This is a genomic window from Sphingobacterium faecale (genome assembly GCF_016746095.1).
Lineage (GTDB): Bacteria > Bacteroidota > Bacteroidia > Sphingobacteriales > Sphingobacteriaceae > Sphingobacterium > Sphingobacterium faecale.
The window spans coordinates 230,686-288,356 of the sequence record NZ_JAERTY010000002.1 but is presented as its reverse complement, the minus strand read 5'-3'; the positions used below and the strand labels follow the sequence as shown (position 1 = coordinate 288,356).

47 protein-coding genes and 5 tRNA genes (1 of these 52 running past the window's edge) are annotated in these 57,671 nt (G+C 39.8%); 28 read left to right on the top strand and 24 right to left on the bottom strand.

What is annotated here, in order from left to right; genetic code table 11:
• From JKG61_RS04225 to JKG61_RS04155, 15 genes are all read right to left on the bottom strand, one after another.
• A protein-coding gene (locus JKG61_RS04225) for an SDR family oxidoreductase (protein ID WP_202101738.1) crosses the window boundary here: on the bottom strand, nt 1-347 show its 5' portion. It extends 475 nt beyond the left edge of the window; 347 of the gene's 822 nt are visible here — the first part of the coding sequence; the start codon lies at nt 345-347; the stop codon falls past the left edge of the window.
• Nucleotides 348-505: 158 nt separating this feature from the next.
• On the bottom strand, nt 506-4,783 hold the full coding sequence (gene rpoC / locus JKG61_RS04220; RefSeq protein ID WP_202101737.1) for a DNA-directed RNA polymerase subunit beta': 4,278 nt from the start codon (nt 4,781-4,783) through the stop codon (nt 506-508).
• A gap of 72 nt (nt 4,784-4,855) precedes the next feature.
• Entirely contained in the window at nt 4,856-8,665 is a 3,810-nt protein-coding gene (gene rpoB, locus JKG61_RS04215) for a DNA-directed RNA polymerase subunit beta (protein ID WP_202101736.1), read from the bottom strand.
• 164 nt (nt 8,666-8,829) lie between these two features.
• Nucleotides 8,830-9,207 (bottom strand): 50S ribosomal protein L7/L12, encoded by a 378-nt coding sequence (gene rplL, locus JKG61_RS04210; RefSeq protein ID WP_093365835.1) that lies wholly within the window; start codon nt 9,205-9,207, stop codon nt 8,830-8,832.
• Between the two features lie 75 nt (nt 9,208-9,282).
• Nucleotides 9,283-9,801, bottom strand: coding sequence for a 50S ribosomal protein L10 (rplJ, locus tag JKG61_RS04205; protein WP_202101735.1), 519 nt, complete (start codon nt 9,799-9,801; stop codon nt 9,283-9,285).
• 2 nt (nt 9,802-9,803) lie between these two features.
• Nucleotides 9,804-10,502 carry a 50S ribosomal protein L1 gene (rplA, locus tag JKG61_RS04200; protein WP_133585305.1) on the bottom strand — a complete coding sequence of 233 codons (699 nt, stop codon included), beginning with the start codon at nt 10,500-10,502 and terminating at the stop codon, nt 9,804-9,806.
• A gap of 22 nt (nt 10,503-10,524) precedes the next feature.
• Nucleotides 10,525-10,968 carry a 50S ribosomal protein L11 gene (rplK, locus tag JKG61_RS04195; RefSeq protein ID WP_133585306.1) on the bottom strand — a complete coding sequence of 148 codons (444 nt, stop codon included), beginning with the start codon at nt 10,966-10,968 and terminating at the stop codon, nt 10,525-10,527.
• A gap of 224 nt (nt 10,969-11,192) precedes the next feature.
• A complete protein-coding gene (nusG, locus tag JKG61_RS04190) occupies nt 11,193-11,738 on the bottom strand; it encodes a transcription termination/antitermination protein NusG (RefSeq protein WP_202101734.1) in 546 nt (181 codons plus the stop codon).
• 14 nt (nt 11,739-11,752) lie between these two features.
• A complete protein-coding gene (secE, locus tag JKG61_RS04185) occupies nt 11,753-11,944 on the bottom strand; it encodes a preprotein translocase subunit SecE (RefSeq protein WP_202101733.1) in 192 nt (63 codons plus the stop codon).
• A gap of 27 nt (nt 11,945-11,971) precedes the next feature.
• Nucleotides 11,972-12,042, bottom strand: a tRNA-Trp gene (locus JKG61_RS04180).
• 251 nt (nt 12,043-12,293) lie between these two features.
• On the bottom strand, nt 12,294-13,478 hold the full coding sequence (gene tuf, locus JKG61_RS04175) for an elongation factor Tu (protein WP_202101732.1): 1,185 nt from the start codon (nt 13,476-13,478) through the stop codon (nt 12,294-12,296).
• Between the two features lie 74 nt (nt 13,479-13,552).
• Nucleotides 13,553-13,624, bottom strand: a tRNA-Thr gene (locus tag JKG61_RS04170).
• Between the two features lie 87 nt (nt 13,625-13,711).
• Nucleotides 13,712-13,784: transfer RNA gene (locus tag JKG61_RS04165), tRNA-Gly, on the bottom strand.
• A gap of 33 nt (nt 13,785-13,817) precedes the next feature.
• Nucleotides 13,818-13,898 (bottom strand) — tRNA-Tyr (locus JKG61_RS04160).
• 30 nt (nt 13,899-13,928) lie between these two features.
• A tRNA-Thr gene (locus tag JKG61_RS04155) sits at nt 13,929-14,001 on the bottom strand.
• Nucleotides 14,002-14,474: 473 nt separating this feature from the next.
• Between JKG61_RS04155 and JKG61_RS04150 the strand changes: the two genes are divergently transcribed.
• Entirely contained in the window at nt 14,475-15,620 is a 1,146-nt protein-coding gene (locus JKG61_RS04150; RefSeq protein ID WP_202101731.1) for a BamA/TamA family outer membrane protein, read from the top strand.
• A gap of 8 nt (nt 15,621-15,628) precedes the next feature.
• On the opposite strand, the gene JKG61_RS04145 is transcribed toward JKG61_RS04150, so the two are convergent.
• Nucleotides 15,629-16,084: a hypothetical protein gene (locus JKG61_RS04145; protein WP_202101730.1), complete on the bottom strand. Its 456-nt coding sequence runs from the start codon at nt 16,082-16,084 to the stop codon at nt 15,629-15,631.
• Nucleotides 16,085-16,199: 115 nt separating this feature from the next.
• On the opposite strand from JKG61_RS04145, the gene JKG61_RS04140 reads away from it, so the two are divergent.
• A complete protein-coding gene (locus JKG61_RS04140; protein ID WP_202101729.1) occupies nt 16,200-16,658 on the top strand; it encodes a GyrI-like domain-containing protein in 459 nt (152 codons plus the stop codon).
• A 53-nt stretch (nt 16,659-16,711) separates the two neighbouring features.
• Here JKG61_RS04140 and JKG61_RS04135 read toward each other — a convergent pair whose 3' ends face one another.
• Genes JKG61_RS04135 through JKG61_RS04125 form a run of 3 tightly spaced genes read right to left on the bottom strand, consistent with a single transcriptional unit; the run spans nt 16,712 to nt 20,739 of the window.
• Nucleotides 16,712-18,046 carry a sensor histidine kinase gene (locus tag JKG61_RS04135; protein ID WP_202101728.1) on the bottom strand — a complete coding sequence of 445 codons (1,335 nt, stop codon included), beginning with the start codon at nt 18,044-18,046 and terminating at the stop codon, nt 16,712-16,714.
• Nucleotides 18,047-18,049: 3 nt separating this feature from the next.
• The gene (locus JKG61_RS04130; protein WP_202101727.1) at nt 18,050-19,411 is read right to left on the bottom strand and encodes a sigma-54-dependent transcriptional regulator; all 1,362 of its coding nucleotides are present in this window, start codon (nt 19,409-19,411) and stop codon (nt 18,050-18,052) included.
• Nucleotides 19,412-19,425: 14 nt separating this feature from the next.
• Nucleotides 19,426-20,739 carry a TolC family protein gene (locus JKG61_RS04125; protein ID WP_202101726.1) on the bottom strand — a complete coding sequence of 438 codons (1,314 nt, stop codon included), beginning with the start codon at nt 20,737-20,739 and terminating at the stop codon, nt 19,426-19,428.
• 261 nt (nt 20,740-21,000) lie between these two features.
• Here JKG61_RS04125 and JKG61_RS04120 point away from each other — a divergent pair, with 261 nt between their 5' ends.
• From JKG61_RS04120 to JKG61_RS04095, 6 genes are all read left to right on the top strand, one after another.
• The gene (locus tag JKG61_RS04120) at nt 21,001-22,251 is read left to right on the top strand and encodes an efflux RND transporter periplasmic adaptor subunit (protein ID WP_202101725.1); all 1,251 of its coding nucleotides are present in this window, start codon (nt 21,001-21,003) and stop codon (nt 22,249-22,251) included.
• A gap of 95 nt (nt 22,252-22,346) precedes the next feature.
• The gene (locus tag JKG61_RS04115; RefSeq protein ID WP_021068861.1) at nt 22,347-23,024 is read left to right on the top strand and encodes an ABC transporter ATP-binding protein; all 678 of its coding nucleotides are present in this window, start codon (nt 22,347-22,349) and stop codon (nt 23,022-23,024) included.
• 10 nt (nt 23,025-23,034) lie between these two features.
• Nucleotides 23,035-25,449, top strand: a complete 2,415-nt coding sequence (locus JKG61_RS04110) for an ABC transporter permease (RefSeq protein ID WP_202101724.1) — start codon at nt 23,035-23,037, stop codon at nt 25,447-25,449.
• A gap of 31 nt (nt 25,450-25,480) precedes the next feature.
• The gene (locus tag JKG61_RS04105; RefSeq protein WP_202101723.1) at nt 25,481-27,865 is read left to right on the top strand and encodes an ABC transporter permease; all 2,385 of its coding nucleotides are present in this window, start codon (nt 25,481-25,483) and stop codon (nt 27,863-27,865) included.
• A 30-nt stretch (nt 27,866-27,895) separates the two neighbouring features.
• Nucleotides 27,896-30,301 (top strand): ABC transporter permease, encoded by a 2,406-nt coding sequence (locus JKG61_RS04100; protein WP_202101722.1) that lies wholly within the window; start codon nt 27,896-27,898, stop codon nt 30,299-30,301.
• A gap of 123 nt (nt 30,302-30,424) precedes the next feature.
• Nucleotides 30,425-31,549 (top strand): ATP-binding protein, encoded by a 1,125-nt coding sequence (locus JKG61_RS04095; protein WP_202101721.1) that lies wholly within the window; start codon nt 30,425-30,427, stop codon nt 31,547-31,549.
• A 200-nt stretch (nt 31,550-31,749) separates the two neighbouring features.
• Here the strand turns inward: JKG61_RS04095 and JKG61_RS04090 are convergent, their stop codons facing one another.
• The gene (locus JKG61_RS04090) at nt 31,750-32,424 is read right to left on the bottom strand and encodes a hypothetical protein (RefSeq protein ID WP_202101720.1); all 675 of its coding nucleotides are present in this window, start codon (nt 32,422-32,424) and stop codon (nt 31,750-31,752) included.
• Between the two features lie 135 nt (nt 32,425-32,559).
• Here JKG61_RS04090 and JKG61_RS04085 point away from each other — a divergent pair, with 135 nt between their 5' ends.
• The 6 genes from JKG61_RS04085 to JKG61_RS04060 all read left to right on the top strand — a co-directional run bounded on the left by JKG61_RS04085 (nt 32,560) and on the right by JKG61_RS04060 (nt 42,096).
• The gene (locus tag JKG61_RS04085) at nt 32,560-32,781 is read left to right on the top strand and encodes a helix-turn-helix domain-containing protein (RefSeq protein WP_202101719.1); all 222 of its coding nucleotides are present in this window, start codon (nt 32,560-32,562) and stop codon (nt 32,779-32,781) included.
• 390 nt (nt 32,782-33,171) lie between these two features.
• Nucleotides 33,172-35,589, top strand: a complete 2,418-nt coding sequence (locus JKG61_RS04080) for an ABC transporter permease (protein ID WP_202101718.1) — start codon at nt 33,172-33,174, stop codon at nt 35,587-35,589.
• Nucleotides 35,590-35,689: 100 nt separating this feature from the next.
• Entirely contained in the window at nt 35,690-38,011 is a 2,322-nt protein-coding gene (locus JKG61_RS04075; protein WP_202101717.1) for an ABC transporter permease, read from the top strand.
• Nucleotides 38,012-38,032: 21 nt separating this feature from the next.
• Entirely contained in the window at nt 38,033-40,414 is a 2,382-nt protein-coding gene (locus JKG61_RS04070; protein WP_202101716.1) for an ABC transporter permease, read from the top strand.
• A 123-nt stretch (nt 40,415-40,537) separates the two neighbouring features.
• Nucleotides 40,538-41,203: an ABC transporter ATP-binding protein gene (locus JKG61_RS04065; RefSeq protein WP_202101715.1), complete on the top strand. Its 666-nt coding sequence runs from the start codon at nt 40,538-40,540 to the stop codon at nt 41,201-41,203.
• 44 nt (nt 41,204-41,247) lie between these two features.
• Nucleotides 41,248-42,096: a transglutaminase-like domain-containing protein gene (locus tag JKG61_RS04060; RefSeq protein ID WP_202101714.1), complete on the top strand. Its 849-nt coding sequence runs from the start codon at nt 41,248-41,250 to the stop codon at nt 42,094-42,096.
• Here JKG61_RS04060 and JKG61_RS04055 read toward each other — a convergent pair.
• Nucleotides 42,093-43,208, bottom strand: coding sequence for a hypothetical protein (locus JKG61_RS04055; RefSeq protein WP_202101713.1), 1,116 nt, complete (start codon nt 43,206-43,208; stop codon nt 42,093-42,095). The genes JKG61_RS04060 and JKG61_RS04055 overlap by 4 nt on opposite strands.
• Nucleotides 43,209-43,387: 179 nt before the next feature.
• Between JKG61_RS04055 and JKG61_RS04050 the strand changes: the two genes are divergently transcribed.
• From JKG61_RS04050 to JKG61_RS03985, 14 genes are all read left to right on the top strand, one after another.
• A complete protein-coding gene (locus JKG61_RS04050) occupies nt 43,388-44,050 on the top strand; it encodes an epoxyqueuosine reductase QueH (protein ID WP_202101712.1) in 663 nt (220 codons plus the stop codon).
• A gap of 70 nt (nt 44,051-44,120) precedes the next feature.
• The gene (locus JKG61_RS04045; protein ID WP_202101711.1) at nt 44,121-44,663 is read left to right on the top strand and encodes a YceD family protein; all 543 of its coding nucleotides are present in this window, start codon (nt 44,121-44,123) and stop codon (nt 44,661-44,663) included.
• A 15-nt stretch (nt 44,664-44,678) separates the two neighbouring features.
• Nucleotides 44,679-44,870 carry a 50S ribosomal protein L32 gene (rpmF, locus tag JKG61_RS04040; protein WP_021068848.1) on the top strand — a complete coding sequence of 64 codons (192 nt, stop codon included), beginning with the start codon at nt 44,679-44,681 and terminating at the stop codon, nt 44,868-44,870.
• A gap of 103 nt (nt 44,871-44,973) precedes the next feature.
• On the top strand, nt 44,974-45,912 hold the full coding sequence (gene plsX / locus JKG61_RS04035) for a phosphate acyltransferase PlsX (protein ID WP_202101710.1): 939 nt from the start codon (nt 44,974-44,976) through the stop codon (nt 45,910-45,912).
• A gap of 10 nt (nt 45,913-45,922) precedes the next feature.
• A complete protein-coding gene (locus JKG61_RS04030) occupies nt 45,923-46,912 on the top strand; it encodes a beta-ketoacyl-ACP synthase III (protein ID WP_202101709.1) in 990 nt (329 codons plus the stop codon).
• Between the two features lie 152 nt (nt 46,913-47,064).
• Nucleotides 47,065-47,550, top strand: coding sequence for an acetyl-CoA carboxylase biotin carboxyl carrier protein (gene accB, locus JKG61_RS04025; RefSeq protein ID WP_202101708.1), 486 nt, complete (start codon nt 47,065-47,067; stop codon nt 47,548-47,550).
• 143 nt (nt 47,551-47,693) lie between these two features.
• Nucleotides 47,694-49,049, top strand: a complete 1,356-nt coding sequence (gene accC, locus JKG61_RS04020; protein ID WP_202101707.1) for an acetyl-CoA carboxylase biotin carboxylase subunit — start codon at nt 47,694-47,696, stop codon at nt 49,047-49,049.
• Nucleotides 49,050-49,130: 81 nt separating this feature from the next.
• On the top strand, nt 49,131-49,997 hold the full coding sequence (tatC, locus tag JKG61_RS04015) for a twin-arginine translocase subunit TatC (RefSeq protein WP_202101706.1): 867 nt from the start codon (nt 49,131-49,133) through the stop codon (nt 49,995-49,997).
• 11 nt (nt 49,998-50,008) lie between these two features.
• Nucleotides 50,009-50,440, top strand: a complete 432-nt coding sequence (gene rpiB, locus JKG61_RS04010; protein ID WP_202101705.1) for a ribose 5-phosphate isomerase B — start codon at nt 50,009-50,011, stop codon at nt 50,438-50,440.
• Nucleotides 50,441-50,455: 15 nt separating this feature from the next.
• Nucleotides 50,456-52,027 (top strand): M28 family peptidase, encoded by a 1,572-nt coding sequence (locus tag JKG61_RS04005; RefSeq protein WP_202101704.1) that lies wholly within the window; start codon nt 50,456-50,458, stop codon nt 52,025-52,027.
• Nucleotides 52,028-52,162: 135 nt separating this feature from the next.
• Nucleotides 52,163-53,074, top strand: coding sequence for a DnaJ C-terminal domain-containing protein (locus JKG61_RS04000; protein WP_202101703.1), 912 nt, complete (start codon nt 52,163-52,165; stop codon nt 53,072-53,074).
• A 1-nt stretch (nt 53,075) separates the two neighbouring features.
• Nucleotides 53,076-53,351, top strand: a complete 276-nt coding sequence (locus tag JKG61_RS03995) for a chaperone modulator CbpM (protein ID WP_021068839.1) — start codon at nt 53,076-53,078, stop codon at nt 53,349-53,351.
• A 133-nt stretch (nt 53,352-53,484) separates the two neighbouring features.
• Nucleotides 53,485-54,228, top strand: a complete 744-nt coding sequence (locus JKG61_RS03990; RefSeq protein WP_202101702.1) for an SDR family NAD(P)-dependent oxidoreductase — start codon at nt 53,485-53,487, stop codon at nt 54,226-54,228.
• Nucleotides 54,229-54,260: 32 nt separating this feature from the next.
• On the top strand, nt 54,261-54,944 hold the full coding sequence (locus tag JKG61_RS03985; protein ID WP_202101701.1) for a phosphoribosylaminoimidazolesuccinocarboxamide synthase: 684 nt from the start codon (nt 54,261-54,263) through the stop codon (nt 54,942-54,944).
• 52 nt (nt 54,945-54,996) lie between these two features.
• Here JKG61_RS03985 and JKG61_RS03980 read toward each other — a convergent pair whose 3' ends face one another.
• The 3 genes from JKG61_RS03980 to arfB form a co-directional block, all read right to left on the bottom strand.
• Nucleotides 54,997-56,640 (bottom strand): M56 family metallopeptidase, encoded by a 1,644-nt coding sequence (locus JKG61_RS03980; RefSeq protein WP_202101700.1) that lies wholly within the window; start codon nt 56,638-56,640, stop codon nt 54,997-54,999.
• A 34-nt stretch (nt 56,641-56,674) separates the two neighbouring features.
• Complete coding sequence (locus tag JKG61_RS03975) at nt 56,675-57,043, bottom strand: BlaI/MecI/CopY family transcriptional regulator (protein WP_202101699.1); 369 nt, start codon at nt 57,041-57,043, stop codon at nt 56,675-56,677.
• Nucleotides 57,044-57,170: 127 nt separating this feature from the next.
• Nucleotides 57,171-57,572: an alternative ribosome rescue aminoacyl-tRNA hydrolase ArfB gene (gene arfB / locus JKG61_RS03970; RefSeq protein ID WP_449618961.1), complete on the bottom strand. Its 402-nt coding sequence runs from the start codon at nt 57,570-57,572 to the stop codon at nt 57,171-57,173.
• Nucleotides 57,573-57,671: the final 99 nt, after the last annotated feature.

The window sequence follows — 57,671 nt, the reverse complement described above, 5'->3', positions numbered from 1 at the left end:
ACATTAGAGGCAAATAGATCTTGATCTGGGCCTATGGTAGCACCTGGTATATTTCCACCTGCGGCATTGACCAAAGCATCAATAGTGCCCCATTTGTCTACGATCTGCTGGCATGCTAACAACATAGACTGTTCATCTAAAACATCTCCTGCTATCGCTAAGCCTTCAGCGCCTAGATCCTCGACGAGCTTTACTCGCTCATTAGCCTTCATTAGATCTCTTCCTATTATACACACTTTAGCGCCAGCTTCCGCAATGGCTTTCACAAAGTTTTTACCTAGAATACCTGTCCCACCTGTCACAACAACGACTCTATTCGCTAAAGAAAAACGTTCTAAAATATTCATGCTTTAATGCTAATTAAATACAATAATAGCCAAGTTTATTAAGAAAAAAGTGTATTAATGGACACATATATACGAAATCGTTTTCGGAGCACAACCTTAGAATAAAAAAGGGCTTGTCCGTCTGGACAAACCCTTTTTACAATTCTTCCAAGAAAGGATTAATCCTCTTCTTTAGAAGCTAATAACTGATCGTATTCTTCACGCGATCCAACGATGATATTACCATATTGACGAAGACCCGTACCTGAAGGAATTAAGTGTCCTACAATTACGTTCTCTTTCAAGCCTAATAGATGATCACGTTTTCCAGCGATCGCTGCTTCATTCAAAACTTTCGTAGTCTCCTGGAAGGAAGCTGCTGAAATAAATGATTTAGTACCTAACGAAGCTCTAGTAATACCTTGAAGTAATGGGCTAGATGTCGCTGGGATAGCATCACGAACTTCTACGAGCTTCATATCTTGACGCTTCAAGAGTGAATTCTCTTCACGCAATCTACGTAGGGTAACAATCTGTCCAGGGCGCAATTCGTTAGAATCCCCCGATTCAACAATTACCTTCTTATCATACAATGAATCATTCTCCTCCATGAAGTCCCATTTATTTACAGCTTCTTTTTCTAAGAAACGTGTATCTCCTGGATCTTCAATATTGACCTTTTGCATCATTTGGTGTACAATCGTCTCAAAATGCTTATCGTTAATCTTCACACCTTGTAGACGGTACACCTCTTGAATACCATTTACGATATACTCTTGTACAGCCGCAGGGCCTTTGATTGACAAAATATCACCTGGAGAAATCTGTCCATCAGACAATGGCATACCTGCTTTGATAAAGTCATTATCCTGAACCAAGATATGTTTGGAAAGAGGTACCAAGTACTTCTTCACTTGACCATCACGTGATTCAATAGATACCTCGCGATTACCACGCTTAACACCACCTAATGAAACAACACCATCGATTTCAGTTACAACAGCTGGATTCGAAGGGTTACGAGCCTCAAAGAGCTCTGTAACACGGGGTAGACCACCTGTAATATCTCGAGTTTTACCTGTCGAACGAGGAATCTTAACCAATACTGCACCTTCTTTAACTTTTTGTCCGTCAGAAACCGAAACGTGCGCCCCTACCGGAATATTGTAGGAACGGATAATTTCCCCTTTGTTATCAAGAACCTTGATCGTTGGGTTTTTAGTCTTATCACGTGTCTCAATGATTACCTTCTCTTTGTGACCAGTTTGCTCATCAGATTCTTCACGGAAAGTTACTCCTTCAATAATTGCATCGAATTCAACTTTACCCGCGAATTCCGAAATAATCACCGCATTATATGGATCCCAATCAACAAGTTTAGTACCTTTTTCAACCTTATCGCCTTCTTTTACATAAAGATTAGAACCATAAGGGATAATCTGTTGATACATAACTTTACGATCTGCATTCACCAATTTGATTTCCCCCGAACGACCAAGTACCACTTGGTAAGATCCTTCCTCACCTTCTTTCTCAACGGTACGAACGTTCTCAAACTCTACAGTACCTTCATACTTCGCGATAATAGTAGACTCATTGGCAATATTCGATGCAGTACCACCCACGTGGAAGGTACGAAGTGTCAACTGTGTACCTGGCTCACCAATAGACTGCGCTGCGATTACACCGACAGCTTCTCCCATTTGAACACGTTTACCTGACGCTAAGTTACGTCCGTAACAACAAGCACACACACCGCGTTTAGCCTCACAAGTCAATACCGAGCGAATTTCTAAACCTTCGATACCTGCTTCGTCAATTGCAGCAGCAACTTCTTCTGTGATATCATCATTAGCAGCGACGATAAGCTCATCGGTTTCAGGATGGTAAACATCATGAAGCGGTGTACGTCCCAAAATACGGTCATACAATGGTTCGATAATATCATCATTATCTTTCAATGCTGTTGTATAAAGACCACGTAATCCACCACAATCGAAATCAACAACAATCATATCCTGTGCAACGTCATGTAGACGACGAGTCAAGTAACCCGCATCGGCTGTTTTAAGGGCCGTATCCGCAAGACCTTTACGCGCACCGTGAGTGGAGATAAAGTACTCCAATACGGACAAACCTTCTTTAAAGTTTGACAAAATTGGGTTTTCGATAATCTCACCACCTGAATTACCTGATTTCTGAGGCTTAGCCATCAAACCACGCATACCACATAGCTGACGAATCTGCTCTTTCGAACCACGGGCTCCAGAATCCAACATCATGTATACAGAGTTGAATCCTTGGTTGTCATTAGACAAGATATCCATTACGTGCGCAGTCAACCTGTTGTTGATACGCGTCCAAATATCGATAATCTGGTTGTAACGCTCGTTGTTTGTAATGAAACCCATGTTATAGTTATTCATCACCTCATCTACCTCATTGGTAGCTTGCGTAATCAATTCCGCTTTAGCAGCAGGAATATTTAAATCTTGCAAGTTGAAAGATAAACCACCTTTAAATGCCGTTGCAAAACCTAGTTCCTTCATATCATCCAAGAACTTAGCAGCACGTGCCATACCGGTAGACTTAACAATCTCACCGATAACGTTACGTAAAGATTTTTTAGTTAAAATCTCATTGATATATCCAACTTCCTCAGGAACAATTTGGTTAAAGATTACACGCCCTACTGTAGTTTCAATAATCTGCTGCTCCATCTGCCCAGACTTCGTAAGAACCTCGGTTCTCACTTTGATCCATGCGTGAAGATCCACCTGATCCTCGTTCAAAGCTATGATTACCTCTTCCGGAGAATAGAAAATACTACCTTCACCTCTCATCTTACGAGAATCATCGGATTTACGGCCTTTAGTAATGTAATAAAGACCCAATACCATATCTTGAGATGGTACAGTAACCGGTGAGCCATTGGCAGGGTTCAAGATGTTATGAGCTGCCAACATTAGGATTTGGGCTTCCAAAATTGCAGCATTACCTAGTGGTAAGTGTACTGCCATCTGGTCACCATCAAAATCCGCGTTAAATGCTGTACACACTAATGGGTGTAATTGGATAGCTTTACCCTCTACCAAAGTAGGTTGGAAAGCCTGAATACCCAAACGGTGAAGCGTTGGAGCACGGTTTAATAATACAGGGTGTCCTTTCAAAACATTTTCAAGGATATCCCATACTACCGGATCTTTGCGATCCACAATTTTCTTAGCTGATTTTACCGTCTTTACAATACCTCTTTCGATCATCTTACGAATGATGAATGGTTTGTAAAGCTCAGCAGCCATATCTTTAGGAATACCACATTCGTGTAATTTCAAATGAGGTCCTACAACAATTACTGAACGAGCAGAATAATCGACACGCTTACCCAATAAGTTCTGACGGAAACGACCTTGTTTACCTTTCAAAATATCAGATAATGATTTCAACGCACGGTTACCTTCAGTTTTCACTGCATTTACCTTACGTGAGTTGTCAAACAACGAGTCGACAGCCTCTTGAAGCATACGTTTTTCGTTACGTAAGATTACTTCAGGAGCTTTAATTTCGATCAAGCGCTTAAGACGGTTGTTACGGATAATAACACGACGGTATAAGTCGTTTAGATCCGAAGTCGCAAAACGACCACCATCTAGAGGTACTAAAGGACGTAGCTCAGGTGGGATGATAGGAACGATCTTAACGATCATCCACTCTGGTCTATTCTCGATACGTGTATTAGCACCACGGAAAGCTTCTACAACATGAAGACGCTTTAACGCCTCGTTTTTACGTTGTTGTGAAGTTTCATTAGCTGCTTGGTGACGTAAGTCGTACGACAATTGATCCAGGTCAAGACGCTTTAATAATTCTTCCAAAGCATCTGCCCCCATCTTAGCGATGAATTTCTGAGGATCATTGTCATCCAAATATTGGTTTTCTTTTGGAAGGGTATCCAAAATATCCAAATATTCTTCTTCTGTTAGGAAATCCATGTACGAGATACCATCATCCTCCTTGATACCTGGTTGGATAACGGCATAACGCTCGTAGTAAATGATCATATCCAACTTCTTCGTTGGAAGACCTAATAAATAACCTATTTTGTTCGGAAGTGAACGGAAGTACCAGATGTGTGCTACAGGAACCACCAAGTTGATGTGTCCCATACGCTCACGACGTACTTTTTTCTCGGTAACTTCAACACCACAACGGTCACATACGATACCTTTATAACGAATACGTTTATATTTACCACAGTGACATTCGTAGTCCTTTACAGGACCGAAAATACGTTCACAGAATAAACCATCACGCTCTGGTTTGTAAGTACGGTAGTTGATCGTTTCGGGCTTAGTAACCTCTCCACTTGAACGCTCTAGGATAGTTTCCGGAGAAGCCAAACTAATGGTAATGGAGGTAAAGTTACTTTTAATTTTATTATCTTTTTTGTAAGACATACGTTGTATAACTTAAAGATGTATGTAAAAGCTTAAGAGGCTTACGCCTCCTAAGCTCATTTCTTTGCTTGATTAATCTAATGTGATATCTAGACCTAAACCGCGAAGCTCATGTACCAATACATTGAACGATTCAGGAACAGATGGAGTAGGTAAGTTATTACCTTTAACAATGGCTTCGTATGTCTTAGCACGACCTACAACGTCATCCGATTTCACAGTCAAGATCTCTTGTAAGATATTAGATGCACCGAATGCCTCTAATGCCCAAACCTCCATCTCACCAAAACGCTGACCACCGAACTGTGCTTTACCACCTAATGGCTGTTGTGTAATCAACGAGTATGGTCCGATCGAACGTGCGTGCATCTTATCATCTACCATGTGTCCTAATTTCAACATATAGATAACCCCAACAGTAGTCGGTTGATCAAAACGATCACCTGTAAGACCGTTGTACAAGTACGTACGACCTGATCTTGGTAAACCTGCCTTATCTACCCATTCTTCTACCTGATCCATTTCTGCACCATCGAAGATTGGAGTAGCAAACTTAACGCCTAATTTTTGACCGGCCCATCCTAAGACTGTTTCATAAATCTGACCTAAGTTCATCCGTGAAGGTACACCCAGCGGGTTCAACACGATATCTACTGGCGTTCCATCTTCTAAGAAAGGCATATCCTCGTCACGTACAATACGTGCTACGATACCTTTGTTACCGTGACGACCAGCCATCTTATCACCCACTTTCAACTTACGTTTCTTAGCGACATAAACTTTAGCCATCTGAACGATACCAGAAGGAAGCTCATCCCCTACAGAAACTGCAAATTTATCACGTTTGAAAGCACCTAGCTCCTCATTTAGTTTGATGTTGTAGTTATGAAGTGACATTTTAATCATCTCATTTTTGTCTTCGTCTGTAGTCCATCCAAACGGGTTAACGTTTGCATAGTCTAAGTCCATTAAGATCTTCTGAGTGAATTTAGCACCTTTAGCTAACAACAGCTCTTTATACACATTATAGATACCTTGGCTGGTTTTGCCGTTTACAATCGTAAATAACTTATCGACCAAACGATCTTTTAATACTCTTAAGTTCTTCTCGTGCGTAACTTCCAATTTCTCCAAAGCCTTTTTCTCGACTTCTTTTGACATTTTCTTAGCACGGGAGAATAATTTTGTATCGATCACGACCCCTTTTATCGAAGGAGGAGTTTTCAAAGAAGCATCTTTTACGTCACCAGCTTTGTCACCAAAAATAGCACGCAATAACTTCTCTTCTGGTGAAGGATCAGATTCTCCTTTAGGTGTAATCTTACCGATCAAGATATCGCCTTCTCCTACCTCAGCTCCTACGCGGATAATACCGTTTTCATCCAAGTCCTTAGTAGCCTCTTCAGAAACGTTTGGAATATCAGCAGTTAACTCCTCTTCACCACGTTTGGTATCACGAACCTCTAATTCAAACTCTTCGATATGAAGGGAAGTAAAGATATCTTGAGACACTACACGCTCCGAGATCACGATCGCATCCTCAAAGTTGTATCCTTGCCAAGGCATGAATGCGACTTTCAAGTTACGGCCCAATGCCAATTCACCATCTTCTGTTGCATAACCTTCACACAATACCTGTCCTTTAACGACTTTTTGACCTCTCTTAACGATAGGCTTCAAGTTGATACACGTATTCTGGTTGGTTTTCTTGAATTTAATCAAGCGATATGTTTTCACATCATCATCAAACGATACCAAACGGTCATCATCTGTACGATCATAGCGAATCTTAATCTCTTCTGCATCGACATACTCCACCACACCTGTGCCTTCAGCATTGATCAATGTACGAGAATCGGATGCTACACGTCCCTCAAGACCAGTACCTACGATAGGTGCTTGCGGACGCAACAACGGAACAGCTTGACGCTGCATGTTTGATCCCATCAATGCACGGTTGGCATCATCATGCTCCAAGAATGGAATAAGAGAAGCCGCAATAGAAGTAATCTGGTTTGGCGCAACGTCCATCAAATCCAATTTCTCAGGCTCGATAACCGGGAAGTCACCCTCGTATCTAGCTTTTACTTTTGGATCTTCGAAATTACCTTTATCGTCATATATCGCATTCGCTTGCGCGATTGTTTTTTCATCCTCGTCCTCAGCAGATAAATAGATAACAGGTTCTTCTACTACTACACGACCATCCTTCACCTTACGATATGGTGTCTCGATAAAACCAAGGTTATTGATTTTCGCGTGAACCGCCAAAGAAGAAATCAAACCAATGTTTGGTCCCTCTGGAGTTTCGATAGTACAAAGACGACCATAGTGTGTGTAGTGAACGTCACGAACCTCGAATCCGGCACGCTCACGAGAAAGACCACCGGGACCTAACGCTGACAGACGACGTTTGTGCGTAATCTCTGCCAATGGATTCGTTTGATCCATAAATTGAGACAATTGATTCGTTCCGAAAAACGAATTGATAACCGATGACAATGTACGTGCGTTGATCAAGTCCGTAGGTGTGAACACCTCGTTATCACGAATATTCATACGCTCCCGAATAGTACGAGCCATACGAGCTAGACCGACTCCGAATTGAGCATACAATTGCTCACCTACAGTACGTACACGACGGTTTGACAAGTGGTCGATATCATCCACTTCCGCTTTAGAATTGATCAAGTTGATCAAGTACTTAACGATAGCGATAATATCTTCACGTGTCAATACTTTCGTATCGGCATCCTTACCTAATTGCAACTTACGATTGATACGGTAACGACCTACATCTCCTAAATCGTAACGCTTGTCTGAGAAAAATAGACGATCGATGATACCACGAGCAGTTTCCTCATCAGGTGGTTCAGCGTTACGCAATTGACGATAGATATGCTCAACCGCTTCTTTCTCGGAGTTAGACGTATCTTTCTGTAAGGTATTATATATAATAGAATAGTCCGCATTATTAGCTTCATCTTCCTTCGCCAATATAATGGATTTTACACCAGCGTCGATGATCAAGTCAATGTGATCTTCTTCCAAAACAGTTTCACGTTCAAGAATAATCTCGTTACGATCGATAGATACCACTTCACCAGTATCCTCGTCTACGAAATCTTCTGTCCATTTGTTCAATACCCTTGCCGCCAAACGACGACCAACGTATTTCTTCAATCCCGATTTACTAACTTTTACTTCATCTGCTAGGTCGAATAATTCTAAGATATCCTTATCTGAATCATAACCGATAGCACGTAACAAGGTAGTAACTGGGAACTTTTTCTTACGATCAATATAGGCGTACATGACGTTATTAACGTCTGTCGCAAATTCAATCCAAGATCCTTTAAAAGGAATTACCCTTGCAGAATAAAGTTTAGTACCATTTGTATGTCTACTCTGACCAAAAAATACACCAGGAGAACGGTGTAACTGAGATACGATAACGCGCTCCGCACCATTGATAACGAAAGTACCCTTTGGTGTCATGTACGGTATTGTACCTAAGTATACGTCTTGTACGATCGTTTCGAAATCTTCATGCTCTTCGTCATTACAAGATAACTTTAACTTTGCTTTTAAAGGCACGCTATAAGTTAGGCCACGCTCGATACATTCTTGAATATCGTAACGAGGGGGATCGATAAAATAATCCAAAAACTCTAGCACGAAAATGTTTCTTGAATCAGAAATAGGGAAGTTTTCCGCGAAAACCTTGTACAACCCTTCCTGATGGCGATTATCAGAAGTAGTTTCCAATTGAAAAAACTCCCTGAAAGACTCCAATTGCACGTCCAAGAAATCCGGATAATCAATTACCTTCTTACTTGTAGCAAAGTTGACTCTTTCCTTTTGAATATTATTGTTTGCCAAGGGAATAAGATTTTAGTTTAAAAAAACTGAGCTTAATTGTACTGTAAATTGTCACTCTAAAAATCATGCGCCAGTACACGTATGATCCTCTTCAATACATTAAAACAGGAATAGACTCTGATAGAAACTATCAGAGTCTAATCTCTTTTGGGCTCTATGCGAAATTATTTAATCTCAACAACAGCACCAGCTTCTTCTAATTGTTTTTTCAATGCTTCTGCTTCGTCTTTAGAAACACCAGCTTTCAATTCTTTAGGAGCACCGTCAACTAAATCTTTAGCTTCTTTCAAGCCTAAGCCAGCTAAATCTTTAACTAATTTAACTACTGCTAATTTCTGACCACCAGCTTCTTTCAAGATAACGTCAAATGATGTTTTCTCTTCAGCAGCACCAGCGCCACCTTCAGCAGGAGCAGCAGCAACTGCAACAGCAGCAGCAGCAGGCTCGATACCGTACTCATCTTTTAAGATATCAGCTAATTCTTTAACTTCTTTTACCGTTAAGTTAACTAACTGTTCAGCAAGTTGTTTTAAATCTGCCATTTTATTTTGATTTTTAAAATTTTCTTAGATAATTATTTTTTAATAGTTTACGAACTTTTATTTGAGAGACGTTCGTTAGCCTCTATCTCCTAAAGCTTTCAACAAACCTGAAACTGTATTTCCTCCCGATTGAAGAGCAGAAATAACATTCTTCGCAGGTGATTGTAATGCCGCAATAATATCCGCAACCAATTCTTCCTTAGATTTAAGGTTAACTAGTGCATTCAATTGATCATCGCCTACGAAAGCTGTTTCTTGGATATAAGCAGCTTTTAACACTGGCTTATCGCCCTCTTTGCGTAATTGCTTGATCAATTTTGCCGGCGCATTACTTGTCTCAGAGAATAACAAAGTGGACGCACCCTTTAGCACGCTCTTTAATTCCTCAGAGTCAATTCCTGCTTCGACCAAAGCCTTCTCGATCAAGCTGTTCTTAGCAACTTGAATGATAATATCTTGTTCGAAACATTTGCGACGAATTCCATTGATTTTTTCAACAGATAAATCAGCAGTGTCAGTAATATAGAAATTACCGTAAGATTTAATCTGTTCGGCTAAAGCTTGAACAATTTCTTGTTTTTCTTCTTTTCTCATGATTAAATTCCTGCTACTGATTTAGTTTCAACATGAATACCAGGACTCATCGTAGATGAGATATGGATACTCTTGAAGTATGTTCCCTTAGCCGCAGAAGGTTTCAATTTAGAGATAACTTGCAATACTTCTAATGCGTTCTCATAAATTTTTTCCGCAGGGAAGGACACCTTTCCAACTGAAGTGTGAATAATTCCTGTCTTGTCAACCTTGAAATCAATTTTACCACCTTTCACATCTGTTACAGCTTTACCTACTTCTGTAGTTACTGTACCAGTCTTAGGGTTAGGCATTAAGTTTCTTGGTCCTAATATACGTCCCAATTTACCTACTTTAGCCATAACCGAAGGCATAGTAATAATGATGTCAACGTCAGTCCAACCACCTTCAATCTTACTGATATAGTCGTCAAGGCCTACGTAATCTGCACCTGCCGCCTTAGCTTCTTCCTCCTTATCCGGAGTACACAATACTAAAACGCGCACAGTTTTTCCAGTTCCGTGAGGCAATGTTGCAATACCACGAACCATTTGATTCGCTTTACGTGGATCTACGCCCAAACGCACGTCGATATCCACAGAAGCATCAAATTTAGTCATAGTAATCTCTTTAACCAATGCCGTAGCATCTGCTAAAGTGTACGCTTTACCAGCTTCAATTTTGGATAGTGCCGCTTTTTGATTTTTTGTTAATCTAGCCACTTTCTTAAACTGATTTCGTTAATTAATTTTTCCAAGGAGCGTCACCTGAAACAGTGATACCCATACTACGTGCCGTACCAGCGACCATTTTCATTGCCGCGTCTACTGTAAATGCATTCAAATCCGGCATTTTATCTTTAGCGATCGTTTCCACCTGCTCCCAAGTAATAGAAGCAACTTTCTTACGGTTAGGCTCGCCAGATCCACTTTTCAACTTAGCAGCGTCTTTCAACTGAACTGCCACTGGTGGAGTCTTAATGATAAAATCAAAGGATTTATCAGCATAAACTGTAATTACAACGGGCAATACTTGTCCTGGTTTGTCTTGCGTACGAGCATTGAACTGCTTACAGAAATCCATTATATTCACACCCTTAGCACCTAAAGCAGGTCCTACTGGAGGTGATGGATTTGCTGCACCGCCCTTTACTTGTAATTTTACTAACGCACTGACTTCTTTTGCCATTTTGTTTGTTATTTAATTTGTTAAATGTTTGTTAGTAAGTTGGAAGCAATACTGTAACATTTACTTCGAAAAGCTGTGAAACAGAAGTTTACACAACCAAACGAGGTGCAAAGATAACAAGAAATTTCTAAATACAAAATCTTATTATCAAATTTTTATACAAATAAAAATCCTGCTCCGAAAAGAACAGGATTATAATATTTTAAGATGAGCTTCAATTTTTTTTACTCTTTTTCTACCTGCATATAATTAAGCTCTAATGGCGTCTTACGACCAAAAACCTTAACCATTACCGTAAGCTTCTTCTTATCCTCATGCACTTCTTCTACTTCACCCGTAAAACCATTGAACGGACCATCCACAACTTTCACCGACTCTCCGACAAAGTAAGCCATATTAATAGACTCACCTTGCTCCGCCATTTCATCGACCTTACCTAGGATACGATTTATCTCGGCTTGACGCAAAGGAATCGCTACCCCAGCCTTGTCACCCAAGAAACCAATAACACTATTCAAGTTTTTGATGACGTGCTCGATTTCACCATCTAAAGCAGCTTCGATCAATACATATCCAGGATAATAGTTACGCTCCTTAGCAACTTTCTTGCCATCACGCATCTGATAGTATTTCTCCATCGGTATCAATACCTGAGGGATTAGATGCTGTATGCCTAAACGATTTACTTCAGCCTCTATATATTGCTTTACTTTCTTCTCTTTTCCACTCACAGCACGCACCACGTACCATTTCAACGTTTGATCTGCCATATACAAATAAATGATTACTTAGTACCGTACAACAACTCTAAAATATTGCTTGAAGCCTTATCCATTGCCAACACCACTAAAGCGATTATTAAGGAAGCTATAAGTACAACCACCGCATGATTCTGCAACTGTGACCAAGTTGGCCAAGTTACTTTTTGTGTGATCTCTTCGTATGACTCTTTAAAAAAACCAAGTACGTTAGCCATATTTTTTTGATTATTTAAGTTATTATGCACGGGCACCAGGACTCGAACCCAGACCAAAGGTTTTGGAGACCTTCGTTCTACCTTTAAACTATGCCCGTGTATTTCTTATTTCGTGATGCAAATATAGTATTTTAAACCATTTGCAGCAAATATTTTTAATCTTTTATTTAAGTAATAAGTCTCTTTTCTGAAATAAAACAATGCTAATACCTTTGGATCACCAACAGGCATGAAAGTTATTGATAGCCTGAGATATAATATCCAATCAATAAAACAGACACTTTCAGAAAAAAATAAGCTAACCAGCATCAGCCGATTAGCTTATTTCTATTTTAATAATCTATAAAGATTAAATGATTTCAGTTACCTGACCAGCACCTACTGTACGACCACCCTCACGGATAGCAAAACGTAGACCTTTTTCCATCGCGATAGGGTTAATCAACTTAACAGTGATTGTAACGTTATCACCTGGCATAACCATCTCAGTACCTTCTGGTAATGCGATTTCTCCTGTTACGTCTGTTGTACGGAAATAGAATTGAGGACGGTATTTGTTAAAGAATGGAGTGTGACGTCCACCTTCCGCTTTTGATAAAACGTAAACCTCAGCTTTGAAGTAATCGTGAGGAGTTACTGAACCTGGTTTACAGATAACCATACCACGTTTGATATCAGTTTTCTCAATACCACGCAACAATAAACCTACGTTATCACCAGCTTCACCGTAATCTAAGATTTTACGGAACATCTCAACGCCTGTTACTGTAGATTTTAAATCTTCAGCACCCATACCTAAGATTTCAACTGGATCACCAGAGTTGATCACACCTCTTTCAATACGACCTGTAGCAACAGTACCACGACCTGTGATCGAGAATACGTCCTCTACCGGCATCAAGAAAGGAAGCTCAGTCAAACGTGGAGGAATTGGAATGTAATTATCTACAGCGTCCATCAACTCCATGATTTTATCAACCCACTCAGGCTCACCATTCAATGCACCTAAAGCAGATCCTTTTACTACTGGAATATCATCACCTGGGAATTCGTAGAAAGACAACAACTCACGAACTTCCATTTCAACCAACTCTAACAACTCAGGGTCATCAACTAGGTCAGTTTTGTTCATGAAAACTACTAACGCAGGAACACCAACCTGACGAGCCAATAGGATGTGCTCACGAGTTTGAGGCATAGGACCATCTGTAGCAGCAACTACGATGATAGCACCGTCCATCTGAGCAGCACCAGTTACCATGTTTTTAACGTAATCGGCGTGACCAGGACAGTCAACGTGCGCATAGTGACGGTTAGCTGTTTGGTATTCTACGTGAGACGTGTTGATTGTGATACCACGCTCTTTTTCTTCAGGAGCAGAGTCAATTGAATCAAATGAACGAGCTTCTGAAAAACCTTTATCAGCCAATACTTTTGAAATAGCAGCTGTAGTGGTTGTTTTACCGTGGTCAACGTGACCGATCGTACCAATGTTTAAGTGTGGTTTACTACGGTCAAATTTCTCTTTTGCCATGTTTATGCGAATTAGTAATTATTAAATATTCTTTATTAAATTTTATACAAAAAAATAATAAACTTAAGTTATCGAGCCAAAGATGGGATTTGAACCCACGACCTCTTCCTTACCAAGGAAGTGCTCTACCCCTGAGCTACTTCGGCTTTATAAAAGCTTATTTACAGATTTATGCCCCCACCTAACATCATAAATTTACGAAAAGATAGAGACTGAAAACCTTGAAATTAAAGAGCGGAAGACGAGGTTCGAACTCGCGACCTATAGCTTGGAAGGCTATCGCTCTACCAACTGAGCTACTTCCGCTTTTGACCTTTTTCAAAAGGTCAGAAAAAAGTGTGGGGGGAGAAGGATTCGAACCTTCGAAGCCGAAGCAACGGATTTACAGTCCGTCCCATTTGACCGCTCTGGAACCCCCCCAGACCTGCAACTTACGCCGCATTTTTTTTGAGCCTCCTATCGGAATCGAACCAATGACCTACTGATTACAAGTCAGTTGCTCTACCAGCTGAGCTAAGGAGGCTTTTATATATTTTTCTTTAATCTCTAAGAACAATCTGTTACCTTGGAACAGCGAGTGCAAAAATCAAAATTTTATTTCAAACTTGCAAGAGATTTTTAAAAAACTTTTTTCTTTTTTTTCTTACTTAAAGAACGTTCTCAAAAGCGACTTAAACAACGATTGTTTTCGTTTTTGATGATGCAAATATAGGCACAGAAATGACTTATCAAAAATATTTTATTAAAAAAAACCACCCTTAACACTCATCACACTGATATGCAGCCAAATAATTTTCACCGATAAAGACCTATTTTACGAATCCCTCCAATATCAACCTATTTTTAGTAAAAAAAAACAGTTTTACAGCGATAACCTCGTCCACCTCCTGACACAATATTCGGTTAACAATTCGCAATTTTTAATGTATTTGCACCTCACTTTCGAAAATTCAATCCATTTTATCTAAGTTTGAGACTTTGAATTTTCACATTTACATGAATCCATATAAATCAGTACTTAGTCTTTTATTAATAGGTATATCACTGACCGCGACAGCCCAAAAAGAAAACAACTTGATCAAAAGAGTAATTGAAAAATTTTTCTCTTCGTCGGCTGATAGCAGCCGGGGGCCAAGCTTTATGCTTTTACCAGCACTTGCTTATGCACAAGAAACAGGTCTGGAACTAGGAGTTGCCAGCACATACAACTTCTATATGGACAGAACAGACCTCCAGAGCAAAACCTCTAATATTATGCTTATCGCAACTGTGACTACAGAAAAACAAAAGAAGATAAACATAACATCCGATCTATGGACAAAAGGAAACGAATATCACATACTTACAGACATACGTTTAAGAGACTGGCCTTTCAACTTTTATGGAATAGGCAACGACACTTGGAAAGCTGATGAGGATTACCTAGAGCAAAAGTTGTATCGTTTCAAAATCGACGTAGAAAAAAAAATGGCTCCTCGACTTTATGTAGGTATAAATGCCAACTACGACAACTTTAAGTTCCAGGATGTCGAAACAGGGGGCATATTTGAATCCGAAAATATATACGGCAAGACCGGTGGACAATTTCTAGCGCTAGGAGTTTCAGCGCTATATGACACTCGCGACGTCACAACATTTACGACTAAAGGCTTCTATGGAAGAGCAAAATATGCTTATGCGCCAAACTTTTTTGGGAAGGACAATTACAAAGGAAGCCAGTTAGAAGTCGATATTCGTGGCTATTATCCCTTTTCCCAAAAGGTCAGTATTGCTACTCAGGGCCTTTACCGAGGCACTTACGGACAGAACGTCCCCTTCTATGCGATGCGGGATCTCGGCGGAGATATGAGCATGCGTGGGTACTATCTAGGCCGCTACAAAGATAACAACTACCTTACTGCACAAACAGAACTCCGTTATCGATTTCTTCCCCGATTTGGAGTTACCGGCCTATTAGGTACAGGAAGCACATTTTCAGAAGAACATAAGATCCGTCTTGTACCAAGCTATGGAGCAGGTATCCGTTACTTCTTTAGTCTAGAACACAGTAGCAGCATCCGGTTAGACTATGCTTTTGGAGAAAAAAGAGCAGGGGAAAAAAGACAGTCGGGGTTCTATCTAAGTGTCAGTGAAGCTTTTTAGAAAGATACTTATCTCCAATATGGGAAACGCAACTTGAAAAGCTCTTTAGGCTGTTCCTCTCTATAAAAAACCAATCCATAGTAAAACAAATCTATACAAACGATAAAACGGGAATCTAGACAAATGGATTCCCACAACTGTTTTCTCGCTTTATTCTTATGGATATCAAGAATCACCAAATATTTAAATTGTGTGTATTGAGCGGCCAATCGCTCTGTATCAGCGATCGTATCATCAACAATCCATGCCCTATTCGGCCCATTTTCCGAACCCGAAGCGACATACTCAACGCCAAAGTGAGCAGCAATATCGGACAACAACCGCTCCCGCTTATCCTCAATAGAAGTATTCTTAGACCGAGCATAGATCACCTCATCCGCCAATTTATATACAAAAGGTGAATGTGTGCCATGCCGGCTATTAGAAGAAAAAAAATGAAACCATAAACGCCACCAATATCGCATTCGGCAAAATTAACACTTTCAACCAAAAGAAACAGTATTATTCCTTTTGCTCTACTGACAAGCAGTTGTCAAAAGCGGAACTAATTTTGTGGATCTATACTAAATACATCATATTATGGAATTTTTACAAGTAGACCCATTTGAACTGATAGGTATTTCTATCCTGACCAGCAATGATCCTGGCAAAGCCGACGTTGATATACCTGCACTATGGCAACGTTTTTTCGCAGAAGATATTTTAAATAAAATCCCCAATAAAGTAGACCATGTTATCTACAGTGTGTATACAGATTATGAAGGAGATCATACCCAGCCCTATCGTGTCGTATTAGGTTGCCGTGTAGCCAGCATTGACTATATACCTGATGGTATGCTCGCCCATCGCATCAATGGCGGTAAATTCAAGAAATTCACCGCCAAGGGGAATATGAAAGAGAATATAGTTTACAACGAGTGGCTACACATCTGGAACACCGATCTTGACAGAACCTTTCAATCCGACTTCGAGCAATACGACGAACGGAGTCAAAATATGAACAACGCAGAAGTAGATATTTTTATAGGAATAAAATAATCCCTGTCAAAAAAATGGTCGGTTCTCAGTTTAAAGAATCGACCGTTTTCAACTTACAGTTGCTCACCTCCAAAATATAAAATAAAGACGCTGCCTTCCCCTTCTTTACTATCAACCATAATATTTCCATTATGAACCAGCATGATCTGCTTACTCAAAGTAAGTCCTACCCCCGTACCGGCTTTCCGTGTAGTAAAAAAAGGAGTAAAAATCTGTTCTTGTATATCAGCCGACATTCCCTTTCCATTATCCGCAATCTGAATCTGTATGCGATCATCCTGCATCTTACCGGAAATGCTGATATACGGCGAATCATAACCTGATACCGCTTCCATAGCATTTAACAGTAGATTGATAATCACTTGCTCAATAAGATTCCTATCCGCTTTCACAACCAATTTTCTATCCTTAATGATAATATCCACATCTATTCCTTTCTGCAGCAGGGTCGGTTCAAGAAGTTGATAAACATCCTCAAAAAGATCTATTAATAAAACATCTTTAAAATCAGGTTGATCTACCCTATTGATCAATCTGTAGCTTTTGGCAAACTGCAACAGCCCTTCACTTCTCCTTTTTATGGTATAGATACCAACCTTCAAATCCTCCATATCCTCATCCTTATAGCCACCTTCCAAACGTCCATGCAGTGTTTCTGCCAAAGAACTGATCGGAGCAATGGAATTCATAATCTCATGCGTCAATACCCGAAGCAGTTTCTGCCACGCGTTGGTCTCCGCCTCATCAATAGCTTCGTTGATATTCTGACACACCACAATCCGGAATACACCTTCCTGCGTTTCAAATTCCGAACTGTTCATGAGTAATTTGATCTTACCTTGAATCGAAGCCACTGTTTCAGTTTGTGGCTTCCCAACTCTTAGCGCCAGCATTTTATCATATAGATCCAAGTGCCGTTTCATAAGCCCCTTTATGTTTCCCAGATGAGGCGTATTGAATAATTGTTTAAATGCATCGTTAATCCAAATGACCTTACCCGATTCCGCCGCATAAAAAATAATGGCCGAGTCCAGCATATTGATCACCTTGTTGAGATACTGATGTTGCAATTCTTTATCTATACTGATCTGTTTATAGACCTGATTGATCGTATTAAAAGCAGAGAACAGCTTTCCTTCAACACTATTTTGCCTTCTCACGGCAAACCTTCTCGTAAAATCTTTATAGCGAACGGCTTCCGTAAAATCGAGCACATATCCCAGTAATTTATGTTCGACACTGAACCATTGATACGCCAAGATCAGGAGAATAAAAAAAGACCCCAAAGCGTATAACCAATAACCCAATAACACAAGATAAGCTGTACCAATACAGCCCAATAGCAATAAGGTGACTTTCAGGAAAAGAAAAAAACGCCATATCCCCATTGATCAAATATTATATTTTTCCATCCTCCTATATAAAGCAGCCCTCGTCAAGCCCAATTCCTTTGCAGCCTTGCTAATATTTCCATTATAACGTTCAATAGCCGATTGAACAGCTTTTCTTTCCAATTCCTCCAAACTTTGATTACCATATTCCACTCTTTCCATCGAAGTATCTACCATAGAAGCCTGTTCAATAGGAGAAAACAAAATATCATGCTCGCTAATGCTACTCCCCTCACTCATAATAACGGCTCTCTCCACGCTGTATTGCAGCTCTCGAACGTTGCCAGGAAAGTGATAAGATTTCAATTTTGAGATAGCATTCCGTTCGAAACCTTCGATACTTTTATGATATTTTGTATTGTAAAAGACCAGAAAATGGTTGGCAAGAAGTACCACATCATCCCCGCGCTCACGTAATGGCGGCACCTGAATCTCGACCGTGTTGATTCTATAGATAAGATCTTTTCGGAATCGATTTTCATCTGCCAGTGCCCTAAGAGGGACATTAGTCGCACTCAATAAGCGAATATCGATATCGACCCCTATTGAAGATCCCAGCGGCGTGACCTGTCTATTCTGCAGAACACTAAGCAACTTTGCCTGCTGATGTAGACTAATATTACCAATCTCATCTAAGAATAAAGTTCCTTTATCAGCCATTTCAAAACGACCTAATCGGTCCTCACGCGCATCCGTAAATGCACCTTTTTTATACCCGAATAACTCACTTTCGAAAAGAGTCTCCGTGAGCGCCCCGACATCCACCTTCACATACGGCCCTTTATTCCGCAACGAGCGGCTATGCAGCGCTCTCGCAATTAAGTCTTTTCCCGTACCATTCTCCCCTAGAATAAGGATATTGGCCTCTGTCGGTGCCACTTTATCTATTTTGTACTGCAGATCCTCCATCGCAGCAGACTTTCCCACCAACTCTTCTTCTTCGCGCAATGCCTGCACATTCTTTTTCTTCCCTTTCTCTCTTGTCTCGCTGTAGGTCGATTCTAGGGTATTCAACAAATGCTCGTTAACCCAAGGTTTTACAATAAAGTCGGAAGCCCCCAATTTCAGCGAGCGAACCGCTAGATCGACTGCACCATAAGCTGTGATCATAATGACCCGAATATGTGGATAAGCCTCTTTTATCTTCCCCAACCAAAACAATCCTTCATTACCGGTATTGATTGCACTTTTAAAATTCATATCCAACAACACCAGATCTATCGTGCTTTTTGCGAGGATACTAAGCAAATTTTCCGGATTACGCTCAATAATCACCTCATTGACCAGCGGACGCAAGAGTATCCTTACGGCAGTCAACAAGTCTTGATCATCATCTACAACTAATACTCGTGCTTTTTTCATCAAAACTAAATTAGTTATAAATTTATAGTTCCTGCATAATAGTCATTGATATATTTCTGCAACATAAGTTCGTACCGTTTGATCAATAGCTGAGCTTGGGCATTATCGAGTTTTGTTTTCGCCGTAAGGAAGACCACAGAATTACTATTTCCTGCATCAAAATGAACCTGCGCAATTCGAAATGATTCTTTATAGCTATTCTCTTGTTCCCTGAGATTAGCAACATTTACTTGCAGTGTTTCTAAATCAAAAACCGTTTTGGCAGTCTCCTCTCGCAGTTTACTTTTTGCTATTTCTCTATCCCAGATCACTTCCTGGAGATTTAGCTTAGCCAACTTAACCTGATTCCTTGTTCGGAACTGATTAAAAATCGGAATACTAAGTCCTAATGAAACACCTTTTGATAGGTAGTTGTTCATCTGTCTGCCATAACTGCTCGGATTGGTACTCGAGTACCGCGACCAAAGCCCCGCTCCTAATGATAAGGATGGGAGGTAAGCTGCACGTTCCACCTTCACCCCTTGCTCAGCCTCCTTAATACGCCAATCATACGCTTTAAACTCTGGCAAAACGTCCAATGCATTTCTAAAAAGCTCATCTCCCGTTTGCCTCGCTACATCGAGCGACATAGCCAAGGGTTCAATATCACCCAAACTATCTATAGACAGATTTAAAAGTGAGGCCAACTGCAACCTATTTCTATTTAACAATTGCGCACTTGCTTCTAGTGTATTTTTATCGGCATGTAGCTGTCCCTGTAAGTCAAAATAGTCTCCAGGGCTTACCGCCCCTTCTTTATGAAGGATCTCCGTACGCCGCACATTCTCTTCCGTCACGGCCAATTGTCCTTTGGTTTGTTCCAGCATATCTTTGGCCGTCAAAACTAGGATATAGGCCGTCAGTACATCCAATTTCAGTTCATTCTTCGCATGATCAAATTCAAATCGTCCTGCCTCTTTCGCATTAGCCTGCCTACGAATATGGTGTAATGTCTGGAATCCATTAAATATAGGCACGTTTAAATTGAGTGCCTGATTCCCTGAAAAATAACTCTCTTCGACAAACTGATTCGTGGTTGGGTTTACACTCCGCCCCTCATTATAGGCATGCCCCCACTCCGCCTTTAGAGAAGGTAGCCTATTATTCTTCGCCTGTTGAAGTGCTATATTATTTCTTACTAGATTCAATTCTGATCGCTGCAATGCCGGATTATTCTCCAGAGCCAACGTGATGCAATCGACAAGGGACAAACGTTTTGTCTGCCCTTGCGCCTGCACCAAACAACTAGTAAATAAAAACAAAATAAAAATTCTAAAAATCGTCTTCATTTTAAATGATCAATTATTAGATTGTCTTACCCATAGCACGTGCCAAAAACATAAACAACTATAAAACAACACCCTACAAAAGAAATATCGTACAGGGTGTCCATTGCCGAACAAACAGTGTCCGAATACGGACACCTTGAAGCCGATGAATACAATAAACGACTGTAAAACAATACTTTAAAAAAATGGCACAAGATTGTAGGTGATTCTGCCAAAGGGCTGTTTATGCGCCTTTTTGGATTTTTAATTTTTAGTTTCTGAATGGACAGACCAATACAACAAAAAAAATGGAATACAAAACGTATTCTCACCCTCATAGGAATAACAGCCATTGTCGCATTGATTGGGGGAAGCTATTATTTCAGTAGTGGTAATAGCCGTCTCAACGTCGATAAGGACCGCATCAGTATTGTGGAGGTCAAAGAAGGTGTCTTTCAGGAATTCATCCCCATCAATGGAACAGTACTTCCGATAAGCAGCATATATCTCGACGCTGCTGTAGGTGGCCGCGTCGAAGAAAAATATGTAGAAGACGGAGCTATTCTTAAGAAAGGTGACCCGATCATGAAACTGTCCAATACCGATCAAGAATTAGGGCTCGTGCAACAGGAAACACAGGTTCTTAACCTTCTTACCCAAGCTCAGATCGCCCGGACGAGTGCCGAACAGGTGTCTATCAATAACCGTAATCAAATGGCTGATGTCGAACAGGCATTGCGGGAATCAGCACGTGTATACAATCTCAATAAGAAGCTCTATGCAGAAAAAGCGATTGGATCTCAAGAATTTGAAAAGTCAAAAAATGACTACAACTATCAAAAAGAACGTGTCGTGCTGACCAAGCAGATATTACGTCAGGACTCTATTTCCAGCAGACAAAAAATTAAACAAGATCAGGAAACATTCCAACGTACACAAAGTGCCTTAGAGCTTATGCGTCGCAAAGTAGGCGATTTGATTCTTAGAGCGCCAGTAGATGGACAGCTCACTTCATTTGACGCAGAGATCGGTCAGAATAAAAACGCAGGCGAACGACTTGGACAAATTGACGTGCTTACGGGCTTTAAAGTCCGTGCTGAAATCGATGAGCACTACATCAATCGCATTTTTACCGATCAGGTAGGAGAATTCACTTTGAATGGAAAATCCTATCAACTAAAAATCAAAAAAGTGTATACACAGGTCACCAATGGTCGGTTCCAAGTTGACATGGAATTTGTAGGACAGGCTCCGACCACAGTAAGAAGAGGACAGACCTTACAGATAAGACTTTCATTAAGCGACGAAACGAAAGCATTATTACTAGCCAAAGGCGGTTTTTATCAGCAAACCGGAGGCAACTGGATTTTCAAATTGGACAAAACAGGAACAACTGCTTATCGTATGGACATACAATTGGGCAGACAAAACCCCGAGTTTTATGAAGTAATCAGTGGATTGAAGCCTGGCGACAAGGTTATAGTCTCAAATTATGAAACCTACGACAAGATACAGGAATTGAATATTAAATAGTATTGGGATGTAAGATGTCAGACACACTTACTGTAACCTTCATAGCTAGATACCAAGATAACTACATAACTTTATAGCAAGACAACTTCATAACCATGATAAAAATAACGAATTTACAGAAATATTACCGTACCGAGGAGGTTGAAACGGTTGCCTTAAACAAGGTAAACATTCATGTCAAAGAGAGCGAATTCGTCGCTGTTATGGGCCCCTCTGGCTGCGGAAAATCCACCTTACTGAACATCATAGGACTTCTTGATGATCTCGATGAAGGGAGCTATCTTTTCAACGGTACAGAAGTTGCCAAATTCAAAGAGAGCAACCGCTCCAATCTTCGAAAACACAATATCGGTTTTGTATTCCAGAGTTTCAATCTCATTGATGAGCTTACTGTTTTCGAAAACGTAGAACTCCCTCTCGTATATACAAACGTACCTGCTGCCGAACGGAAACGCCGTGTGGAAGAGGTATTGGAAAAAGTACAGATTATGCATCGGCGCAACCACTTTCCGCAACAACTATCCGGTGGACAGCAACAGCGCGTAGCCGTAGCCCGAGCAGTAGTAAACAATCCGAAGCTAATTCTCGCCGATGAGCCAACTGGTAATCTGGATTCGAGCAATGGTAACGAAGTCATGCAGCTCCTTACCGAACTAAACGAAGCTGGTACTACTATTGTGATGGTGACACACTCAGAGCACGATGCAAAATTTGCAGATCGGGTGATACGTATGCTAGATGGCCAGGTTATTATGGAAAGTCAAACTGTTTAACGACAATGCTATGAACCACATCAAACTAACCTTGAGAAAACTTTGGGCAAATCGATTTTTCACGACACTGAATATCTTAGGACTTTCCATTGGAATCAGTGCCTGTTGGATCATATTTCGCATTGTCAATTATGAACTAAGCTTTGACAAAGCTCTACCAGAAAGTGAGGATATATATCAGATTGTCAATAAATCGGCTTTCGACGGTAAAGAGAGTGGCTTTGGAGGAATTCCTCTCCCCCTGTATCCTTATATGCAAGAAACACTAACTGGTATAGAACAGCTGGTGCCTGTCTACAACCGATATTACGAAGAAATCAGCATACCTTCAGCTGTCGGTACAACAATTTCATTTGACGAACCTCAAGAAATAAAAAGTACCACTTCAGCATATTTTGATATGCTACCCTATGAATGGATTGTAGGAAACCCTAAAAAAGCATTATCTGCGCCTAACCAAGTAGTTTTAACATTATCTAGAGTCAAGCATTACTTTGGCAATGCAGACCTTCAATCCCTTGTTGGTAAGACTTTGCTTTATGACTCCACCATATTCACTATTTCGGGTGTGGTTAAGGATCTAAAATCCCCAAGCTCCTTTACCGCAAAGGAATTCATGCCGATCCCAAAAGAAGAATTAAAAAATGAACAATGGTCAAGTGCAAATTCGGATCATAAACTATACCTTAAAGTTTCTGAAAACAGTAAAGCACCGATACTGAAGAACATCAATGCCAAAGTAGCAGAAATGAATGCAGAAAAATTTAAAAAATACCATTATAAGGTCTGGTTTGACCTACTGCCTCTTTCTCAAAAGCACTTTGCTCAAGAGTATGCCTCCGGCGAATACACAGCTGACAAGAAGATAATTTTAGGATTATCTGGTATAGGTATTTTTTTGCTTATTCTCGCCTGCATCAATTATGTCAATCTTTCGACAGCACAATTGCCTTATCGTGCCAAAGAAATAGGAATCCGAAAAACTCTAGGTGAAAAAGGACAACATTTGACTTTAAAGTTTGCCTTAGAGACTTTGTGCATATGTGGCTTTGCCTTACTCCTTTCAATCCCTCTCGTCTCTTACTTTACATGGCAATATAACGACTTCCTTCCTAATAACATACAAGACTTTAATACACCGGTCGCTACTTCCATCTTCTTAACCGGCCTAATCCTTGCCGTCACCCTTTTGTCTAGCATATACCCGACATTTCTAATAAACAAAGTTAAGGTCATTGATGTATTAAAAGTAAAAAGCATAGGCAATCTGACATCAAATGGAATATCACTTCGAAAAGTCCTCATCGTATTTCAGTTCGTCATAGCGCAGTTTTTTGTCGTGGGAACATTTATTATTACGGCTCAAATAGCATATATGATGGACTCCGATCTAGGTTTTGAGAAAAGCGCTATTGTATCAATTGCTATCCCGCAAAAAGCGAAACACGAAGCACACGCCAGTCCATTCCTTTATAAACACGCTATTGAGCAGCACACCGAAATTCAAGATATAGCACTAGGCCACCAACCGTTGGACAACAGCCATTGGGGAAATAACCTGGTAGCACCATCCGACACTGGTGAGATACGGCTCAATCTTGCCTTCAAATACACGGACGCAGACTACCTGTCTCTTTATAAAATAAAACTATTAGCAGGAAGAAATACTATTCCAGGGGATACTGTAGGAAGTGTATTCATCAATGAATCGGCCCGAAAAGCACTGGGCTTTATTAGTAATGAAGAAGCCGCTGGAAAAAACATTAGCGACCATAGCGGAGCACCTTTACGAATACAAGGTATATTCCAAGATTTTCATTCAAAAAACTTACACACAGCCGTAGGACCCTTAGCCTTGATGGTGACTAATAATAAATACAGCTTACGCACTTTCAACATTAGACTCCCCGACCGACCTTCACAATGGCCAAAAGCCATCGCCATATTGGAAAAAGAATGGGTAAAAATTTATCCAAAAGCCCCCTTTATTTATAGCTTTTATGACGATGAGCTCAAGACATTCTATGAATCGGATGTCAAGCAAAGTCGTATCATCAACTTAGCAACTGCTATCACCATTATCCTCAGCTGTTTGGGACTTATTGGGTTAGTGACAGTGACCGCCTATCAACGGACAAAGGAAATCGGTATACGAAAAGTATTAGGAAGCACCGTTTTTGGTATTATAAGTTTATTGTCCAGAGAGTATATCAAGTTGATTATTATCGCCTTATTTATCGCTTTACCTATAGCCTATTGGATCATGAGCAAGTGGCTGGAAGGATTTGCTTATCGCATAGACATACAACCTTGGACGCTAGTGTTGGCAGGCTGCAGTACTCTTCTCATAGCCTTATTATCTGTAGGCTACCAAGCATTAATGGCGGCTAAGCGTAATCCAGTAGAGAGTTTGAAGGACGAATAAGAAATAATGCTTAAATCTTAATACTAAAGCTATGCTAAGAAACTATATCAAAATCGCTTGGAGAAACCTTTGGAAAAATAAGGGGTATACGACTATTAATATCTTAGGATTGGCCTTAGGCATGGGTATTTCATTAATTATAGCCCTTTGGATTAATTCAGAGATAAGATATGACCGATTCTACTCCAAAACAGACCGCCTATATCAAGTGTATACGAGAGATGTATTCGATGGCAGCCAACATACCTGGGGCGGAACCCCTAACATCCTTGGTCCTATATTACAGCAGGAACATCCAGAAATAGAAGAGGTCGTACGTATATGGAATATTGATCACCGTATTCATCATGATGCCGAACCGAGCCTCAGTGCTTCAGGAATAGCTGCGGATCCTGCATTTTTGAAACTATTTGATTTCAAAGTTGTCTCTGGTAATTACACAACAACTTTATCCCGTCCTGATGCCATAGTACTAACGGCCTCCATGGCTAAAAAGCTATTCAGCACAATAGATGTAATTGGTCGCAGAGTGGATATGGACAGCACCGTGTCCCTGACTATAGAAGCCGTTATCGAGGACATACCACGTAACTCCAAATTCTATGGAAACGACTTTATCTGCTCCCTGAATTATCTCGCAAAAAGAGGGAAAACTTTTTCTGACTCCTGGACTGCTTACAACCATGAAACCTATGCCCTTTTAACAGATGGAGTATCACTCCCCGCAATCAATAAGAACATAGAAAACCTTGTTTCCAAACATACCAACGGCACCGCAAAAGCGACCATATACCTATATCCTGCCCATCGCTGGCACTTATATAACAAGTCTGTTAATGGGCAGATGGTAGCCGGCAATATCACCACTCTACAGCTATTTGGACTAATCGGTATATTCATTCTTTTGATTGCTTGCATCAATTTTATCAACCTCAGCACTGCAGGTGCGGAAAGACGAGCCAAAGAAATAGGTGTACGGAAGGTGGTCGGAGCACCGAAAAAATCACTTGTTCAACAGTTTTTATTAGAATCTTTTATCCTAACTTTTTTGGCTGCTCTGTTAGCGTTATTGATTATTTTCTTAGCTCTTCCATTTTTCAATAACCTAATACATGGAGATCTTTCGATCGGTGACGATCCGATATTTTTTGGGTCTATATTTCTTATCATTATCTTCTTTTGTTCCCTATGCGCCGGATTATATCCTGCCTTTGTTCTAGCAGCCTTTGATCCCATAAAAACCTTAAAAGGAAATTATCTGATTTTAAACGCTGGCCTACAACCCAGAAAAATCCTTGTCACCTTACAGTTTATTATATCCATCGGCCTAGGAATATGTACTTTTATCATAGGCCAACAAATACGCTTTGGAGAGGAACGAAATGCGGGATACGACCGTAATAACCTCGTTTATTTACCATTAGAAGGTAATCTCGGCAAAAACTATGAAGCATTTAGAAATGAGCTATTTCAGCAGGGAATCGCCACAAACATTAGCAAAACATGGGGACGTATTAGCCGTAATGGCAGTAACAGCTGGGGGTATTCCTGGCCTAATAGTAGACCAGAAGATTACGATATCGTATTCAATAATATGTCCACAGATTGTGATTTTACCCAAACAATGGGAATAAAATTACTACAAGGACGAGATATTGACATTTATAGACACGCTTCGGACTCCAGTTCCCTTCTGCTCAATGAAACCGCCGTTGCCAAAATGCAATTGACCAATCCTATAGGTACACAAGTAACTGTAGGCCAAGGCACAGAATATCAACAAATCTATACTGTTATAGGGATCATCGAGGATTTTGTATGGCAATCCCCCTATCAGAACATTGAGCCTATGATGATCAAGGGTCCGTCCACTTGGTCAGATTACATACATATTAGATTAAACAGCGCAAAAAGCTTACTAACGAACGTAGAAGCAATTCAATCCTTAGTAAAGAAATACAATCCTGACTATCCAATCGATATCCACTTTACAGATGATGATTACGCTTTAAAATTTGCTACTCAAAAACGTACTGCGGCACTCACGGGGCTGTTCTCAGGCTTGGCCATCTTTATAGCCTGTTTGGGTTTACTAGGTCTAGTATCATTCGCAACCATCCAAAAGCAAAAAGAAATTGGCATACGCAAGGTACTTGGTGCAACTGTGTCTAATATAATCGCTATGCTATCACGCGATTTTGTAAAATTAGTCATCATTGCCCTATTCATAGCCTCGCCTATCACCTGGTGGATTATGAATCAGTGGCTATCCGACTATGTATACCGTATCCATATACAATGGTGGGTATTTGCTTTAGCTGGAATACTCGCCATAGTAATAGCCTTACTAACGGTCAGTACATTGGCCTTTAAAGCGGCAATGCTCAATCCTGTCAAAAGTCTTAGAGATGAGTAACTAACATTTTAAACGACAACGTTAAAGACAATGCTGAAAAACCACCTCATAACCGCGTGGCGAAATATTACTAAAAGAAAATCGCTAACACTGATAAATACATTAGGGCTATACGCTGCTTTTGTCTTCGTGCTACTTATAGGAGCCTACATAGGACAGGTCTTTCAAGTCAACTCAAATCTGAGGCACAAAGAAAGACAGTATGCGCTACAAAGCACCTACAAGGAAGCAGGCATGGGGATGGAACTTACCACCGTAGGAGCTCTTCCCAAGTCACTTAAAGAAGAATACCCTGACCTAGTGGCCAACTATTACCGTATAGATGGGCTGACCTGCATCGTATCACAGGGGGACGTCATACATGAAGAAGCAGTCTCGCTAGGTGACCCTACGCTCCTAGATATGTATGGTTTTGAACTATATGAAGGGGATACTAAGACAGCCTTGCTGTCCCCTTCTTCAATAGTCATCACCGAAGCCACCGCTATGCGCTATTTTGGAGACACAGATGCTATCGGCAAGACCCTCCAAATAAAAAACTTCAATGGCGATAACCAGCCGTTTACAGTAACTGGGGTAATGAAACCGACTGTACAAAACTCGGTTATGGAACTGATGCCGGCTATGCGGGCAACTATATTCCTACCATTGGGCAGTCAATCCTATTTTGGTCGAGACATGGACAACTGGGATAACCTTTGGATTGCAGGTTTTATTGAACTTCAAGAAGGTGTTACCCCTTCACAACTACAGCAACCAATCAAAGATTTACTGCGCCGACATGCCGACCCAAAGGTAGCCGCGAATCTAACCCCAGATATTAAACCACTGGACACCTATTATTTAGAAGATAATAATGGTGCCATAAAGCAGATGGTCATAATTCTCACAGCGACTGCATGCTTTTTGATGCTCATGGCAATTATCAATTTCATCAACTTTACCATCGGGCAGAGTTTATCTCGGTTAAAAGAAATCGGCATTCGTAAAGTAATGGGCAGTAGTAGCCGATTACTAGCCTTACAGCTATTGATCGAATATGTAATCATCGTTGCCATAGCAGGCATACTCGCGATTTCCAGTTATCCGCTATTCAAACCACTATTCGACTCTTTACTGGACAGTTCGCTTCCCCGATTGATGGCACTACCTATTCCGTTTTTCTCTTACTTTGCTATTATAGTGTTACTTATTGGTCTATTGTCTGGAAGCTATCCTGCATACAAGCTGGCCAACAATGACGCTATGTATGCTGTTAAAAATCAACTGACAAATACAGACTCTAAAAAATCCTTGAAACGTGTTCTTTTATTTGTACAATTTGCCGTCGCCATCTTTGTCTTTATCTCCTCACTCATTGTCAGCAAACAAGTCCAAACCTTTATCTCAGAAGAATTAGGTTACAATAAAGAACATCTTCTTACGGTACAGGTCCCAAGAGACTGGTCAGATGCTGGTCTTAACCGCATAGAAGCTGTTCGCGAACAGCTGAGCAAACTTCCTCAAATCGAAGCGATAAGTCTGTCCTACGGCATACCAGGAGCGTTTGGTAATGGTGTACAGCAGATCAAAAAAAGGGGAGCTTCATCTACAACAGATGCGCTATTAATTACTGCTGACGAGCATTTTGCAGAGACCTACCAGATACCCTTAATAGCAGGACAGTTTTCAAATTTAAACGGCGACTACCAAGACAATAATATCAAAGTTGTTGTCAACCAAAAGACAGCTATCAATCTGGGATATACAACACCAGAGCAGGCTATAGGTCAATCGATCACTATATTTAACGATAGACTGACGACAGAGATTGTCGCTGTCACAGATGACTTTTATGCCAATACCATGCACAGCCAATCACCTGCTGTTGTTTGGTTTCCCGTGAAAGCCAATTCACAATACCGCTATCTTTCTATCCGACTTAAGAACGGCGAAATGGCAAGTAAAATAAAAGCACTAGAAAAAGAATGGAAGCGCCTCCTACCAGATGCTCCATTTGAATTTGAGTTTTTGGATGCTACTATAGCTAAGATGTACAAAACTGAACTGCAGTTGAAAAGAGCATCCCAAACCGCAACGGTGATTTCTATTCTTATTGTTGTATTGGGCATCGTAGGTCTCACCTCTCTCTCCGTCAATAGCCGTCTGAAAGAAATTGGTATCCGTAAAGTATTAGGTGCATCTCCTACCGGCCTTGTTTTATTATTTGGCAAAGATTTCTATCGGACATTTCTTGCTTCTCTATTCGTCAGTATCCCACTCGTATATATTGCCATGAATCACTGGCTCCAAAGATTTGCCGTACAAACCTCCATAGACCTTGTTTCTGTTCTCCTTCCTACAGTTTTGCTCGCTGTCATGGTTACTATTCTTATTACTGGTATTATCGTCTGGTCGACCCGCAATAATATCAGCAATAGCCTAAGGGATGAATGAGGTTAAAAAAAGGGAACAATCTCCTTTGATAGTTTAAAAGAAGAGCAACATTCACTAAAAAGCATTACTTTTGGTGAACACATTCACTAAAAAGCATTACTTTTGGTGAATAAAAGAAATAGGATGATTGAAAGAACAATTAAAAAAACAATTTTCAACAAACTGTTTAAAGGGAAAACGATTATTCTAATCGGTGCTAGACAAGTTGGAAAAACAACACTTATCCAAGAAGTGCTTCATGGTAAAGACTTCTTATTTCTTAATGGGGATGATCCGCTCGTCAGGGAGCGATTAACGCATGCTAATACGAAAGAGATTGAAACCATTATCGGAAATTCCAAAATTGTTTTTATTGATGAAGCACAACGGATCGAAAACATCGGACTAACTGCAAAAATCATCCACGATCAGTTTAAAACCGTACAACTCATTATGAGCGGATCTTCTGCTTTCGAACTTCGTAACCAAACGAATGAGCCGTTAACCGGTCGAAAATTCGAATATTTTCTATACCCCATTTCCTATGAAGAGTACGAATCCTCAATAGGTTATCTAGACGGTTTAAGTGACCTAGAAAACCGATTGATTTATGGGTTTTATCCCGATGTTATCAATAATACTGGTGATGAACGAGAGGTTTTAAACGAAATTAGTCAGAGCTATTTATTTAAGGATATTCTGGCATTTGCCAATATAAAGAAGCCCGAAGTCCTAGGTAAAATTCTACAAGCACTAGCCTTTCAGGTAGGGAGCGAGGTTAGCTACAATGAAATTGCGCAACTAACTGGTGTTGACAAAAACACTGTTTCCAGTTATATACATCTGTTAGAACTTTCCTATATCGTATTCCCCCTGACTTCCTTTAGTCGTAACCTTCGAAATGAGATTAAGACAAACCGAAAAATATATTTTTACGATAATGGCATTCGTAATGCATTAATCCAAAACTTCAATCCCATTGGGTTACGTAATGATACGGGCGCATTATGGGAAAATTTTTTATTGTCTGAGCGGATGAAGAGAAACCACTACCATAAACATTACAGCAACTCCTACTTTTGGCGAACAAAACAACAACAGGAAATTGATTATGTAGAAGAATCGGAAGGCAAAATAACGGGATTCGAATTCAAATGGAATCCAAAAGCAAAAGCAAATATTCCTGCAAATTTTACAAAAACATATGACGCTACTGTACACATCATAAGCAAAGAGAATTTTAGAGACTTCATCATCTCACAGGGGTAGATCACAACAGCTATAATGTTACTATTCTTATTACTGGTATTATCTTCTGGTCGACCCGCAATAATATAAGCAATAGCCTAAGGGATGAATGAGGTTAAAATAAGCCGTAGGTCTTGCGAAATCAAAAAGATAGCAGGGGCTGCAGCAAAAAGATTGGTTTATAATTGGTAATTCCTACGGCTTATAATATAGCTTTATAACTATTTCGTCTCTACATACACAAAACCATTAAAGTTCATTTTCGTAGATTTTCTTTGAGTTAAAGAGAAATCTTCTTTGCCGGATAAATAACTTTCCAAAATAGTAATTAACTTCTTCGGTTCCACTGAACTTCCTAACTTCTCTTGACAGGCATACCTAATATCATAGGCGGTTCTTTCTTCCTGAAAAAATTTCTCCTTGAATAGTTCACGAACGACATTCTTCAATTTTTCTATTTCAGCTGCAGTGGAAGTATAAACACGCTCTAATGTATAATTGTTATCAATAAGTATAAAAATTGGTTTAACCACTACATTATTAAGGTCTACCTGTCGTAATTCATAAATAACATGTTCTTTATAAGTAGAAACAACCATTTCATACCTGTTTTCTTCATTATCTGTCCCCATAAAAACGGGATAAGCGCAACCTCCATTCTCAAAATCTAAAGCCAATGAAAAAATGTATAAATCTAACGCTAGGACTTTTTTGAGTTTGAATGTTTCTATTTTATCAATATAATCCAAAGGCTTTCCCATTAAAAAAGACACCTCGGCACCAGAAAAGTGCTTAGAGATTCTTAAAACCATCATGCGATAAATAATCAAAATTTCGATCTCAGTACATTTAATAATGTACGTTTTTACTTTCGGTTCATCATTCTTCTTTTTCATAATTCAAAGTTTACATTTGTATAGTTTATCAATACAAAAGAAAAGAAAAACAATCAACATTCAAAACATTTGTTATAATAATAACTACATTTTATAAATTTATCTATACATACTAATAGATAAACGCAAAATAGCATGACTAGACTTGGTGAATACTTAGCAAAAAAATCGGTAAATAAATCTATGATAGCCCGTAAGACAGGACTCAGTAAAGCGAGAATAAACGAGCTCACGATGACGGATACTTCCAAACTACGCCTAGATGAGATGTATCTGATTGCTTTGGCCATCGATACCAATCCTTGCGATATGATGAATGTCTTATGCGAGGGGTTAGCATTACAGGAAGAGATTTAAATCTTCTTTGGTGACTAAAAAAATGACCTAAGTCTCTTTTACAAATGGAGTACTCCATTTGTAAAAAACGAGCGTTCAATTTAACTAAATTGAACGCTTGTTTTTAAAAAGTCAGCATATACATTACGGAGTCTCCCCTTATCTCTTTAATAGTTAGATTATAATGACCATAAAAGCTCGTTGCATTTACCTATCATCTCTGATATTCAATTGTTCATAAATGTACAAAAACTGTTCGAAATCGGACAGCAACCAAAAACAACAAACAACCAAAGCAACTAACAATCAACCGTTTAAATAAAGCGGTTCGGAAATTGAACCAACTATGGTGTACAGAATTGGAAACTAACTTCAATGTACATTAAATTTATACTAAATATCAGCGTCACGATGAAAAATGCTTTATTCAGTACATGGAGAAATATTCGAAAGCGAAAACTACAGACCTTCATACAGATAGGAAGTCTTACACTTGCCTTTGCTATCGGAATAATCCTTTTCCTATCAGCCAGCTTCGAATTATCTTTTGATCATTTTCATAACCACATTGACCGTATCGGCGCACTCTACTTTCAATCCCAAGAAGACCACAAAAATAATGCGGCCAGCACCATGCCTATCCCCTTAGCATCTACCTTAAAAGAGGAACTTCCTTATATCGAAAAAGCGACACGTTGGGGCAACGGAGGATTAGTTCTGAAAACAGATCAAAAAGAAATAAACATAGGAACACGTTATGTCGATCCCGACTTCTTTTCCATATTTAATTTCGAATTTCAGATCGGGAATAATCATGCGCTAGATGATCTCGATAATATTGTCCTTACACAATCTACTGCCGAGAATCTTATCGGAAATACAGATAAAAGCATTATCGGCCGCCAGATTGAGGTCAATATAAATGGCCAATGGCAAAACATGCAAGTTTCTGCGATCTTAAAAGATCCCCCTCGAAATTCCAGTCTGTCATTCAAATCCTTGCTAAGGTTTGAAAAATTCCCAAATACTTTTGATAAAAACAGCTGGTCTAACAAAAACCATGATGTATTTGTACTTAGCCAAACACCAAGCATCGATGCCCAGTCGTTCGTTGTAGCCGCAAAATCCTTCACGACCAAATACTTTGCTGACGATATAGCAAAGCTTAAGCGTGACGGCACAAGTCCTAACAAAGATGGCAGTTATCTTGCTCTCTCCTTAATTCCTTTCAAAAACTATCATCTCAATGATCTACAGATAGGAAATCCTAATAGTCCCCTACTTCCGAAGCTACTGCTGGGATTGGCACTGCTGATCCTTATTATATCGGTCAGCAATTTTATCAATATACAACTGGTCAGCTCTATATCCCGTAGTCAAGAAGTTGCCATTAGAAAAACACTGGGAGGCAGTATATTACAGATTAGTGTGCAGCTGTGGTTAGAGACACTGATTTGTTGTTTACTATCGCTCGGTCTCGGTCTATTGTTAGCTTGGTCTTTGATCCCTTTCTATAACAGCAATACCCATTATCAATTAGCAATCGTCGACCTATTTACCTGGAAGCATGTCCTTATAACCCTATTTTCTTTTTTGACAATCAGTATCGTCGCAGGTGGTTATCCAGCATTACGTATTACCAGAGAAAGCATCTTATCCTTAGTAAAAGGCAACTCGGGTATACGTAACCGTTGGAATATACAACGCATATTACCGCTGATTCAATTTACGATAGCCATCGTCCTAGTTGTATGCAGTGTCGTTGTCGTCTTACAGATCAATCATATAAAGCATCTCCCTTTGGGTTTCGAGAAACAGGAAGTCATCAGTATTCCAATCGGCCCAAAATTAGATGGAAATCAGGCTTTACATAGAATGCGACAGGCTTCCTTGGGTAATCCATTTATTATGAGCGTGACGGGGTCAGACATTAATTTGGGATTGGGGCGTGATGGTAATCAGTCTACCTCTCAATTGGGATTTGATTATCAAGGCAAGGGATATAGCACCAACTGGCAACGTGTAGATCTTGATTATTTCAGCACCTTAGAGATACCCTTGGTCGCTGGCCGCAGCTTCTCAGCAGATCGACCGACAGACTCCACAGCACTGGTCATTAATGAGCAGATGGCGACACAGCTCGGAGGCATAGAGCATGTATTAAATAAGCCATTACCCTTATTTGATAAGCAAATGACGGTAATCGGTGTTGCCAAAGATTACAATTTCAAAGACCTGAAACAAAGAATAGAACCTCTTTCCCTATTTATGGATCCGGATCTAGGCTTTAACATCAAATATATACTGGTACGTATAAAATCAGGCAACCTGGTACAGTCCCTGCAAGAGGTCGAAGGTATCTGGAAAACCATTGATACCGACTATAAAAACAATGCTTCCTATCTTGATGAGAATACAGACCGGATGTATGAACAGGAGCAACAGATGATGAAGATAATAAGTGTAGGGGGAGTTATTGCTGTTATTATTGCCTGCATGGGACTCTTTGCGGCTGCATTGGTTGCTATCAGTGCACGTGTCAAGGAAATCGGAATCCGCAAGGTACTGGGTAGTTCGATATGGAAACTGGTAATCTTATTATCGAAAGATTTTCTACAGATTGTCCTGCTCGCATTACTCATCGGTCTACCTATAGCTTGGTATCTTTCTCAAGAATGGCTTAGCAGCTTCTCTTACCGTTTTAATTTTCACTTCGGAATCTTGTTTTTGTGTGCACTCACGGTACTAGCCCTAGCAGCTATTACGATAGGGATGCATACTATAAAAGCGGCCAGTACGAATCCAGTAAATGCGCTTAAAGATGAATAATCACGATCAATTATAACCCAACATGAATAAGTATTTTTTTATTTTTTTATACCGGACTTTATGGAACAACAAACTGTTTACTTCCTTAAATATTGTTGGAATGGCATTAGGATTCGCCGCATTCATTTTAGCTTATCAATATATAAATAGAGAGAAAAACTATGACCGATGGAATCCTAACTACGAAAACATCTATCGGGTAGGATTGACACACGAAGGCGAACATGTTGCTCAAACTCCATCTCCGCTTGCCAAAGCGATACGGCAACAACTACCCGAAATAGAAGAGGTAGGGCTAGTACTCGATTATAGCTACAGTAACTACCCTATATTTGGTAAAGAGACGATTAACGTTCGAAAAACACTGCTCATGGATTCCAGCGCGGCTAAGATATTCCAAATAGAAGCAGAGACGGGGCCTTTGTACAGGTCTTCTCAACAAAAAGAAGCCTCCTTGGTGAGTAAAGAGCTAGGTAGACAGCTATTTGGTAAGGATAATATCGATTTTTCTACACCGAAGCAAGTGGCTGTCCTCAGTAAAGCTTTAGGCTTGACAGAAAACATCTACGGCATATCCAAAGTACGGGATCTCTCCATTATAAATTATGACTTGCTGCTCATCAAAGAAATAGAAGGTGAACAGCATGGAAACCCATACAACTACCACACTTATATTCAGGTCTCTCCAGAAACTAAAATCCCCCAACTGACCGAAAAGATAAATCAAATCTACCACAATCAGGTTACTCAATTATCCTGGACTAAACACTCTAGTTTCGCCAATGGTGAAGTCTATCTCGATCCCCTATCCCATCTTCATCTTCGTCCCAAAAACGGTTCAAATGGGGCCTACCTAACCATATGGATATTGGGTATACTCTCTCTCTTAACACTGACACTATCGGCTATTAATTTTACCAATCTCACTTTGGCTCAAGCGCAAAGCAGGACTAAGGAAATGAGCATAAAAAAGACGTTCGGAAGTTCCACCGGATCCATCACAGTTCAGTTACTAGCTGAGGTATTCGTACAATGTTTAGCTGCGGCTCTACTTGCTTTGTTTATCATAGCCCTTTGCGGAAATATCCTACAGACCTTTTTAAATGACGATTTAATAAACTATTTATTTCATCCAGTGACACTACTACAGCTATCGCTTGCAGTCGTTATCACCACAGTCATCGCAGGGCTCTACCCATCACTGAACGTAGCCAGTTATAAAACCAGCACTACGATCAAAGACAAATTACAGGCCCACCCCAATCGATCTATTTTACGGAATTCGCTGCTAACCTTTCAATTTTTTATTGCCCTTATATTTCTGTGTGGCTCTATGCTCGTGTACCAGCAGATGCAATTTATCAAAAAAACAGATAAGGGATTCAACGCAGAGCAAGTTATCAGCTTCAAGGGGGTCGGCTGGTATTATGATGCAAAGCCCGATGGCACCTTTTATGATTTCAAAAGACGCATACAGCAAAACCCCACTATAATCTCCGTCTCGTCAGCGACAAATCTACCAGGAGGAGCAGATGTCCCTCCTAAAAAACAATTCAACTATCAAAATCGGCCTATAGAGTTGGACCATATAGGAGTTGACATAGGCTACTTCAACACATTAAATATCGAAAGTATAGCAGGTACTTCACAAGTATCCTTAGAACAACTACTGAAGGACAGTACTGCACACTATGCGGTAATCAACCAGACCGCGGCACAAGAGCTCGGGATAGAATCTCTCCATGGCACTAAAATAACGGGATGTGAGACCGTCTTCTCAGTTACAGCTATCGTAAAAGATGTAAAGGCTTATGGGTTTGAAAACAAAGTAGCCCCTACAATCTACTCCTATGGAGATGAGTGTGGACCTGGCCGATTTAAGACTTCCATGATTGTAAAAGCTAAAGCCGGCAACGTAAAAGAAGCCATAGAGACCGTAAAAGAGGAATGGGTTAAAAACCCTTCCGCGGAATCTCTACCACTGGATTATGAATTTTTAGATGCCACCTACGCCCAGCTTTATGCGAAACAAGAACAGATGGAAATACTTTTAAATGGATATACTATACTGTCCTTATTCATAGCCATGCTGGGACTATTTAGTGTGTCGGCCTATGATGTTGTCGTTCGAAATAAAGAGATTTCTATCCGAAAGGTTCTAGGAGCATCAACCAAAGATATACTTTTACATCTCCATAAACCGTATATTTATATGTTGACATTAGCCAGTATAGTCGGGATCCCCATAGCTTACCTGCTTATGAATGATTGGCTAAATAACTTTGCTTATAAAACACAGCTTTCCCCTTGGATATTTGTGATCGGGATGGGGGCCATTGCTACTACATTATCAATAATAGTAGGCTTCCAATCCCTGAAGGCAGCACGAACAAATCCTATAAAGTCTTTGAGAGATGAGTAACTATAATCAAAACAGCCAAAGATGATAAGACATTTTTTTAAAACAGCAATCCGTCACCTGTCCAAACATAAAAAACATACGCTGCTCAACGTATGGGGATTGGCGTTGGCTATAGCATGCTGTCTGTTCATTTATACCTTCATTGTATACCAACTCGGCTTTGATCGTTTCCACCGACAAAGTGACCGCATATTCATGGTTGTAAAGGATTTGAAACTGGAGCAACTCGAGCATAGTAAGGGCGGATCTTATGCCATGTACACTGCTATTGAAAAAGAAATCCCACAGGTAGAACATGTCACCCTATATATGGATAAGCAGGATCTCACGCTTAAAATAAACAATAAGTTATTTAAAACGGAGGGCAAAGCTGCATTTACAAATGCTATCTATTTTGATATCTTAAATTTCCCATGGCTGGCAGGAGATGTCCAACAGTTGAATGAACCGAATACTGTCGCACTAACCAAGGGTATCGCTGAAAGATATTTCGGCACTACAGATGCCATTGGTAAGACCATCTGGGTGGAAAGCCAACATCCGGTTACCGTGGTCGGAATTATTGACGACAGTAGAAGAAACTCGGACTTCCGCTCCGAAATCTACTTTTCATTAGCATCGGTCAAAGAACTTAAGGGAATTAAGGAGGACGGTACCTTTAGCAATTGGGGCTATACCCATACCAGTAATAATTTTCTAATGTCCTTGCACCAGTCTAACGCAAAGCCTTTGGTAGAAAAAAGCCTGCACGATCTCGTAGCTAAGTATTGGCACAAAGATGTGCTTGAGTACTATTCGTACAGACTATTAGGATTACCGGACTTTCACTTTGATAAAGATTACGGTAGCGGTACGCAAAAGTCACTATTGTTGATCCTCGGCAGCATTGGTCTTGGCATACTGGGAATGGCCTGTGTGAATTATATCAATATGATCTCTGCGCAACAACTATACCGAAGCACAGAAATGGGGATACGGAAGGCATTAGGTGGGACAAAAAAACAATTGTTCCTGCAATTTACGATAGAGACCTTATTGTTGTCACTTATCGCCTTAATACTAGCTTGGCTATTATTTTTTATCGCATTCGACTGGGCAAATAAATACCTCTTCTTAGCAGATCCTATTCAGCGAATACCTCTTGGATCTTCCTTGATTATATCCCTACTGCTATGGTGGGGAATAGCCATACTGACCAGTATTTATCCGAGTCTATTCCTTAAACAGTTACATATACAGACTGGCATAAAGAAGCTAGCACTAGGTCGATGGCACATTACTCAACGTACACTAGTCGTACTTCAAAACTCAATTGCCCTCTTATTAGTTACAGGTACTATTGTAATCGTGAGCCAGGTCCGTTATTTAAAAAATACCGACAAGGGCTTTGACCGATCATCGGTCCTGATTATTCCTATAAAAAGTGAAATGTGGAACCAAAAAGAAAAAATATCTAATCTATTACGAGAAAACCCTGCAATAATCAGCTATTCCTTTTGCGATAATCCACCATCATATGACAAAGTATGGGGCGGTACTGTACAATTTGATGATAACGCAGAATGGGAAACCTGGGCTCCACGATTTGCAATTGGAGATAGTTCCTATCTGCGTACTTTCGGCATTCACTTATTGGCCGGAAATAATTTTAATCAGGACATGAAAAATCCACAATTCTTGATTAATGAGACTATGCTTAACAAATTAGGTTATACGCATGCGCAGGATATTATCGGTAAGAATCTTATGGCCGGCGGATTGAACGACCAACATAAAGGCAAGATCATAGGTGTAGTCGCCGATTTCAGTACGCACTCCTTGAATGAAGCTATAGCGCCCACAGTATTGGGGTATAATGAAACACGGTTTAAAAATATCGCCATAAAATACGCGGGAACAGCATCGAGCAGGCTACTGAACACTCTGGAACAACAATGGAAAATCTTATATCCGAATGAGGTCTTTGAATATCACTTTTATGATGAACAGATTGCCAATCTCTATAAAAAGGAAGCGCTATTGGAAAAACTGATCTGGATTGCCGCTATGCTGTCTATTACAATCAGTACATTCGGCTTTTTAGGACTTCTATCCATCATAATTGCCAGGCGAACCAAAGAAATCGGCATACGGAAAGTTTTGGGCTCGAGCAATGTGGGTATCTTTCAACTGTTGGCAAAAGACTTTGTGCGCTGGGTACTGATTGCCTTTCTAATTTCTGCTCCCATAGCTTGGTATCTGCTCCGTAAATGGCTGGAAGATTTTACCTACCATATCACGCTAAGCTGGTGGATGTTTGTCTTAACTGGGATAATAGGTATTTTTACAACCTTACTCACCATCAGTTTTCAATCATTCAAAGCCGCAAAAACGAATCCGGTAAACTCGCTTAGAGACGAATGATCGAAACAAAGTAGCTGTTTACAGCAATAAATACTAAATACTAAATACTAAATACTAAATACTAAATACTAAATACTAAATACTAAATACTAAATACTAAATACTAAATACTAAATACTAAAAATGATTAAGCTAGAAAATATATTCAAATGGTATCAGGTCAGTGGTGCCCGTTCTTTCGTGTTAAAAGATATCAATCTACATATAGAGCAAGGAGATTTTGTGTCTATCATGGGCCCCTCTGGTTCGGGTAAATCAACATTACTTAATGTTATCGGCTTGCTTGATGAGCCCAATGAAGGAAAATATTACTTTATGGATGAAGATGTCCTTGCTCTTAAGGCGAAAAAAAGAGCGGCTCTATTTCAATCTCATATGGGATATGTTTTTCAATCTTATCATCTCATTGACGAACTTACCGTTTACGAAAATATAGAGACACCACTTATCTATAAAAATCTATCCAGCAAAGAACGTAAAGCAATTGTTGCTGATATGCTGGACCGTTTCGGTATCGTAGGTAAAAAGGACCTTTTCCCTTCTCAGCTCTCTGGTGGACAGCAGCAGGTAGTAGGTATCGCTAGAGCTCTGGCCGGCTCACCTAAGCTTTTACTCGCAGATGAACCTACGGGCAACCTCAACTCCAAGCAAGGCGAGCACATCATGTCCCTCTTTAAACAGTTGAATGAAGAAGGTGTCACCATCATACAGGTAACCCATTCCGAGAAAAATGCAGAATATGGCCATCGCATCGTGAATCTGCTGGATGGTCAATTAAAAGACATATAACAACCAAATATTGCGCAAGAACTTTCTTTTTTGTAAATTGGTACATGAAGGAAGCGGAATTGAAAGCACTTATTTCATTGTTGGATGATCCCGACGTGGAGATTTTCAATCAGGTCGAGCAGCAATTGATTATATATGGACCTGAAGTTGTTCCCCAACTCGAGGCGAGTTGGGAGTCCTCTTTTGACCCTTTGTCCCAGACCCGCATTGAGAACATTATCCATAAAATCCAATTTGAACAGGTTCAAAATGATCTTCAACTTTGGGCTCTCCAGAATAACGATGATCTTTTGGAAGGACTCTTGATAGTCAATCGATACCAATACCCCAACTTGGATGAAAATATCGTTCAATATCAATTAGCTGAATTGCGACGGAATGCATGGTTTCAGCTGATGTATGATATGAGTCCGTTAGAAAAGGTAAAACTCCTGAATAATATTATTTTCAGAGAGTTTGGCCTTTCAGGAAATACCACAAATTATCATGACCCTCAGAACTCGTTTTTACATAAAGTACTGGAAACAAAAAAAGGAAATCCAATTTCCCTCGCCTGTATCTATAGTATTGTTGCTCAAAAACTTGATATCCCTATCTATGGCATCAACTTGCCAAAACATTTTGTGGTTGCCTATATCGAAGAAGAGCATCAGAGCCCATTGTTTTACATCAATGTATTCAACCGAGGACAAGTCATGAAGCACGATGATATTTATTCATTTCTGAAACAGCTTAACCTCCCACCAAAAGAAGAATTTACTTTGCCCTGCTCTAACATAGCTATTATTAAACGTGTATTAAGAAACTTAACAACAGCTTACGACAACCTGGGCAATATGCAGAAAAAGGAAGAAATATCTTCCTTATTAAATCTCTTGAACGATTTCAACTAGCGAGAATCTAAGGATATGGATTGCGGAGGTCTATTATCGAAATTTAATTCATCTTTAGGTGCAACATTCCCATCTGCACTGATCAGGAAACGGAACACACGTCTGGCAGCGGGATCGGCTACGAAAAAATACTTCGCATCTGCCTTTCCATCTATAGCGACATCGGAAGGTTCCTTCAATCTCGTCAAATCTCCGGCTATGATACGCGTAGGCACGATATCCTGAGCACTTGTATACTGCGAGAATTTTTCAAAGATCAAAATCCGACCAACAGCCTGGCCTGACCCCGAAGATGTACTATAATCTGTAGCCATTAGGATATCCGCCGATTTCGAATAACTTATTCCTCTTATATTATTAGCCCCTTGAATCTTCAACAGATAGTTATCTGACTCCTCCATAATCGAGTCGCCATTCTGTAACAACTTATTAATAAAACCTTTATAAACGACTATAGCCCCATCATTTTCTTCGGCTTTGGAAATCAGCAAGTCCTTCTCGATTGCGATCACACCCCAAGGATTGTGAGTAAGCTTCATCCTATAACGGGGGCGTGAAAATCGGCCGGTAGTACCCGGCCCCTTGACGGCAAATAAGGTATAATTAGGAACTGGAGTACCATTCGTTGTATCAGAAGCATTCGCAAACAACAGATAGTCTTCTGATAATTTGACATCATTCACAACAGCATAATACAACCCCCTTACTTTATCATATATCCGATTAGTCGCGCTAGTCTTGTTATCAAGCACCCCTGTCTTGCTGATCCCCATCACATGTACTGATGTATCCAGATCGGAGGTAGGGTTCATACTACCTTGAAAAATCCTACCTCCTTTAAAAGGACTATAATGAATCATTCTTCCTCCTTTTGCAGCAGAGGTAAACGGGCGATAATCTTCTCGTTTGGGCAGTTCTTCGGCATCTACATTATCTACCGGCCAAACATTAAAAATAGATGGTGCAGCCGAGCTTGCTGCATAATCCGAGGTAGACACGTACAACCTAGAAATGGATCTACGTTCGCGCTCGGGCTCATCATCATCCCGTTTACAGCTACCTACAGAAATCAGTATACATCCTGCTATTATACTAAAGAGAAAGTTCTTCATACTACATCTTGATTCTTATATGCAAACTTATATAAAATGCTTTGTATTCATGCATGCCTAGCAGAAAATTCACACTTTATAACATAACAACGAATAAACAGCCCAAATTGCCACATCTACAATAAAACTTTCTAATGTAGAGAGTTTTCCGTAAAATTGCACTTTGGAAGGAAATGAAAATGGATAGCAACAACAAATTAGTAAGGGAAAAATTAAGCCTACCCAAGCGTGGAAAAAGGCTATTACTGCACTCATGCTGTGCTCCCTGTGCTGGAGAAGTGATGGAAGCCCTCATCGCTTCAGACATTGACTTTACCATTTATTTTTACAACCCCAATATACATCCAAGGAAAGAATATGACATACGCAAAGAGGAAAATATCCGCTTTGCAGAGAAGCACAACATACCATTCATTGATGCAGACTATGATGTAGATCATTGGTTTGATCTTGCTAAGGGTATGGAAAACGAACCGGAGAAAGGAATACGATGCACGATGTGTTTTGATATGCGTTTCGAAAAAACAGCGGAGTATGCTGCTGCACATGGTTTTGATGTGATTTCGAGTTCATTGGGGATCTCTCGTTGGAAAAACATGGAGCAGATCAATGATTGTGGCGTTCGTGCAGCTTCACGACACCCGGAAATGGAATATTGGACGCTCAACTGGCGCAAAAAAGGTGGATCGGCCCGTATGCTCGAAATCAGCAAACGTGAAAAATTCTATATGCAAGAATATTGTGGCTGCGCGTACTCGCTCCGTGACACTAACAAATGGCGCATGGCCAATGGCCGGGACAAAATAGAATTAGGCGTTAAATATTACGGAGACGAGGAATAAAAAATATTTTCTAAAATTAATTGCATCCTTGATTTTAAAACATTAATTTTGCAGGCTCAAATACAGGATTGTGAAGTATCTAAAACAATATAGAATACCTTTTTCAGGACTTGCGGCGGGGATACATGATTTTGATTTTGAGATTGATGACAAGTTCTTTGACTGCTTTGAGCATTCATTAGTAAAAAAAGGAAAACTTCTTGCTAAAGTTTCATTACAAAAGCAAGAGACCATGCTGATTGTCAATTTCGACATACAGGGCAGGATTTTTCTACAGTGTGATGTATGTCTAACGGAATTCGAGTCTCCACTTCATTTTACGGAACGAGTAATCGTAAAGTTTATAAATGAAGAATGGGACAACGAGACAGAAGAGGTCATTGTCTTGAACAAGACAGACCATGAACTGGACATTGCGAATTTGCTATACGAATACGTCAATGTACAAGTCCCTTACTATGCAAAGTGTAGCGAACAAGGTGAAAACATATCCTGTGACCCCGAAATGCTAGCAAAGATAAGCGGCACAGTAGATGCAGAAGAACAGTCAACAACAGAGAGTGAAAGTATAGACCCACGTTGGGCAGCATTAAAGAATATTAAAAACAATTAAAAAACATAATACGAGATGGCACATCCAAAACGTAAAACTTCGAAATCGAGAAGAGACAAAAGAAGAACACATTATAAGGCTGAAAGACCTACATTGACTGTATGTAAAGAAACTGGTGCTGTACACGTACCACACAAAGCATACGAAGTAGATGGCAATTTATACTACAACGGTAAATTGATTATCGAGAACACAGCCGCTGTCTAAAAAATATCTTTTGAAAAACATCCCAAAAAAGCTTAATTATTTAACATTTTGCTTTAACTTGGGATGTTTTTTGCGTATTATTGATTTAGAAAAATAATAACGGATGAAGATCGGATTAGACGTCTTGGGAGGAGATTATGCTCCAAATTCCACAATTCTTGGTGCTATAGAAGCCCAAAAAGTTCTTAAAAATGATCAACGTATAGTGTTGATCGGAAATGAAGAAGATAGTAGAAATCGAATAATAGAAGCTGGAGTAGACCCCTTACTATTTGACTATATTCATGCGCCCGAGAACATTTCGATGCATGAACACCCCACCAAAGCTATCACACAGAAGCCAAACTCAAGCGTAGCTAAGGGCTTTGAGCTATTAAAAAACGGAGAGATAGATTCTTTCTCATCTGCCGGAAATACAGGCGCCATGCTCGTAGGCGCTATGTTCAGTGTAAAAACAATCCCTGGTGTATTAAGACCCGCAATAGCGACGAATGTACCTAAACTTAAAAATGGATACGGAATCCTACTTGATGTAGGTGCCAATGCGGACTGTAAACCCGAAATGTTAAATCAATTTGCCATTTTAGGTAGTCTGTACTCCGAGCATGTCTATGGTGTCCCAAATCCCAAAGTAGGTCTTCTAAACATCGGAGAAGAAGAAGAAAAAGGAAATATCTTGACCATATCGACCTATCCCCTATTAAAATCCAATCCAAAAATCAATTTCATAGGCAATGCCGAAGGACGTGATCTTTTCACTGATCAAGCAGATGTATATGTTTGCGATGGATACACGGGCAATGTGGTCTTGAAGTTAGCCGAGTCTTTTTATGTAGTAACATTGAAGAAAGGCTTTAAGGATGACTTTTTTGACAGGTTCAACTACGAGCGATATGGCGGAAGTCCTATTTTAGGAGTGAATGCTCCAGTTATTATAGGACACGGTATATCTACTCCCGAAGCTATCAAAAACATGCTATTACTATCCAAAGATATGATAGAGTCTAAATTTATAGACAAGATCAGATCTGCTTTTAACTAAGATAATTATTATGTCTAAAATTCATGCAGCCATTACGGCCGTAAATGGTTATGTTCCGGACTATGTATTGACAAATAAGGAACTGGAAACAATGGTTGAAACCAATGACGAGTGGATTGTCTCTCGTACTGGAATCAAAGAGCGTCGCATTCTAAAGGGGGAAGGGCTTGCAACATCGGATCTAGCAGTTCCCGCTGTCAACGGATTACTTGAAAAAAGAGGAATCACTGCTGCAGATATCGATTTGATCATTTTCTGTACCAGTACGCCAGACATGCTATTTCCTGCGACAGCAAATATTTTGGCTGATAAAATTGGGGCAAAGAATGCGTGGGGTTATGATTTACAAGCTGCCTGTTCGGGTTTCTTATTCGGATTGACTACAGGTTCACAATTTATAGAATCTGGAAAACACAAAAAAGTATTGGTTGTTGGCGCTGATAAAATGTCATCGGTCGTAAACTATCAAGACCGTAATACGTGTATCCTATTTGGTGATGGTTGTGGTGCAGTCCTTTTAGAACCCAACACCGAAGGTAATGGAATACAAGATACAATCTTAAAAACAGATGGCTCTGGCGGTCAGTTTTTAAACATTAAAGGAGGAGGTTCGTTAAACCCAGCATCTCATGAGACAGTTGAAGCCGGTTTACACTATGCTTACCAAGAAGGGAAAACTGTCTTTAAATTTGCCGTCACCAATATGGCGGACGTAGCCCATGATATCATGGTGCGCAATCAACTAACCGCTGATGACATTGCTTGGCTGGTACCGCATCAAGCTAACAAACGAATCATCGATGCTACGGCTGAACGAGCAGGTCTTCCAGAAGAAAAAGTTATGGTGAATATCCATAAATATGGTAATACAACAAGTGGCACTATTCCACTTTGTTTATGGGAGTGGGAAAGCCAACTAAAAAAAGGAGACAACTTGATTCTAGCTGCATTTGGTGGCGGTTTCACTTGGGGCTCAGTATATTTAAAATGGGCCTACTAAAAATAGAGCCTTTTCTAGAAAGAATGTATTCGAGCGTATTGAGAACTGCATAACTTGTTCGTTACCTAGCAATAGCTAGTTCCTAAAAAACTTTTATGTATCTTTATGCGCTATTTTAAAAATTAAATAAACAAAATAAAACCTACTGAAGTATGAGTATGGATATCAAACAAATTCAAGATCTGATTAAATTCGTATCGAAATCAGGTGTGAATGAAGTATCGATTGAAGAAAAAGATTTCAAGATCACGATAAAAACAAATCAGGAACCAACGTACGTTACAGCATCTTTACCTGCTGTTGCACCTGTTGCTGTCCAAAGTGCACCAGCACCTGTAGCGCCAGTGGCAGCACCTGTAACCGTAGTTGCGACACCTGCTGCTGATGATGAATCTCATTTCATTACGGTAAAATCTCCGATGATCGGCACGTTCTATCGTTCTGCCGGTCCAGATAAAGCTCCATTTGTAAATGTAGGTGATGATATTACACCAGGAAAAGTAACTTGTATTGTTGAAGCAATGAAATTGTTCAATGAGATCGAGTCAGAAGTGTCCGGTAAAATTGTAAAAATATTAGTGAACGACGCTCAACCTGTCGAATACGATCAACCTTTATTCTTAGTCGATCCAAGATAATATCTAGCTGCTTTTTGAGCAGCTTTTTTGAATTTAGGAGAATGGGATTCATTGTGCACGATGTCGATGTTTCCCTTTCTTTCTAAAAAATATGCTATACGGAACAAAACATGCCGTATAAAGTGTTAATCAAGTCATTCACTATGTTCAAAAAAATATTAATAGCAAATAGAGGCGAAATCGCATTACGTATCATCCGCACTTGTCGGGAGATGGGAATCAAGAGTGTAGCCGTATATTCAACAGCAGACAGAGACAGTCTTCACGTGCGATTTGCAGATGAAGCAGTCTGTATCGGCCCCCCAGCGAGTAAAGACTCCTATCTTAATATACCCAATATCATTGCAGCTGCTGAACTTACGAACGCAGATGCCATACACCCTGGCTACGGTTTCTTGTCTGAGAATGCCAAATTCTCTGCTATCTGTGCAGAATATGGTATTAAATTCATTGGCGCGACTGCAGATCAGATCGAAAAAATGGGCGATAAGTCATCCGCTAAAGATACCATGAAAAAAGCTGGTGTACCTACTGTACCTGGTTCAGCAGGACTTATTCCAGACGTAAAAACAGGTATTGAATTAGCTAAAGAAATCGGTTACCCCGTTATTATCAAAGCTACTGCAGGTGGTGGTGGCCGCGGTATGCGTATTATTTGGAAGGATGAAGAGTTTGAGCCAAGCTGGGACTCCGCTCGTCAAGAATCTGCAGCAGCATTTGGAAATGATGGTATCTATCTTGAAAAATATGTAGAAGAACCTCGTCATATCGAAATACAAGTAATCGGCGACCAATACGGTACTGTATGCCACCTTTCAGAGAGAGACTGTTCTATTCAACGTCGTCATCAAAAGTTGGTAGAGGAAGCTCCTTCTCCATTCATCACACCAGAATTACGTGCTAAAATGGGAGAAGCTGCCATTAAAGGCGCGCAAGCGGTTAAATATGAAGGTGCTGGTACCATAGAATTTTTGGTAGACAAACACCGTAATTTTTACTTTATGGAAATGAATACCCGTATTCAAGTAGAGCACCCTGTCACCGAAGAGGTCATTAATTTTGACTTGATCAAAGAGCAGATCAAAGTTGCAGCAGGTATTCCTATTTCTGGAAAAAGTTATGAACCGACAATGCATGCTATCGAATGTCGTATAAATGCAGAAGATCCTTTCAACAACTTCCGCCCATCACCAGGAAAAATTACGAACTTCCACTCACCGGGAGGTCACGGTGTACGTGTAGACACGCATGTCTATGCGGGATACACCATCCCTTCAAACTATGACTCCATGATTGCTAAGTTAATCTGCGTCGCACAGACAAGAGAGGAAGCTATAAGCACGATGGAACGGGCATTGAGTGAGTTTGTCATAGAAGGTGTTAAGACCACGATCCCATTGCACCTACGGTTAATGCGTGATCCAAATTTTAGAGCAGGTAATTTTACCACAAAATTCATGGAGACGTTTGACTTAACAGAATATCCAGACGAAGATTAAACGTAAAATTTTTGTTTTATATTAAAAAATACCATTCTTCTCCTAAAGAATGGTATTTTTGTTTTCTATACAAACACCAATATGTCTAGTAAAAAACTAATTGATGCCATCAAAGAAAAAGGAAAGAATATAGAAGCCGAAATGTCATTTTTTGAACATTTGGAGGTTCTTAGATGGCACATCATCCGTTCCGTTATAGCCATTATTATTTTTGCTATCTTATCATTCACATTTTACGATTTTGTTTTTAATCAGATCATCATGGGTCCAAAGAACCTTGACTTCTGGACATATCGTATGATGTGCAAGCTCGCTGATACTTTTAACCTAGATGATTTTTGCGTACAGCGCATCCCCTTCAACATCATTAGTACCGAGTTGACTGGGCAATTTATGTTGCAGATCAACTCCTGTTTATTAATGGCTGTAGCATTAGGCTTCCCCTATCTTCTCTTTGAAGTGTGGCTATTTATTAAACCTGCGCTTACGGATGTAGAACAGAAATCTGCTCGCGGATTTGTTTTCTACGCTACACTATTATTTGTATTAGGAGCTTTATTCGGATATTATATTGTCGTTCCTCTATCTATCAATTTCTTGGCCAACATCTCATTAAGTGCGGAGATAACGAATCAGATCACTATTGACAACTACTTGTCCACTGTAGCCACACTCACATTGGGATGTGGAGTTGTATTTCTACTGCCTATACTGATCTTTATCCTATCAAAACTAGGTATCATGACACCACAATTCATGCGTGCAAGTAGACGATATGCAGCGGTAATCATACTCGTAATAGCAGCCGTAATTACACCATCAGCAGATGTCATTACAATGCTTACAGTAGCTGCACCTATGTTCCTACTATATGAGATCAGTATCATGGTTTCCTCGAAAGTGAAGAAAGAAAAAGAATTAAAGGAGAAAGAATTTTATAAAAGTTAATTATTAGAGAAATGAAAATAGCAATAGGTAGCGACCACGCTGGGTTTGATTATAAAGAAGAAATCATTGCATACTTAAAGGAACTGGGGCATGAAGTTCAGGACTTTGGACCATCAACAGCGGATTCTGTAGACTACCCTGACTTTGCCCATCCTGTAGCTACATCGATAGAGAATGCGAAAAATGAGCTCGGTGTTCTGATCTGTGGAAGTGCAAATGGTGTAGCTATTACAGCCAATAAACATCAGGGGATACGTGCTGCGATTGCTTGGCAAAATGAAATAGCGGCGCTAGCCCGTCAGCATAATAATGCCAACATTATCTGTATTCCTGCCCGTTTTGTCGATCTAGACCTCGCAAAAAAAATAACACAGACTTTCCTGACGACAGACTTCGAAGGTGGGCGACATGCTAATCGTGTCAATAAAATTGCTTGTAGTTAAATCAACGTGAAAATCATGAAAAAACTGTTTTCTATTTTATTGATCCTACCTGCGCTATATAGCTGCAGTCTCGCTCAGGTACAAAAAAAATATGGAGAACTTATAACCGAAGAGAGTTCTCGCAATCACCTCACGATACTCGCCAGCAAAGAGTTTGAAGGAAGAGGTACAGGACAAGAAGGCGGAAGAAAAGCTGCAAATTATATTGCCGAACACTTCAAAAGCTACGGTTTACAACCCATCGTTAATGGCAATTCTTTTTTTCAACCCGTCTCCTTATTGCGAACAGAACATGTCGTAAAAAGTTTTAGTATTGACCAGGCTCCATTTGAGAATGGAAAAGATTTTTATGTACAGGGAGACAATGATATTGAGAAGTTCTCTTCGCAGGAAATAGTTTTCGTTGGTTATGGTCTTCAACATCCTTCTTACAACGAACTTAAGTCCACAGACATTAAAGGTAAAGTTATTCTAGTATTGAACGAAGGAGAACCATTCGACGACAATGGGAACTCTCTTTTAACAGGAAACAGTAACGAATCCGAATGGTCTAAAAGTCGTTTCAAAAGAATCCAGGAACTTGTCAAATTAGAGCCCAAGCTCATCTTGGCCACTACTCCCCTCGTCGCAGGTATGCTCAACAGAATGAAAGGCCGATCATCTTCCGCTCGTATTACACTTGGCAACAACACCATCAACCGCACGATTTCTCAACCCATTCCTATCGTTAATATCAGTGAAAAAGTTGCTAATCAAATCCTATCCAAGGCTAATAGTTCATTAGCTTCGTTTAAGAAACAGGCCAATAAGGGCATTCAATCACCAATGATTATAAAAAGTCATTTAGAAGCTGAAATGGGAGTAAATCAAGAAAAGCTCGATGATCCCAACGTACTTGGCCTACTAGAAGGTTCTGATTTAAAAAACGAAGTTATGGTCATCTGCGGGCATTATGACCACGATGGTATCCTACCTGATGGGACATTCTTTCCTGGTGCAGACGATAACGGTTCCGGAACTGTTGCTGTCTTGGAATTAGCCAGAGCCTTTTCTACAGCCAAAAAAGAAGGAAAAGGACCGCGAAGAAGCATTCTTTTCATCGGACTAGCGGCCGAAGAAAAAGGCCTCTTAGGATCCAAGTTTTATGTAGAAAACCCTATCATCCCGTTAGCAAATACAGTGGCCTGTATCAATATTGACATGATTGGCCGCATCGATGATAAGCATCTTAATGGTGATCACAATTATATCCATGCTATAGGGCTCGATAAACTCAGTTCAGAATTACAACAAGTTACGGAGAAAGCCAATAAAGACTTTGTACAGATTGGATTAGACTACTCTTATAATGACCCCAATGAACCCATGCGGCTGTATTATCGTTCGGACCATTATAATTTTGCACAAAAGGGAATTCCTTCGGCTTTTTTCTTCTCGGGTCTACACCCCCACTATCATACGCCAGAAGATACTGTCGACAAAATAGACTTCCCAATGATGGTAAAACGTGAAAAATTAATTTTCTATACTGCTTGGGAAATCGCCAACAGATCGAAAAGACTCGTGGTTGATAGTAATAAAAAATAACCACATCTCATACAAAAAGTAAAGCCGTCTTGATTCAGGACGGCTTTACTTTTTCCCCAGTCTGAAGTACTAAATCGCAAAACAATAATAAACAAATCACTAATCCGTTTGTTTATTAAGCATCAACCCATAATTATGGCATTTGTAGACTATTATAGTACATTGGGGCTTGACAAAACAGCAAGCCAAGAAGACATTAAAAAGGCTTACCGAAAGTTAGCACGAAAATATCATCCTGATCTAAACCCTGATGATGAAACTGCAAAAAAGAAATTCCAAGAACTCAATGAGGCCAATGAGGTACTGACAGATCCGGAGAAAAGACGAAAGTATGATCAGTATGGTGAAAATTGGAAACATGGCGAGGAGTACGAGCAGACACAGCAGCAATATAGAGGAAGATCCAGTGGAGCGGGGCAACAAAATCCTTTCGAGGGCTTTGATTACAATGGAAATTATGAAACCGGTGAATATTCCGACTTTTTCGAGCAGTTGTTCGGATCAAGGTTTGGCACAGGTCGTAAAAGTTCTTTTAAAGGGCAAGACTATAATGCCGAAGTAGAATTGACGTTACCACAGGCTAGCAGTACACATCAGCAGACATTTACCGTGAATGGGAAGAATATTCGCATCACAATTCCTGCGGGAGTACAGGATGGCCAGAAGATACGCCTCAAAGGACAGGGCGCTGCGGGTGTAAATGGGGGACCCAATGGAGATCTCTATATCACTTTTCATATTACTCCGGATCCACGCTTTGCCCGCCAAGGGGATGACCTGTATACCAAAGTGGAAATAGATTTATTCACTGCCCTGCTTGGGGGAGAGGCTATTATTGAGACGCTCAACGGAAAAATAAAGGTCAAGATAAAATCAGGTATGCAGAACGGGGGGAAAATACGTTTGAAAGAAAAAGGATTCCCTATTTACAAAAAGGAAGGTCAATTTGGTGATTTTTATGCCGAAGTCATGGTAAAAATACCAACTGATCTTAATGGTGAACAAAAAAAACTATTTGAACAAGCCGCCGCTTTAAACAAAAAATAACATGGAAGCTACATTATTTAAAATAGTCGATATCTGCAGGTCTAATAATATTGAAATTGCTTTTATTAAAGAGCTACACCAGAACGGTCTTATAGAAATTACGGTTATAGAAAGTCAGGAATTTGTACACGAAGATCAAGTTGCACAGATTCAAAAATACCAAAATTGGTACTATGATCTAGAACTTAATATCCAAGGAATAGAAATTGTCCAGCAACTTCTGCATAAGATTGAGTCCCTAAAAAGTCAGATACAAACCCTGAAAAGATTACACTAATACCTTCACGTAAATGTAAACTACGCCAAGTTTCCTCTTAATAAGGTCATAATCAATATCCCTACGCCTCTTAATGGCTTCTCTTTTAAAAGATATTGGTTAACTTGTTAAAGACAGTAAAAATAAACACAAAATGAGACAGTTAGAAAACAAGGTCGCTATCGTAACTGGTGGTGCCTCAGGAATTGGAAAAGCCATTGCCGAAATTTTTATAAAGGAAGGTGCGAAAGTAATCATCTCCGACCTGAATGAAACAGCGGGAAATGATTTTATCAATAACTGTGAGGGGAACAATGCTATTTTTGTAAAAGCAGATTCGTCATTACCTAAAGACAATGAAAAGATTGTAGAGGCAGCAATAGCCAATTTTGGGGCCTTGCATGTTGCCGTCAACAACGCAGGAATTGGTGGCGAGTCTAATCCTGTAGGCGATCTTTCTATTGAAGGATGGGACAAGGTTATCGCAATTAACTTAAATGGTGTTTTTTACGGCATGCACTATCAACTTCCTGAAATCTCAAAGGTAGGTGGCAGTATTATCAACGTAGCCTCTATCCTTGGCGCTGTTGGCTTCATGAATTCAGCTGCATACGTTGCTGCAAAACACGGTGTAGTGGGGCTGACCAAAACGGCAGGTTGGGAATATGCGACGAAAGGAGTCCGCGTCAATGCTATTGGACCAGGCTTTATTGAGACGCCGTTGATTGATAATGCACTGGACCAGGATACCAAAACATATTTGGCCAGCCAGCATGCGTTTCAGCGTTTGGGCAAACCGGAGGAAGTAGCAGAATTAGCATTATGGCTAGCTACGGATAAATCTTCCTTTGTAACGGCATCATATTATCCAGTCGATGGCGGATATTTGGCAAAATAATACTAAATTGCGCGCTTAAAACTCAACCCGTCATGCAATTAATCTATAAAGGTAAGACTAAAGATGTCTATAATCTCGGCAATAGCCAATATTTATTAAAATTCAAAGATGACGTCACTGGCGAAAATGGCGTTTTCGATCCTGGGGCCAATACAGTAGGTCTAACTATCAATGGTGCTGGAAAGTCTGGACTCAAAATGACCAAATACTTTTATGAATTGCTAAATGATCTTAACATCCCTACGCACTTAATATCCGTTAATCTTGATGAAGTGAGTATGGTCGTAAAAGAAGCAGAAGTATTAGGAAAAGGATTAGAAGTCATTTGCAGATATAAAGCAGTTGGTAGTTTTTACAGACGCTATGCTGCTTATTGCCAAGAAGGCCAAGACCTAAATGGTTTCGTAGAGGTTACAATCAAAGATGATGAGCGTGGCGACCCCGTTATCTCTGAAGACGCTTTAGAAAATCTAGGTATCTTAACCCAAGACTTATATCAAGAATTAAAAGCTTTGACCGTGAAAATTTGTGATATCGTCAAAGCTGAACTAGCAAAAAAAGGATTAGACCTTTACGACATCAAATTAGAATTCGGTTACGATAAAACGAACAATCAAATCATCCTTATTGATGAGATTTCAGGAGGCAATATGCGAGTTTATAAAAATGGACAGTATATCGCTCCTCTAGATTTAGAAAAAGAATTCTTAGCATAACTTATTACGGGCACTATCTCCTTTGGAGATAGTGCCCGTAATTTTCATATAACTACATATTCGTTAAATCCAAACGAATTGGTAAACTGTACTCTACCCTAACCGTCCTCCCGTTTTGTACACCGACTTTCCACTTCGGTGATTTTTCCAAAAGTTCGACAGCAGCTTCACCAGTACCATATCCTAAGTCCTCTTCCGCTTTTATATTCGAGAGGCTCCCATCTTTCTCTACAATAAATTTTAACCTTATGGTACCCCTAACCCCTGCATCAATCGCGTCGGATGGATACTGATAATTATTTCCAATCCACTTTCTAAAAGCCGGCACACCCTCTGGGGGCTCAGGCATTTGCTCGGCCTCAATAAAAACAACATTTTTATCGGCCTCCGTTATTCCCATATTCGTCAAATCCAATCGTATAGGTAGCGTATACGCAACTCGCACTGCTTTACCATTTTGAACAGCTGGAGACCACTTAGCTGATTTATTAAGCATATCAAGAGCAGCCTTACCCGTACCATAGTCAAGATCTTGAACCACCTTAAGGTTACTCAACTGTCCATCTTTCTCAACAACAAAATAAATTAGTACTGTTCCCTTTATACCAGCATCTACCGCAGCTGTCGGATATTGATAGCTCTCCCCAATCCATTTACGATAAGCTACCATTCCTCCAGGAGGTTCAGGATTGATTTCAGCAGTTTCGAAAATAACATCATCATCAACTTGCCCCTGCGCATTAATCTTCTTCGAAGTATCCTGATCCATTGGGGCTAGAAGATTAGAGGTTTCTTCGTCCATTTCCGTAGAACCACCTAATATATCCTTAGGAAAAGTAACATCAGCCAATTGTGCCTCCACATCAGCTACTACCTCTTTGGCTCTACTTGTATTAAAAATCAATGTAGAACCAGCGATAATTAGTACCAAAGGGATACCTGCCAAATAAAACAACTTATTCCTGTTCGATGATTTATTCTTAAACAACATCATAATTCTCTTTTTTAAAAATGACTGATTCGAAAACTCATGGACCAGACTGTTTACGTCTGTTCGCATGGCGTTCGCAACCAACAATTCGGCATAAGCGACCTTATCTTCCGAACAAAGCTCATCAGCGATACACTCATGTTGAAATTTCAACTCCTTTCGAATAAGATAAACTATGGGGTTAAACCAATTAAACACACAAATAAGCTCTAACAATAATATATCATAGGAGTGTCCCTGTTCTACATGAACTTGTTCATGCCGATTTATTATCTGCTCATTCTGTACTTCTGCTCCCAAAAACACCCATTTAAAAAATGAAAAACTTACATAACGTTTTTCACTAATGAATGCCCGTTTGACCGTCCATAACCGGTATACCAAAGCTATTACTCCAAGGCTGACAGCAGTCCAATACAGAACCGTGAGCAAGTCCACCAAGCTGTAAGAAGTCTGTGCCACCGCCATGGGGATATACATCACATCCATGACCTCTATAAAATTGACTTGTGGAATGACTTCATCCTCCGCTATTAAACTCGAGATGTCAATGAATAATCCTATAGGTATAAGGATCGCTAATACCACAATTCCTAATAAATACAGTCTATTCCACTGAAAGAACGTCAACTTTCGAAAACAAATATGATATAGGCCAAAACCTATCGTCAAGGCGATATTAACCAGAAGTAAGTAAACCATCATTAGTTAAGTTTATAATCAAGCAATAGATAGCTTGCTATTTGTGTCTATTGATTATTGCCAATATTTCATCTAATTCTTTTACATCCAACTTGTTTTCCTCCAGAAAAAAAGAAAGCATTCTTTTGGGCGAATTATCAAAATAACTATTCAATAATTTGTCTGCGACAACTTTCTTATACTCTTCTTTGGGGATTGTCGGAATATACCTATGGCTCTTACCGAAAGCCTCGTGACTTACAAAACCCTTGGTCTGTAAAATCCTTATAATCGTGGATACTGTATTGTATGCAGGCTTAGGCTCAGGAAGTTTATCTATGACATCCTTAACAAATCCCCCTTCCATATCCCACAGCTCCTGCATGATTTGCTCCTCTGCCTTTGTAAGTTCTTTAATCTCGTCCATAATACTGTTTATTAAAATAAGGCACGTCTGCCGATAATCGATTACAGAACGAATATATAACTAAAAACTTAGTTTTAAAACTATTTTTTTAGTTATCAATAAAAAAAGACGAATAAGCGCTATCAAATCAATCCATTCGCCATCGGCGATTCGTTTTTTTATCGGAAAGTTTACTCTTGCGTTCTAGCCTTGCAAGCACTCTTGATCGTGGTATTTTGGTAGGGATACGCTTTTTTGTAGGTGTCAGCGCTTTTAAGAGTAGATCGTACAATCGTTCAACAGCAATCTCTTTGTTCGTCAACTGACTCCTACTTTCGGAAACATCCAATTGTAACAAACCTTGTGATTGAATACGGTGGGACAATTTTCCTTTTACAATATCTTTCTGTACTGCCGAAAGCAATAAAGAGTTTTGTACATCCCATAACAGGGAGACTTTAGTTTCTACCTTATTGACATTCTGTCCTCCTGCACCACCAGAACGTGATGTTCTAAAAGTAACCTCTCTTTTTAAATCCTCTAACTGAATAGTCATCCGATAAACTTTACGATTTTATTGCAAAACGATTGTAAAACGTTATTTAAATTTGAATGTTATAAATATAAACAAAACTTCATGAAACCATCA

What these genes read in the sequence shown, in the direction of transcription:
- rpoC (WP_202101737.1), bottom strand. Translation starts at nt 4,783, where the DNA reads ATGTCTTACAAAAAAGATAATAAAATTAAAAGTAACTTTACCTCCATT.
- rplL (WP_093365835.1), bottom strand. Translation starts at nt 9,207, where the DNA reads ATGGCAGATTTAAAACAACTTGCTGAACAGTTAGTTAACTTAACGGTA.
- rplJ (WP_202101735.1), bottom strand. Translation starts at nt 9,801, where the DNA reads ATGAGAAAAGAAGAAAAACAAGAAATTGTTCAAGCTTTAGCCGAACAG.
- rplK (WP_133585306.1), bottom strand. Translation starts at nt 10,968, where the DNA reads ATGGCAAAAGAAGTCAGTGCGTTAGTAAAATTACAAGTAAAGGGCGGT.
- nusG (WP_202101734.1), bottom strand. Translation starts at nt 11,738, where the DNA reads ATGGCAGATCAAACGTTGAAATGGTACGTGGTGCGTGCTGTGAGTGGA.
- secE (WP_202101733.1), bottom strand. Translation starts at nt 11,944, where the DNA reads ATGGCTAACGTACTTGGTTTTTTTAAAGAGTCATACGAAGAGATCACA.
- tuf (WP_202101732.1), bottom strand. Translation starts at nt 13,478, where the DNA reads ATGGCAAAAGAGAAATTTGACCGTAGTAAACCACACTTAAACATTGGT.
- JKG61_RS04150 (WP_202101731.1), top strand. Translation starts at nt 14,475, where the DNA reads ATGAATCCATATAAATCAGTACTTAGTCTTTTATTAATAGGTATATCA.
- JKG61_RS04145 (WP_202101730.1), bottom strand. Translation starts at nt 16,084, where the DNA reads ATGCGATATTGGTGGCGTTTATGGTTTCATTTTTTTTCTTCTAATAGC.
- JKG61_RS04140 (WP_202101729.1), top strand. Translation starts at nt 16,200, where the DNA reads ATGGAATTTTTACAAGTAGACCCATTTGAACTGATAGGTATTTCTATC.
- JKG61_RS04135 (WP_202101728.1), bottom strand. Translation starts at nt 18,046, where the DNA reads ATGGGGATATGGCGTTTTTTTCTTTTCCTGAAAGTCACCTTATTGCTA.
- JKG61_RS04130 (WP_202101727.1), bottom strand. Translation starts at nt 19,411, where the DNA reads ATGAAAAAAGCACGAGTATTAGTTGTAGATGATGATCAAGACTTGTTG.
- JKG61_RS04125 (WP_202101726.1), bottom strand. Translation starts at nt 20,739, where the DNA reads ATGAAGACGATTTTTAGAATTTTTATTTTGTTTTTATTTACTAGTTGT.
- JKG61_RS04120 (WP_202101725.1), top strand. Translation starts at nt 21,001, where the DNA reads ATGGACAGACCAATACAACAAAAAAAATGGAATACAAAACGTATTCTC.
- JKG61_RS04115 (WP_021068861.1), top strand. Translation starts at nt 22,347, where the DNA reads ATGATAAAAATAACGAATTTACAGAAATATTACCGTACCGAGGAGGTT.
- JKG61_RS04110 (WP_202101724.1), top strand. Translation starts at nt 23,035, where the DNA reads ATGAACCACATCAAACTAACCTTGAGAAAACTTTGGGCAAATCGATTT.
- JKG61_RS04105 (WP_202101723.1), top strand. Translation starts at nt 25,481, where the DNA reads ATGCTAAGAAACTATATCAAAATCGCTTGGAGAAACCTTTGGAAAAAT.
- JKG61_RS04100 (WP_202101722.1), top strand. Translation starts at nt 27,896, where the DNA reads ATGCTGAAAAACCACCTCATAACCGCGTGGCGAAATATTACTAAAAGA.
- JKG61_RS04095 (WP_202101721.1), top strand. Translation starts at nt 30,425, where the DNA reads ATGATTGAAAGAACAATTAAAAAAACAATTTTCAACAAACTGTTTAAA.
- JKG61_RS04090 (WP_202101720.1), bottom strand. Translation starts at nt 32,424, where the DNA reads ATGAAAAAGAAGAATGATGAACCGAAAGTAAAAACGTACATTATTAAA.
- JKG61_RS04085 (WP_202101719.1), top strand. Translation starts at nt 32,560, where the DNA reads ATGACTAGACTTGGTGAATACTTAGCAAAAAAATCGGTAAATAAATCT.
- JKG61_RS04080 (WP_202101718.1), top strand. Translation starts at nt 33,172, where the DNA reads ATGAAAAATGCTTTATTCAGTACATGGAGAAATATTCGAAAGCGAAAA.
- JKG61_RS04075 (WP_202101717.1), top strand. Translation starts at nt 35,690, where the DNA reads ATGGCATTAGGATTCGCCGCATTCATTTTAGCTTATCAATATATAAAT.
- JKG61_RS04070 (WP_202101716.1), top strand. Translation starts at nt 38,033, where the DNA reads ATGATAAGACATTTTTTTAAAACAGCAATCCGTCACCTGTCCAAACAT.
- JKG61_RS04065 (WP_202101715.1), top strand. Translation starts at nt 40,538, where the DNA reads ATGATTAAGCTAGAAAATATATTCAAATGGTATCAGGTCAGTGGTGCC.
- JKG61_RS04060 (WP_202101714.1), top strand. Translation starts at nt 41,248, where the DNA reads ATGAAGGAAGCGGAATTGAAAGCACTTATTTCATTGTTGGATGATCCC.
- JKG61_RS04055 (WP_202101713.1), bottom strand. Translation starts at nt 43,208, where the DNA reads ATGAAGAACTTTCTCTTTAGTATAATAGCAGGATGTATACTGATTTCT.
- JKG61_RS04050 (WP_202101712.1), top strand. Translation starts at nt 43,388, where the DNA reads ATGGATAGCAACAACAAATTAGTAAGGGAAAAATTAAGCCTACCCAAG.
- rpmF (WP_021068848.1), top strand. Translation starts at nt 44,679, where the DNA reads ATGGCACATCCAAAACGTAAAACTTCGAAATCGAGAAGAGACAAAAGA.
- plsX (WP_202101710.1), top strand. Translation starts at nt 44,974, where the DNA reads ATGAAGATCGGATTAGACGTCTTGGGAGGAGATTATGCTCCAAATTCC.
- JKG61_RS04030 (WP_202101709.1), top strand. Translation starts at nt 45,923, where the DNA reads ATGTCTAAAATTCATGCAGCCATTACGGCCGTAAATGGTTATGTTCCG.
- accB (WP_202101708.1), top strand. Translation starts at nt 47,065, where the DNA reads ATGAGTATGGATATCAAACAAATTCAAGATCTGATTAAATTCGTATCG.
- accC (WP_202101707.1), top strand. Translation starts at nt 47,694, where the DNA reads ATGTTCAAAAAAATATTAATAGCAAATAGAGGCGAAATCGCATTACGT.
- tatC (WP_202101706.1), top strand. Translation starts at nt 49,131, where the DNA reads ATGTCTAGTAAAAAACTAATTGATGCCATCAAAGAAAAAGGAAAGAAT.
- rpiB (WP_202101705.1), top strand. Translation starts at nt 50,009, where the DNA reads ATGAAAATAGCAATAGGTAGCGACCACGCTGGGTTTGATTATAAAGAA.
- JKG61_RS04005 (WP_202101704.1), top strand. Translation starts at nt 50,456, where the DNA reads ATGAAAAAACTGTTTTCTATTTTATTGATCCTACCTGCGCTATATAGC.
- JKG61_RS04000 (WP_202101703.1), top strand. Translation starts at nt 52,163, where the DNA reads ATGGCATTTGTAGACTATTATAGTACATTGGGGCTTGACAAAACAGCA.
- JKG61_RS03995 (WP_021068839.1), top strand. Translation starts at nt 53,076, where the DNA reads ATGGAAGCTACATTATTTAAAATAGTCGATATCTGCAGGTCTAATAAT.
- JKG61_RS03990 (WP_202101702.1), top strand. Translation starts at nt 53,485, where the DNA reads ATGAGACAGTTAGAAAACAAGGTCGCTATCGTAACTGGTGGTGCCTCA.
- JKG61_RS03985 (WP_202101701.1), top strand. Translation starts at nt 54,261, where the DNA reads ATGCAATTAATCTATAAAGGTAAGACTAAAGATGTCTATAATCTCGGC.
- JKG61_RS03980 (WP_202101700.1), bottom strand. Translation starts at nt 56,640, where the DNA reads ATGATGGTTTACTTACTTCTGGTTAATATCGCCTTGACGATAGGTTTT.
- JKG61_RS03975 (WP_202101699.1), bottom strand. Translation starts at nt 57,043, where the DNA reads ATGGACGAGATTAAAGAACTTACAAAGGCAGAGGAGCAAATCATGCAG.